Source organism: Nocardioides sp. (assembly GCF_030149505.1).
GTDB lineage: Bacteria > Actinomycetota > Actinomycetes > Propionibacteriales > Nocardioidaceae > Nocardioides.
Genome location: NZ_JASBRN010000059.1, coordinates 1 through 54,269 on the forward strand (window position 1 = coordinate 1; position 54,269 = coordinate 54,269).

57 protein-coding genes and 4 tRNA genes (1 of these 61 running past the window's edge) are annotated in these 54,269 nt (G+C 74.0%); 28 read left to right on the top strand and 33 right to left on the bottom strand.

What is annotated here, in order from left to right; translation table 11 throughout:
• Nucleotides 1-166 precede the first annotated feature (166 nt).
• The 4 genes from proC to Q1V71_RS13155 form a co-directional block, all read right to left on the bottom strand.
• Nucleotides 167-973, bottom strand: a complete 807-nt coding sequence (proC, locus tag Q1V71_RS13140) for a pyrroline-5-carboxylate reductase (RefSeq protein ID WP_300644275.1) — start codon at nucleotides 971-973, stop codon at nucleotides 167-169.
• Between the two features lie 39 nt (nucleotides 974-1,012).
• Nucleotides 1,013-1,942 (bottom strand): proline dehydrogenase family protein, encoded by a 930-nt coding sequence (locus tag Q1V71_RS13145; protein ID WP_300644355.1) that lies wholly within the window; start codon nucleotides 1,940-1,942, stop codon nucleotides 1,013-1,015.
• 33 nt (nucleotides 1,943-1,975) lie between these two features.
• Complete coding sequence (locus tag Q1V71_RS13150; RefSeq protein WP_300644277.1) at nucleotides 1,976-2,788, bottom strand: sugar phosphate isomerase/epimerase; 813 nt, start codon at nucleotides 2,786-2,788, stop codon at nucleotides 1,976-1,978.
• A gap of 80 nt (nucleotides 2,789-2,868) precedes the next feature.
• Nucleotides 2,869-3,816: a Ppx/GppA phosphatase family protein gene (locus Q1V71_RS13155; RefSeq protein WP_300644279.1), complete on the bottom strand. Its 948-nt coding sequence runs from the start codon at nucleotides 3,814-3,816 to the stop codon at nucleotides 2,869-2,871.
• Between the two features lie 81 nt (nucleotides 3,817-3,897).
• Here Q1V71_RS13155 and Q1V71_RS13160 point away from each other — a divergent pair, with 81 nt between their 5' ends.
• The 3 genes from Q1V71_RS13160 to Q1V71_RS13170 all read left to right on the top strand — a co-directional run bounded on the left by Q1V71_RS13160 (nucleotide 3,898) and on the right by Q1V71_RS13170 (nucleotide 6,174).
• Nucleotides 3,898-4,674, top strand: coding sequence for a hypothetical protein (locus Q1V71_RS13160; protein ID WP_300644280.1), 777 nt, complete (start codon nucleotides 3,898-3,900; stop codon nucleotides 4,672-4,674).
• Between the two features lie 107 nt (nucleotides 4,675-4,781).
• Nucleotides 4,782-5,420, top strand: a complete 639-nt coding sequence (locus tag Q1V71_RS13165) for a VOC family protein (protein WP_300644281.1) — start codon at nucleotides 4,782-4,784, stop codon at nucleotides 5,418-5,420.
• A 7-nt stretch (nucleotides 5,421-5,427) separates the two neighbouring features.
• The gene (locus tag Q1V71_RS13170; protein ID WP_300644282.1) at nucleotides 5,428-6,174 is read left to right on the top strand and encodes a class I SAM-dependent methyltransferase; all 747 of its coding nucleotides are present in this window, start codon (nucleotides 5,428-5,430) and stop codon (nucleotides 6,172-6,174) included.
• 30 nt (nucleotides 6,175-6,204) lie between these two features.
• Here the strand turns inward: Q1V71_RS13170 and Q1V71_RS13175 are convergent, their stop codons facing one another.
• A complete protein-coding gene (locus Q1V71_RS13175; RefSeq protein WP_300644283.1) occupies nucleotides 6,205-7,251 on the bottom strand; it encodes a LacI family DNA-binding transcriptional regulator in 1,047 nt (348 codons plus the stop codon).
• Nucleotides 7,252-7,445: 194 nt separating this feature from the next.
• Here Q1V71_RS13175 and radA point away from each other — a divergent pair, with 194 nt between their 5' ends.
• Complete coding sequence (gene radA, locus Q1V71_RS13180) at nucleotides 7,446-8,873, top strand: DNA repair protein RadA (protein WP_300644285.1); 1,428 nt, start codon at nucleotides 7,446-7,448, stop codon at nucleotides 8,871-8,873.
• Between the two features lie 154 nt (nucleotides 8,874-9,027).
• Nucleotides 9,028-10,110 (top strand): DNA integrity scanning diadenylate cyclase DisA, encoded by a 1,083-nt coding sequence (gene disA / locus Q1V71_RS13185; protein WP_300644286.1) that lies wholly within the window; start codon nucleotides 9,028-9,030, stop codon nucleotides 10,108-10,110.
• Between the two features lie 69 nt (nucleotides 10,111-10,179).
• Here disA and Q1V71_RS13190 read toward each other — a convergent pair whose 3' ends face one another.
• The 9 genes from Q1V71_RS13190 to Q1V71_RS13230 all read right to left on the bottom strand — a co-directional run bounded on the left by Q1V71_RS13190 (nucleotide 10,180) and on the right by Q1V71_RS13230 (nucleotide 18,735).
• A complete protein-coding gene (locus Q1V71_RS13190; protein WP_300644287.1) occupies nucleotides 10,180-11,259 on the bottom strand; it encodes a phosphotransferase family protein in 1,080 nt (359 codons plus the stop codon).
• The gene (locus Q1V71_RS13195) at nucleotides 11,256-12,479 is read right to left on the bottom strand and encodes an acyl-CoA dehydrogenase family protein (RefSeq protein ID WP_300644288.1); all 1,224 of its coding nucleotides are present in this window, start codon (nucleotides 12,477-12,479) and stop codon (nucleotides 11,256-11,258) included. The genes Q1V71_RS13190 and Q1V71_RS13195 overlap by 4 nt, the downstream gene beginning before the upstream one ends.
• 87 nt (nucleotides 12,480-12,566) lie before the next feature.
• Nucleotides 12,567-13,205, bottom strand: coding sequence for a TetR/AcrR family transcriptional regulator (locus Q1V71_RS13200; RefSeq protein ID WP_300644289.1), 639 nt, complete (start codon nucleotides 13,203-13,205; stop codon nucleotides 12,567-12,569).
• An 85-nt stretch (nucleotides 13,206-13,290) separates the two neighbouring features.
• The gene (locus Q1V71_RS13205; RefSeq protein WP_300644290.1) at nucleotides 13,291-14,346 is read right to left on the bottom strand and encodes an aromatic acid exporter family protein; all 1,056 of its coding nucleotides are present in this window, start codon (nucleotides 14,344-14,346) and stop codon (nucleotides 13,291-13,293) included.
• Nucleotides 14,347-14,413: 67 nt separating this feature from the next.
• Nucleotides 14,414-14,548, bottom strand: coding sequence for a hypothetical protein (locus Q1V71_RS13210; RefSeq protein WP_300644292.1), 135 nt, complete (start codon nucleotides 14,546-14,548; stop codon nucleotides 14,414-14,416).
• Between the two features lie 59 nt (nucleotides 14,549-14,607).
• A complete protein-coding gene (locus Q1V71_RS13215; protein WP_300644293.1) occupies nucleotides 14,608-14,781 on the bottom strand; it encodes a hypothetical protein in 174 nt (57 codons plus the stop codon).
• A gap of 46 nt (nucleotides 14,782-14,827) precedes the next feature.
• Nucleotides 14,828-15,682 carry a sulfite exporter TauE/SafE family protein gene (locus Q1V71_RS13220; protein ID WP_300644294.1) on the bottom strand — a complete coding sequence of 285 codons (855 nt, stop codon included), beginning with the start codon at nucleotides 15,680-15,682 and terminating at the stop codon, nucleotides 14,828-14,830.
• A gap of 7 nt (nucleotides 15,683-15,689) precedes the next feature.
• Nucleotides 15,690-17,375 carry a rhodanese-like domain-containing protein gene (locus Q1V71_RS13225; RefSeq protein WP_300644295.1) on the bottom strand — a complete coding sequence of 562 codons (1,686 nt, stop codon included), beginning with the start codon at nucleotides 17,373-17,375 and terminating at the stop codon, nucleotides 15,690-15,692.
• Between the two features lie 181 nt (nucleotides 17,376-17,556).
• Nucleotides 17,557-18,735: an acyl-CoA dehydrogenase family protein gene (locus Q1V71_RS13230; protein WP_300644296.1), complete on the bottom strand. Its 1,179-nt coding sequence runs from the start codon at nucleotides 18,733-18,735 to the stop codon at nucleotides 17,557-17,559.
• A 110-nt stretch (nucleotides 18,736-18,845) separates the two neighbouring features.
• On the opposite strand from Q1V71_RS13230, the gene Q1V71_RS13235 reads away from it, so the two are divergent.
• The 3 genes from Q1V71_RS13235 to Q1V71_RS13245 all read left to right on the top strand — a co-directional run bounded on the left by Q1V71_RS13235 (nucleotide 18,846) and on the right by Q1V71_RS13245 (nucleotide 22,578).
• Nucleotides 18,846-19,658: a TetR/AcrR family transcriptional regulator gene (locus tag Q1V71_RS13235; RefSeq protein ID WP_300644297.1), complete on the top strand. Its 813-nt coding sequence runs from the start codon at nucleotides 18,846-18,848 to the stop codon at nucleotides 19,656-19,658.
• 270 nt (nucleotides 19,659-19,928) lie between these two features.
• Complete coding sequence (locus Q1V71_RS13240; protein ID WP_300644298.1) at nucleotides 19,929-21,842, top strand: hypothetical protein; 1,914 nt, start codon at nucleotides 19,929-19,931, stop codon at nucleotides 21,840-21,842.
• 58 nt (nucleotides 21,843-21,900) lie between these two features.
• Complete coding sequence (locus tag Q1V71_RS13245) at nucleotides 21,901-22,578, top strand: PaaI family thioesterase (protein ID WP_300644300.1); 678 nt, start codon at nucleotides 21,901-21,903, stop codon at nucleotides 22,576-22,578.
• A gap of 138 nt (nucleotides 22,579-22,716) precedes the next feature.
• Here the strand turns inward: Q1V71_RS13245 and Q1V71_RS13250 are convergent, their stop codons facing one another.
• On the bottom strand, nucleotides 22,717-24,213 hold the full coding sequence (locus Q1V71_RS13250; protein WP_300644301.1) for an NAD(P)/FAD-dependent oxidoreductase: 1,497 nt from the start codon (nucleotides 24,211-24,213) through the stop codon (nucleotides 22,717-22,719).
• A gap of 414 nt (nucleotides 24,214-24,627) precedes the next feature.
• Here Q1V71_RS13250 and Q1V71_RS13255 point away from each other — a divergent pair, with 414 nt between their 5' ends.
• The 3 genes from Q1V71_RS13255 to Q1V71_RS13265 are packed head-to-tail and all read left to right on the top strand — an operon-like array spanning nucleotide 24,628 to nucleotide 26,281.
• On the top strand, nucleotides 24,628-25,506 hold the full coding sequence (locus Q1V71_RS13255; protein WP_367280147.1) for an ATP-binding protein: 879 nt from the start codon (nucleotides 24,628-24,630) through the stop codon (nucleotides 25,504-25,506).
• 32 nt (nucleotides 25,507-25,538) lie between these two features.
• A complete protein-coding gene (locus Q1V71_RS13260) occupies nucleotides 25,539-25,934 on the top strand; it encodes a CrcB family protein (protein ID WP_300644304.1) in 396 nt (131 codons plus the stop codon).
• On the top strand, nucleotides 25,931-26,281 hold the full coding sequence (locus Q1V71_RS13265) for a CrcB family protein (protein WP_300644305.1): 351 nt from the start codon (nucleotides 25,931-25,933) through the stop codon (nucleotides 26,279-26,281). Before Q1V71_RS13260 ends, Q1V71_RS13265 begins: the two co-directional genes overlap by 4 nt.
• Nucleotides 26,282-26,297: 16 nt before the next feature.
• Here the strand turns inward: Q1V71_RS13265 and Q1V71_RS13270 are convergent, their stop codons facing one another.
• Together Q1V71_RS13270 and Q1V71_RS13275 are read right to left on the bottom strand one after the other, a co-directional pair.
• On the bottom strand, nucleotides 26,298-26,654 hold the full coding sequence (locus Q1V71_RS13270) for a metallopeptidase family protein (RefSeq protein ID WP_300644306.1): 357 nt from the start codon (nucleotides 26,652-26,654) through the stop codon (nucleotides 26,298-26,300).
• 97 nt (nucleotides 26,655-26,751) lie between these two features.
• Nucleotides 26,752-26,828, bottom strand: a tRNA-Asp gene (locus tag Q1V71_RS13275).
• A gap of 187 nt (nucleotides 26,829-27,015) precedes the next feature.
• Between Q1V71_RS13275 and Q1V71_RS13280 the strand changes: the two genes are divergently transcribed.
• Nucleotides 27,016-28,410: a helix-turn-helix domain-containing protein gene (locus Q1V71_RS13280; protein ID WP_300644307.1), complete on the top strand. Its 1,395-nt coding sequence runs from the start codon at nucleotides 27,016-27,018 to the stop codon at nucleotides 28,408-28,410.
• Nucleotides 28,411-28,462: 52 nt separating this feature from the next.
• Here Q1V71_RS13280 and Q1V71_RS13285 read toward each other — a convergent pair whose 3' ends face one another.
• The 3 genes from Q1V71_RS13285 to Q1V71_RS13295 all read right to left on the bottom strand — a co-directional run bounded on the left by Q1V71_RS13285 (nucleotide 28,463) and on the right by Q1V71_RS13295 (nucleotide 29,411).
• On the bottom strand, nucleotides 28,463-29,074 hold the full coding sequence (locus tag Q1V71_RS13285; protein WP_300644309.1) for a hypothetical protein: 612 nt from the start codon (nucleotides 29,072-29,074) through the stop codon (nucleotides 28,463-28,465).
• 159 nt (nucleotides 29,075-29,233) lie between these two features.
• Nucleotides 29,234-29,314 (bottom strand) — tRNA-Glu (locus Q1V71_RS13290).
• Between the two features lie 21 nt (nucleotides 29,315-29,335).
• A tRNA-Glu gene (locus Q1V71_RS13295) sits at nucleotides 29,336-29,411 on the bottom strand.
• A 106-nt stretch (nucleotides 29,412-29,517) separates the two neighbouring features.
• Here Q1V71_RS13295 and Q1V71_RS13300 point away from each other — a divergent pair.
• Nucleotides 29,518-30,585, top strand: coding sequence for a LacI family DNA-binding transcriptional regulator (locus Q1V71_RS13300; protein ID WP_300644311.1), 1,068 nt, complete (start codon nucleotides 29,518-29,520; stop codon nucleotides 30,583-30,585).
• A gap of 172 nt (nucleotides 30,586-30,757) precedes the next feature.
• On the opposite strand, the gene Q1V71_RS13305 is transcribed toward Q1V71_RS13300, so the two are convergent.
• Nucleotides 30,758-32,053, bottom strand: a complete 1,296-nt coding sequence (locus Q1V71_RS13305; RefSeq protein ID WP_300644312.1) for an ArgE/DapE family deacylase — start codon at nucleotides 32,051-32,053, stop codon at nucleotides 30,758-30,760.
• 153 nt (nucleotides 32,054-32,206) lie between these two features.
• Between Q1V71_RS13305 and Q1V71_RS13310 the strand changes: the two genes are divergently transcribed.
• Together Q1V71_RS13310 and Q1V71_RS13315 are read left to right on the top strand one after the other, a co-directional pair.
• A tRNA-Phe gene (locus Q1V71_RS13310) sits at nucleotides 32,207-32,280 on the top strand.
• 250 nt (nucleotides 32,281-32,530) lie between these two features.
• Nucleotides 32,531-33,517: an endonuclease/exonuclease/phosphatase family protein gene (locus Q1V71_RS13315; protein ID WP_300644314.1), complete on the top strand. Its 987-nt coding sequence runs from the start codon at nucleotides 32,531-32,533 to the stop codon at nucleotides 33,515-33,517.
• A 25-nt stretch (nucleotides 33,518-33,542) separates the two neighbouring features.
• On the opposite strand, the gene Q1V71_RS13320 is transcribed toward Q1V71_RS13315, so the two are convergent.
• Nucleotides 33,543-34,262, bottom strand: a complete 720-nt coding sequence (locus tag Q1V71_RS13320; protein ID WP_300644316.1) for an SDR family NAD(P)-dependent oxidoreductase — start codon at nucleotides 34,260-34,262, stop codon at nucleotides 33,543-33,545.
• Between the two features lie 115 nt (nucleotides 34,263-34,377).
• Nucleotides 34,378-34,656, bottom strand: a complete 279-nt coding sequence (locus Q1V71_RS13325; protein ID WP_300644317.1) for an HU family DNA-binding protein — start codon at nucleotides 34,654-34,656, stop codon at nucleotides 34,378-34,380.
• 119 nt (nucleotides 34,657-34,775) lie between these two features.
• On the opposite strand from Q1V71_RS13325, the gene Q1V71_RS13330 reads away from it, so the two are divergent.
• The 4 genes from Q1V71_RS13330 to Q1V71_RS13345 all read left to right on the top strand — a co-directional run bounded on the left by Q1V71_RS13330 (nucleotide 34,776) and on the right by Q1V71_RS13345 (nucleotide 36,947).
• Entirely contained in the window at nucleotides 34,776-35,030 is a 255-nt protein-coding gene (locus Q1V71_RS13330) for a type B 50S ribosomal protein L31 (RefSeq protein WP_300644319.1), read from the top strand.
• A complete protein-coding gene (locus tag Q1V71_RS13335; protein ID WP_300644321.1) occupies nucleotides 35,027-36,121 on the top strand; it encodes a GTP-binding protein in 1,095 nt (364 codons plus the stop codon). The genes Q1V71_RS13330 and Q1V71_RS13335 overlap by 4 nt, the downstream gene beginning before the upstream one ends.
• A gap of 45 nt (nucleotides 36,122-36,166) precedes the next feature.
• The gene (gene rpmF / locus Q1V71_RS13340) at nucleotides 36,167-36,346 is read left to right on the top strand and encodes a 50S ribosomal protein L32 (protein ID WP_300644323.1); all 180 of its coding nucleotides are present in this window, start codon (nucleotides 36,167-36,169) and stop codon (nucleotides 36,344-36,346) included.
• 193 nt (nucleotides 36,347-36,539) lie between these two features.
• Nucleotides 36,540-36,947: a Fur family transcriptional regulator gene (locus tag Q1V71_RS13345; protein ID WP_300644324.1), complete on the top strand. Its 408-nt coding sequence runs from the start codon at nucleotides 36,540-36,542 to the stop codon at nucleotides 36,945-36,947.
• Nucleotides 36,948-36,971: 24 nt separating this feature from the next.
• On the opposite strand, the gene Q1V71_RS13350 is transcribed toward Q1V71_RS13345, so the two are convergent.
• The 4 genes from Q1V71_RS13350 to Q1V71_RS13365 form a co-directional block, all read right to left on the bottom strand.
• Complete coding sequence (locus tag Q1V71_RS13350) at nucleotides 36,972-37,283, bottom strand: hypothetical protein (protein ID WP_300644325.1); 312 nt, start codon at nucleotides 37,281-37,283, stop codon at nucleotides 36,972-36,974.
• A gap of 31 nt (nucleotides 37,284-37,314) precedes the next feature.
• On the bottom strand, nucleotides 37,315-37,596 hold the full coding sequence (locus tag Q1V71_RS13355) for a DUF427 domain-containing protein (RefSeq protein ID WP_300644326.1): 282 nt from the start codon (nucleotides 37,594-37,596) through the stop codon (nucleotides 37,315-37,317).
• 241 nt (nucleotides 37,597-37,837) lie between these two features.
• Nucleotides 37,838-38,101: a metal-sensitive transcriptional regulator gene (locus tag Q1V71_RS13360; RefSeq protein ID WP_300644328.1), complete on the bottom strand. Its 264-nt coding sequence runs from the start codon at nucleotides 38,099-38,101 to the stop codon at nucleotides 37,838-37,840.
• Nucleotides 38,101-38,502: a DUF302 domain-containing protein gene (locus Q1V71_RS13365; protein ID WP_300644329.1), complete on the bottom strand. Its 402-nt coding sequence runs from the start codon at nucleotides 38,500-38,502 to the stop codon at nucleotides 38,101-38,103. The genes Q1V71_RS13360 and Q1V71_RS13365 overlap by 1 nt, the downstream gene beginning before the upstream one ends.
• A 104-nt stretch (nucleotides 38,503-38,606) precedes the next feature.
• On the opposite strand from Q1V71_RS13365, the gene Q1V71_RS13370 reads away from it, so the two are divergent.
• The 5 genes from Q1V71_RS13370 (at nucleotide 38,607) to Q1V71_RS13390 (ending at nucleotide 44,394) form a co-directional block, all read left to right on the top strand.
• Entirely contained in the window at nucleotides 38,607-40,784 is a 2,178-nt protein-coding gene (locus tag Q1V71_RS13370; RefSeq protein WP_300644331.1) for an MMPL family transporter, read from the top strand.
• 39 nt (nucleotides 40,785-40,823) lie between these two features.
• Nucleotides 40,824-41,027, top strand: a complete 204-nt coding sequence (locus Q1V71_RS13375; protein WP_300644333.1) for a DUF2892 domain-containing protein — start codon at nucleotides 40,824-40,826, stop codon at nucleotides 41,025-41,027.
• A 182-nt stretch (nucleotides 41,028-41,209) separates the two neighbouring features.
• The gene (locus Q1V71_RS13380; RefSeq protein WP_300644334.1) at nucleotides 41,210-41,842 is read left to right on the top strand and encodes a hypothetical protein; all 633 of its coding nucleotides are present in this window, start codon (nucleotides 41,210-41,212) and stop codon (nucleotides 41,840-41,842) included.
• Between the two features lie 384 nt (nucleotides 41,843-42,226).
• A complete protein-coding gene (locus Q1V71_RS13385) occupies nucleotides 42,227-43,018 on the top strand; it encodes a siderophore-interacting protein (RefSeq protein ID WP_300644336.1) in 792 nt (263 codons plus the stop codon).
• 206 nt (nucleotides 43,019-43,224) lie between these two features.
• Complete coding sequence (locus tag Q1V71_RS13390; RefSeq protein WP_300644337.1) at nucleotides 43,225-44,394, top strand: acyl-CoA dehydrogenase family protein; 1,170 nt, start codon at nucleotides 43,225-43,227, stop codon at nucleotides 44,392-44,394.
• Nucleotides 44,395-44,573: 179 nt separating this feature from the next.
• On the opposite strand, the gene Q1V71_RS13395 is transcribed toward Q1V71_RS13390, so the two are convergent.
• The gene (locus Q1V71_RS13395; protein WP_300644338.1) at nucleotides 44,574-46,403 is read right to left on the bottom strand and encodes a CapA family protein; all 1,830 of its coding nucleotides are present in this window, start codon (nucleotides 46,401-46,403) and stop codon (nucleotides 44,574-44,576) included.
• A 191-nt stretch (nucleotides 46,404-46,594) separates the two neighbouring features.
• Nucleotides 46,595-47,578 carry a superoxide dismutase gene (locus Q1V71_RS13400; RefSeq protein ID WP_300644339.1) on the bottom strand — a complete coding sequence of 328 codons (984 nt, stop codon included), beginning with the start codon at nucleotides 47,576-47,578 and terminating at the stop codon, nucleotides 46,595-46,597.
• 165 nt (nucleotides 47,579-47,743) lie between these two features.
• Here Q1V71_RS13400 and Q1V71_RS13405 point away from each other — a divergent pair, with 165 nt between their 5' ends.
• Both Q1V71_RS13405 and Q1V71_RS13410 read left to right on the top strand, forming a co-directional pair.
• Nucleotides 47,744-48,898, top strand: a complete 1,155-nt coding sequence (locus Q1V71_RS13405) for a YihY/virulence factor BrkB family protein (protein ID WP_300644340.1) — start codon at nucleotides 47,744-47,746, stop codon at nucleotides 48,896-48,898.
• A gap of 69 nt (nucleotides 48,899-48,967) precedes the next feature.
• Nucleotides 48,968-49,999, top strand: a complete 1,032-nt coding sequence (locus tag Q1V71_RS13410; protein ID WP_300644342.1) for a bile acid:sodium symporter — start codon at nucleotides 48,968-48,970, stop codon at nucleotides 49,997-49,999.
• Here the strand turns inward: Q1V71_RS13410 and Q1V71_RS13415 are convergent.
• The 3 genes from Q1V71_RS13415 to Q1V71_RS13425 all read right to left on the bottom strand — a co-directional run bounded on the left by Q1V71_RS13415 (nucleotide 49,965) and on the right by Q1V71_RS13425 (nucleotide 52,902).
• A complete protein-coding gene (locus Q1V71_RS13415) occupies nucleotides 49,965-50,369 on the bottom strand; it encodes a response regulator transcription factor (protein ID WP_300644343.1) in 405 nt (134 codons plus the stop codon). The two genes, Q1V71_RS13410 and Q1V71_RS13415, sit on opposite strands and share 35 nt — an antisense overlap.
• Nucleotides 50,366-50,710 carry a hypothetical protein gene (locus Q1V71_RS13420; protein WP_300644345.1) on the bottom strand — a complete coding sequence of 115 codons (345 nt, stop codon included), beginning with the start codon at nucleotides 50,708-50,710 and terminating at the stop codon, nucleotides 50,366-50,368. The genes Q1V71_RS13415 and Q1V71_RS13420 overlap by 4 nt, the downstream gene beginning before the upstream one ends.
• Before the next feature lie 95 nt (nucleotides 50,711-50,805).
• Complete coding sequence (locus Q1V71_RS13425) at nucleotides 50,806-52,902, bottom strand: HAMP domain-containing sensor histidine kinase (RefSeq protein ID WP_300644347.1); 2,097 nt, start codon at nucleotides 52,900-52,902, stop codon at nucleotides 50,806-50,808.
• Nucleotides 52,903-53,032: 130 nt separating this feature from the next.
• Between Q1V71_RS13425 and Q1V71_RS13430 the strand changes: the two genes are divergently transcribed.
• Nucleotides 53,033-53,575 (top strand): DUF4333 domain-containing protein, encoded by a 543-nt coding sequence (locus tag Q1V71_RS13430; RefSeq protein ID WP_300644349.1) that lies wholly within the window; start codon nucleotides 53,033-53,035, stop codon nucleotides 53,573-53,575.
• Nucleotides 53,572-54,114, top strand: a complete 543-nt coding sequence (locus Q1V71_RS13435; RefSeq protein WP_300644350.1) for a hypothetical protein — start codon at nucleotides 53,572-53,574, stop codon at nucleotides 54,112-54,114. The genes Q1V71_RS13430 and Q1V71_RS13435 overlap by 4 nt, the downstream gene beginning before the upstream one ends.
• Here Q1V71_RS13435 and Q1V71_RS13440 read toward each other — a convergent pair.
• On the bottom strand, nucleotides 54,102-54,269 hold the end of the coding sequence (locus tag Q1V71_RS13440; protein ID WP_300644351.1) for a hypothetical protein. The gene runs 363 nt beyond the window's last position; only the last 168 of its 531 coding nucleotides appear in the window; its start codon lies beyond the right edge, outside the window; its stop codon occupies nucleotides 54,102-54,104. The two genes, Q1V71_RS13435 and Q1V71_RS13440, sit on opposite strands and share 13 nt — an antisense overlap.

The following is a 54,269-nucleotide window of genomic DNA, read 5'->3' on the forward strand; positions in this document are numbered from 1 at the left end:
TGGGCCTGGCCCCCTTCTCGTGAGGGACGAACGAGAAGGGTGGTTGCGACGAAGGGGGCGCCCCCGGCGGACCGCGGGCCCGCGCGCCCCACCCGCCGTTCGAGCGCGGCGGCGCGCACCGCACCCACCGACCACCGTCGGTGCCCCACCACGCCCGGGGAGAGCCTCAGCTGCCCTCCGCGAGCTGGCGCGAGCGGTCGCGGGCGGCCTCCATGGCGGCGAGGAACGCCGCCCGGACCCGGTGCACCTCGAGCTCGCGCAGCGCGGAGGCGGTGGTGCCGCCGGGACTGGTGACCTGCTCGCGCAGGACGGTGGGGTGGGTGCCGGTCTCGCGCAGCATCTTGGCGCTGCCGACGAGGGTCTGGATGACCAGCTCGGAGGCCGTGGAGCGGGGCAGCCCGAGGTGCACGCCGGCCTCGATCATCGACTCCACGACGAAGAAGATGTAGGCCGGGCCGGAACCGCTGATGGCGGTGACGGCGTCCTGCTGCCGCTCGGGGATGCGTACGACGCGTCCGACCGAGGCCATGAGCGACTCGGCCTCGGCGAGCTGTGCCTCGGAGCAGTGCGACCCGGGCGAGACCGCGGCCATGCCCTCGTCGACGAGCGCCGGGGTGTTGGGCATGACCCGGACGACCGCGACGCCCTCGGGCACGTGGGACTCGATGAACCCGGTCGTGGTGCCGGCGGCCAGGCTCACGAGCAGCTGGCCGGGGCGCAGCACGGGGGCGATCTCGGCCAGCACGTCGGCCATGTCCTGGGGCTTGACCACCAGGGCGACGGTGTCGGCCTTCTCGGCGGCCTCGCGGTTGCCGACGACGGTGACGCCGTACCGCTCCTCGAGCTCGGTGACCCGCTCGGCGCGCTTCTCGCCCACCAGCAGGTCGTCAACCCGGCGCCCGGAGCGCACGAGGCCCGACAGCAGGGTCTCCCCCATCACGCCGGCACCGATGATCGCGGTCTGGCTGGCCATGCTGTGTCCCCGTCCTGGGCCTGCGCCGACGGGCAGGCCCTACTTCTTCGAGATCAACGACTTCACGAAGAATGACAGGTTCTGCGGACGCTCGGCGAGGCGGCGCATGAGGTAGCCGTACCACTCGGTGCCGTAGGGGACGTAGACCCGCACGGTCTCGCCGGCCGCCGCCAGGCGGCGCTGCTCCTCGGGTCGGATGCCGTAGAGCATCTGGAACTCGTAGGTGCCGGGCGCGCGTCCCTGGCGGCTGGCGAGCGAGGAGGCGATCTCGACCATCCGCGGGTCGTGGGTGGCGATCATCGGGTAGCCCTGGCCGGCCATCAGCACCTTGAGGCAGCGGACGTAGGACTTGTCCACGTCGAGCCTGTCCTGGAAGGCGACCTCCTCGGGCTCGGCGTACGCGCCCTTGCACAGCCGCACCCGCGAGCCCTCGTGCGCGAGCTGGCGGCAGTCGGCCTCGGTGCGGTGGAGGTAGGCCTGCAGCACCGCGCCGGTCTCCGGGAAGTCCTGGCGCAGCTCGCGCAGGATCTCCAGCGTGGAGTCGGTGGTGGTGTGGTCCTCCATGTCGAGGGTGACGGTGGTGCCGGCGTTGCGCGCGGCCCGGCAGATGGTGCGGGCGTTCTCCAGCGCGATCGCGTGACCGCCGTCGGGCAACGCCTGCCCGACCGCCGAGAGCTTCACCGACACCTCGGCGCCGTGGGCGAGCCCGCGGGCGGAGAGCGCCGAGAGCATGTCGACGTACGCGTCCACGGTGGCCTGCGCCTGGGCGGCGTCGGTGGTGTCCTCACCCAGGAAGTCGAGGGTCACCTTGAGCCCGTCGTCCTGCAGCCGCGCCGTGGCGTCGACCGCCGACTCGGTCGTCTCGCCGGGCACGTAGCCCTGCACGATCCCCGCCGAGACCGGCATCGTCGAGACGACCTTCTTCACCGCCTCGCTGCGCGACAGGAGCAGGAGCGGCTGGCGGAGCAACGACATGCCCGACAGGCTACGTCGGGCCCCTCGTCAGGTCGCAGGCACGGTGAAGTGCTCGCGGGCGAACTCCAGCGACTGCCGCAGGTCGGCCTCGCGCTCCTCGGCGTCCGCGCAGCGGCGGGTGTTGATCTCGAGCACGATGTCGCCGCCGTACGCCGTGCCGAAGCCCGTGGCCGCGAGGTGCCGCAGGAAGCGGGCCGCACCCATGCCGCCGCGGCCGGGCACCAGGTGCTCGTCCTTGGCCGAGCCGGAGCCGTCGGTGAGGTGCACGTGGTGGAGCCGCTCGCCGAGCCGCTGGGCCATCTCGACGACGTCGTCCTCGGCGATGGCGGCGTGGGAGAGGTCGATGGTGGCGTGGGCGTACTCCTCGGCCGAGGGGTCCCAGCCGGGGAGGTACATCTCGGTGCCGGCGGTGCGGCCACGGACCTGGGCGCGCCAGGGGTACATGTTCTCCACCGCGAAGGCCAGGCCGGTGGAGGCCTCGAGGGCGGCGATGCCCTCGACGAACCCCTTGGCGTACTCCTTCTGCCAGCGGAACGGCGGGTGCACGACGACGGTGCCGGCGCCCACCTCGTGGGCCATCTCCGCGGACCGCTCGAGCTTGCCCCAGGGCTCTGTGCCCCAGACACGCTGGGTGAGCAGCAGGGTCGGCGCGTGCACGGCGCAGATCGGCAGGCCGTGGTGCTCGGAGAGCTGGCGCACCGCCGCGGTCTGCTGGGAGAGGGCGTCGATGCCGACCATCACCTCGACCGCGTCGTACCCCAGCCGCGCGGCGTAGGCGAAGCCGTGCGCGGTCGACTCGGGGTACACCGAGGACGTCGACAGCCCGATCCGCGTCGTCACGTGCCCATCCTCTCGCGTCGGTGGTTGCCCGGTCGTCGGTCCGGGGCGCCCCGGGACCGCCCGCCGGTCCCAGTGTGGTCTCAGCCGAGGACCGAGAGCTGGTCGAGCTTCTCCAGGATGACGCCCTCGCGCAGCGCCCACGGGCAGATCTCCAGCGCCTCGAGGCCGAAGATGTCCATGCACGCCTCCGCGACCAGCGCACCGGGGACGAGCTGGTGGGTGCGGCTGGCCGAGACCCCGGGCAGCTCGGCGAGCGCCTCGTCCTCCATGTCGACCAGCTTGGGGATCCACTCCCGCAGGTCGGCCAGCGGGAGCACCCGCGGGACCAGCGGGCCCTCGGAGGAGGGCGCGGCGCCGCAGATGCGGGCCAGCGAGCGGAAGGTCTTCGACGTGGCCGCGGCGTGGTCGGGCGGGCCGATGCGCAGCAGGTGCCCGGCGTCGCGGGCGATCTCGGTGCGGATCTCCTTGCGCAGCGCGCGCACGGTGTCCTCGTCGACGGGGCCTCGGGCGAAGTGCGTCCTGGCCAGCCGGGCCGCGCCGAGCGGCAGCGACCAGGCCACGTCGGGGGCCTCGTCGGCGCCGCCGGCGATCTCCAACGACCCACCGCCGATGTCGAACACGGCCAGCCGGCCCGCGGACCAGCCGAACCACCGGCGTACGGCCAGGAAGGTCAGGCGGGCCTCGTCCTCGCCCGAGAGCACCTCGATCCGCTGACCGGTCCGCTCGTGCACGTGCTCCAGCACCGCGTCGGCGTTCGCCGAGTCGCGCACCGCCGAGGTCGCGAACGCGAGGATCTCCTCGCACCCCTTGTCCTCGGCGACCTGCAGGGCCTGGGCGGTGAAGTCCGTGAGCGCCTCGATGCCGGTCTCCGACACCGCGCCCTCGTCGGGGCCGGCGGGCACGAGGTGCTCGGCGAGGCGCAGCGGCTCCTTGTAGGAGTACGCCGGCAGCGGCGCCGCGCCCCCGTGGGCGTCGACGACCAGCAGGTGTCCGGTGTTGGACCCGATGTCGAGGACCCCCAGGCGCATGGGCCCACCGTACTGCTGCGAGACCTCGCCGCCGGCCGCGTCCTGCCGGTCGACGCGCACCAGTGACCTAGCCTGTGCGCCGTGCCCGAGGTGATGCTGGACTTCCCGCGTGCGTGGGTGGAGTTCCCCAACCCCGCCGACGCCGACGAGGTCCTGCGCTGCGACCTCACGTGGCTGACGTCGTCGTGGACGTGCATCTTCGGCACCGGCTGCGCCGGGATCTACGCGGACGCCCCCGACGTCGGGTGCTGCACCCTCGGGGCGCACTTCGCCGACGACGAGGACGAGGAGCGCGTCGCCGCCGCCGTCGAGCGCCTCGACGACTCCCTGTGGCAGCACAAGCCCGCCGGAAAGCTCAAGCGCAAGGACTGGGTGGAGAAGGACGACGAGGGCGCCCGCAAGACCCGCACCATCGAGGTCGACGGGCAGCAGGCGTGCGTCTTCGCCAACCGCCCCGGCTTCCACCCCGGCAACGGGATCGGCGGCGGGGGCTGCGCCCTTCACGCCTTGGCCGTCCGCGAGGGCCGCAACCCGCTGGAGACCAAGCCCGACGTGTGCTGGCAGCTGCCGGTGCGCCGCACCTTCCGCGACGTCGAGCGCCCCGACGGCACCTCCTACACCGAGGTCTCGATCGCGGAGTACGACCGGCGCGGCTGGGGCCCGGGCGGGCACGACCTGGACTGGTACTGCACCGGCAACACCGAGGCGCACGTCGCCGTCGAGCCGGTCTTCGTCACCTACGGGCCGGAGCTGACGGAGCTCATCGGCCCCGCGGCGTACGCCGAGCTGGTGCGGCACTGCGAGGCCCACGTGCGCTCGCGGTCGGCGCTCGCGCTGCACCCCGCCGACCCGCACTGAGCCCATCCCCCACCCCGGACAGACCCTCCACGGACCGGGTGTCTCGACGTCGAGAGACCTCGACCCCGATGCCAGGAGTCAAGGGGTCGTCTCCCACACTGGACGCCATGCGCCTGGACCACCTCTCGTACGCCGCAGGACCCGATGGTCTGGAGAGCACCGCCCGCCGCATCGGTGCCCTACTCGGCTGCGAGTTCCTCGACGGCGGTGTCCACCCCCGCTTCGGCACCCGCAACATGGTGCTGCCGCTGGCCGACCGGACCTACCTCGAGATCGTCGAGGTCCTCGACCACCCCGCCTCCGACAAGGCCCCCTTCGGCCAGGCCGTCCGCGCCCGCTCCGCCCTCGGCGGCGGCTGGCTGGGCTGGGCCGTGGCCGTCGGTGACATCGCCGTCCCCGAGGAGCGTCTGGGGCGCGCCGCTGCCCAGGGCAGCCGGCACCGTCCCGACGGGGTCGAGCTGCGCTGGAAGCAGATCGGCATCAACGGCCTGATGGCGGACCCGCAGCTGCCGTTCTTCATCCAGTGGGAGGTCGGCGCGGAGCTGCACCCCAGCAACGGTGCCGACGGCGCCTACAGCCTGGCCTGCCTGGAGATCGCCGGCGACCCGCAGCGGGTCAGCGAGTGGCTCGGCGAGTCGGTCGAGGCGCCGCTCGAGGACGTCAAGGTCGAGTGGGTCGCCCCGCACGGCACCCCCGGCATCATCGCCGTGCAGGTCCAGACCCCGCAGGGCCTCGTCCGGCTCTGACCGGCGCGTGAGCGCTGCTGACCCGGGGTCGCCGGAGACGCCCGCGGCTCCCGAGGGCACCCGCCCCTCCCCCAACATCTGGCACCACACCGAGACCTACGAGGTCGAGAACCGCGCCTTCGACCCCGACGGGCTGGTCGAGGCCGCGATCGCCTCGGTGCTCCCCGGCAGCTCCTGGGCCGGGCTCGACGTCCTGGACCTGGGCTGCGGCACCGGCTTCCACCTGCCCCGCTTCGCGACCACGGCCGGCTCGGTCGTCGGGGTCGAGCCGCACGCCGACCTGCGGGCCATCGCCGCCCGCCGCACCCGCCGGCTCCCGCACGTGCGGGTGGTGGAGGGCACCGCCCAGTCCGTGCCGTTGCCCGACGCCTCCGTCGACCTCGTGCACTCGCGGTGGGCCTACTTCTTCGGCCCCGGCAGCGAGCCCGGTCTGGCCGAGGTCGCCCGGCTGCTGCGCCCCGGCGGCGTGCACGTCGTGGTCGACAACGACGCGTCCCGCTCGACCTTCGGGTCGTGGTTCGCCCGGGGGTTCCCCGAGGTGGCCACGCCCGCGGAGAAGCAGGCGTACTGGGAGTCGGCCGGGTACGCGCGGGTGCCGGTCCTCACGCGGTGGTCCTTCGGCTCCCGCGAGGACCTCGAGGCCGTCGTCTCGATCGAGCTGCCCGGGCCGGTGGCGGGCGAGGTGCTCGCCGACCTGCCGGCCGGGACGCTGGAGGTCGACTACGCCGTGGACGTGCTCTGGCGGCGTACCTGAGGCTCGGCGGTCAGCGGCGGTCAGCGGCGGTCAGCGGCGGTCGGGGCCGGAGGAGTCGCGCACCTCGAGCGTGGGGGTGAGCAGGACGCCGCGGTGCGCGACGCGCGGGTGGCCGAGCAGGCCCTCCAGGGCGGAGACGACCTCGACGGCGACCTCCTCGAGCGGCTGGCGCACCGAGGAGAGGCCGGGGCGCACGACCTGGGCGACCTGCGAGTCGTCGAACCCCACGACCGCGACGTCGTCGCCGGCGCGCAGGCCGCGCTCGTGCAGCGTGTGCAGCACCCCCATCGCGAGCGTGTCGGAGGCGCAGACGAAGGCCGTCGGGCGGGCCTCGTCCAGCAGCACCCCCGCGGCCGAGCGGCCGGAGGCCACGGTGTCCTCGACGCGGGAGGCCAGGCCGGTGGTCGGCAGGCCGCGGGCGTGCATGGCGCCGTGCCAGCCGGAGCGGCGGTCCTCGCCGATGAAGGAGTCCTTGCGCCACCCGATCCAGGCGATCCGCTCGTGGCCCTTGTCGAGCAGGTGGTCGGTGGCGAGCCGACAGCCGGCTGCCCCGTCGACGTCGACCCAGGCGTGGGTCGCCCCGGGGTTGTCCCACGGCCGCCCGAAGGCCACGAACGGGGCCCGGCGCGAGTCCAGCCAGGTCGCCTGCGGATTGCCCAGGTAGGTGTCGGTCACCACGAAGGCGTCGACGGCGGTGGAGCGCAGGAGGTCGTCGTACCCGGCCAGCGGGTCGCCGACGTCCCCGGAGAAGAGGAGCACGTGGTAGCCCGCCTCGCGCGAGGTCTCCACCAGGGAGTGGACGAAGCGGTCCATGGTGGCGTTGGCGGTGCCCTCCTGCACCGGCTGGATGCGCAGGCCGATGAGGTGGGAGGAGCGGGTGCGCAGGTTGCGGGCCGCGCGGTTCGGGAGGTAGCCGAGCTCGCTGATCGCCTCCTGCACGCGCATGAGGGTGTCGGCGCGCAGCAGGTCGGGGTTGTTGACGGCGTTGGAGACGGTCTGCCGGGAGACCCCTGCACGCTCGGCGACGTCGGCCAGGGTCGGCGGCGTGGTCGGCATCCGACCGGGGATCCGGTTCACCGCACCTCCTCGCCCTGACTGGTCGGCTGGCTGCCGCGCCGGGATGGATCGATCCAACGACGTACGCCGCAGCATATCCGCGCCCGGGACGGACCGGCCCTGGTCGGGTGGGGTGCGGCGCTCGAGCGGCGCCGTGCAGGCTGGGGCGCGCGTCGCCCCGACCACTGTCGGCGCCCTCGCCTAGCGTCTCCCCCATGCCAGCCGCCCGCACCGCCAAGCCCGCCCGTCCGGGTTACCGCTGCTCCGAGTGCGGCTGGGAGACCGGCAAGTGGGTCGGTCGCTGCGGGGAGTGCCAGGCCTGGGGCTCGGTCGCCGAGACCGCGGCGCCCACGCTGCGGGCCGCGGCCGCGCCGGTCACCACGCCCGCGGTCCCGATCGGCCAGGTCTCGGTGGAGGAGTCGGCGTTCCGCAGCAGCGGCGTGGGCGAGCTCGACCGGGTGCTGGGCGGAGGCCTGGTGCCGGGTGCGGCGATCCTGCTCGCGGGCGAGCCCGGGGTCGGCAAGAGCACGCTGCTGCTCGAGGTGGCCGCGCAGACCGCGCGGCAGCGGCACCGCACCCTCTACGTCACCGGCGAGGAGTCGGCCTCCCAGGTGCGGCTGCGCGCCGACCGCACGAGTGCGGTCGAGGCAGAGCTGTTCCTCGCCGCCGAGACCGACCTCGGCGCGCTGCTGACCCACGTCGAGGAGGTGCGCCCGACGCTGCTGGTCGTCGACTCGGTGCAGACCATCGGCGCCTCCGGCGTCGACGGGGTGCCCGGCGGCGTCACGCAGGTCAAGGAGGTCGCCGCGGCGTTGATCCGGGTGGCCAAGACCCGCAACATCACCACCGTCCTGGTCGGCCACGTCACCAAGGACGGCTCGATCGCCGGGCCGCGGGTGCTGGAGCACCTGGTCGACGTGGTGCTGCACTTCGAGGGCGACCGCAACAGCCGGTTCCGGATGGTCCGCGCGATGAAGAACCGCTTCGGCCCGGTCGACGAGGTCGGTTGCTTCCAGCTCGACGCCTCCGGCATCGAGGCCGTGGCGGACCCCACCGGGCTGTTCGTGGAGCAGCACCACGGCAAGGTCGCCGGCACCTGCGTGGGCGTGACCATGGAGGGGCGGCGCCCGCTGCTGGCCGAGGTCCAGGCGCTGGTCACCCAGTCGACCCTCGACAAGCCGCGACGCACGGTCAGCGGGCTCGACGGCCAGCGCACCGCACTGGTGCTGGCCGTGCTGGAGCGGCACTGCGGCATGAAGCTCGCCGGGCTCGACGTCTTCGCCTCCACCGTCGGCGGCGCCCGGCTGCAGGAGCCCGCGAGCGACCTGGCCCTGGCCGTCGCGCTCGTCTCCTCCTACCTCGACGAGGCGGCCCCGGTGGGGACGATCGCCATCGGCGAGATCGGCCTCTCCGGCGAGCTGCGCCGGGTGCGCGACCTGCCGCAGCGGCTGGCCGAGGCGGCCCGGCTGGGGTTCAAGGTCGCGGTCGTCCCCGCCGGTCCTGACCAGCGGGGCCGGCCGGCACCCGCCCGCACGGTCGACGGGATGCGGGTCCTGGAGGTGCCGAGCGTCATCACCGCTCTCGACGTGCTGCGGCTGACCGGGCGCAACGCCGGCCGCGCCCCCGCGGTCCCTGACTTCTAGTCCCTGCTGGGGTCCACTGCGCCACCGACCTCTCCCCGACAGCGGCGTCGCCCCCACCCCGAGGGGTGCGCATGTCACACGACCGCAGGGAGGTCCCCGCCCTACACTGCCGAGGAGTGGCGCGCACGGACGCGCCCGAGGCCCGAGGAGACCCGTGGCGACCGACCGCACCGACGACACGCTGCGACTGCGCGAGACCCTCGCGTCGATCGCCCCCGGCACGCCGCTGCGTGACGGGCTCGAGCGCATCCTCCGCGGCCGCACCGGCGCCCTCATCGTGATCGGCCGCGACCGCGTCGTCGACGGCATCAGCACCGGCGGGTTCGAGCTCGACGTCCCGTTCACCGCCACCGGCCTGCGCGAGCTGGCCAAGATGGACGGCGCGATCATCGTCGACGCCAACCTCAACCGGATCATCCGGGCCGCGGTCCACCTCATGCCCGACCACACGATCCCCTCGGAGGAGACCGGCACCCGCCACCGCACGGCCGACCGCGTGGCCAAGCAGACCGGCTTCCCCGTGATCTCGGTGAGCCAGTCGATGCAGATCATCGCGGCGTACGTCGGGGAGACCCGGCACGTGCTGGAGGACTCCGGCCAGATCCTGTCGCGCGCCAACCAGGCGCTGGCGACCCTCGAGCGCTACAAGCTGCGTCTCGACGAGGTCTCCTCGACCCTGTCGGCGCTGGAGATCGAGGACCTCGTCACCGTCCGCGACGTCGCCGTCGTGGCGCAGCGCCTGGAGATGGTGACCCGGATCGCCCGCGAGATCGAGGACTACGTGCTCGAGCTCGGCACCGACGGTCGGCTGCTCTCGCTGCAGCTGGAGGAGCTCGTCACCGGCGTGGACTCCGAGCGCGAGCTGGTCGTGCGCGACTACCTCCCCGACGCCCACCCGCTCGACGACCCCGCCGACCTGCTCGCCACCATGGCCGCGCTCTCCCCCACCGACCTCGTGGACCCCGCGGCCGTCGCGCGGGTGCTCGGCCTCGGGAGCGGCGACCACCTCGACGGCGCGGTCGCCCCCCGCGGCTACCGCCTGCTCGCCAAGGTCCCCCGCCTGCCCGGCACCGTGGTCGACCGCCTGGTCGAGCACTTCGGCACCCTGCAGAAGCTGCTCTCCGCCGGCGTCGACGACCTGCAGGCCGTCGAGGGCGTCGGTGAGCTCCGGGCCCGCTCGGTCCGCGAGGGGCTGTCGCGCCTGGCGGAGTCGACGATCCTCGAGCGCTACGTCTGAGGCGCGGGTCGGGGTAGTCCGAATCACTTCTGATGCTCAGCGCGCGCGGGGCATCAGAACTGAGTCGGACTACCCCGCGCCCAGCACCGCCAGCCCCGCCTCCAGCAGGACCGGGACCGCCTGGCCGGCGGTGTCGAAGCCCGGGCCCGAGGTGGCGCCGGCGCGGTGGCGGTGGTCGATGCCGGCCGCGATGACGGCGAGCTTGAGGTGTCCGAGCGCGAGGTGCTCGTCGAGGTCGACGAGGGCGACGCCGCCGGCGGCCTCGTACGCCGCGGCCAGGCCGGCCGCGTCGGGGAGCCGCGGGCTGGTCCAGGCGGTCGGCTCGCCGATCACCAGGTCCAGCGCGGCGTTGCGGTAGACGCACATCATCGCCACGTCCGCGACCGGGTCGCCGATGGTCGAGAGCTCCCAGTCCACGACGGCCGACACCGACGGCGGCACGGCCGGCACGCCGTCGAGGGCGAGCAGCGTGTTGTCGATCCGGTAGTCGCCGTGGACGATGCCGGTCGCGGCCTGCCGGGGCAGCCGGTCGCCGAGGCCTTCGACGAGGGCGTCGGCCATCGCGCGCACCGACGGACCGGCCTCGGCCCCGACGATCTCCCACTGGCCGGCCCAGCGGGTGAGCTGGCGAGCGGCGTACGCGTCCGGGCGGCCGAAGCGCTCCAGCCCCACCGCCACGTGGTCGACGTGGTGCAGCGCCGCGAGGGTCGAGGAGAGCGCAGTGACCACGCCGTCGGTCGTCGTGTCGGTCAGCTCGTCGAGCTGCGCGGCGGTCTGGATCGTGCGGCCGGGCACGAAGCCGGCGACCGCGAAGGGTCCGCCGATGAGCGAGTCGTCCTCGCAGAGCACGACGGCCGGCGGCACCGGGACCCCGCTGCCGGCCAGCGCCGAGGTCACCCGGAACTCCCGCGCCACGTCGTGCGCCGACGGCGTGCGGCCGGCCCGCGGCGGTGTGCGCAGCACCCATGTCGACGTACCGTCGTCCAGCCTGAAGGTCAGGTTGGACCGCCCGCCCGCGATCAGCCGCGCCGACAACGGACCCGCCAGGTCGACCCCGGCACCGGCCATCACCTCCGCGACCGCGGCGAGCTCGGTCTCGGAGAGGGCAGGTACGCCGGCGCCGGCCGCTGCGCTCGCGTCCCGGCTCACGACCGGCCCGCGGCCGGGTCGCCGGGCTCGGCGGTGATCGCCCGCACGGCGCGACGCGCGATCGACCAGCGATGCACCTCCGAGGGACCGTCGTAGATCCGGAACGGCCGCACCTCGCGGGCGATCTTCGCCACCGGCAGCTCGGTCGAGACCCCCAGACCGCCGCACAGCTGCTGGGACCGGTCGGCCACCCGGTGCAACGCCTCGGCGGCGAAGGTCTTCGCGATCGAGGTCTCCTTGTTGCCGCGCCCGCCGTCGTCGAGCACCCGGCAGGCCTCCATCAGCAGTGCCCGGATCGCGGCCAGGTCGATCTCGTTGTCGGCGACGAGCTGCTGGACCATCCCCTGGTCGGCCAACCGCGACCCGAAGGCCTCGCGGGAGGCCACGTAGGCCACCGCCACCTCGTGGGCCCGCCGCACCGCGCCGGTCCAGCGCATCACGTGCGTCATCCGGGCCGGACCCAGCCGCACCTGGGCGTAGGCGAAGCCCTCGTCGACGCCGCCGAGCACGTCCTCGTCGGGCACGAAGGCATCGACGTACTCCACCTCGCAGTGCCCGCCCAGCATCGAGGTGTCGACCATCCCCACGTGCCGCACCACCCGCAGCCCCTCGGTCGAGGCCGGCATCAGGAACATCGTCGCGCCACCCGCACCACCGGGCTCGCCGCTGGTGCGGGCCATGGTGATGAAGAAGCCCGCCCCGTCGGCACCGGTGATGAACCGCTTGGTCCCGTTGACGACCCAGCCACCGTCGACCTTCGTCGCCCGGGTCGCGAGCAGCGACGGGTCCGAGCCCGCGCCGGGCGACGGCTCGGTCATCGCGAACGCCGAGCGCACCTCCCCACGCGCCAGCGGCTCGAGGTAGCGCTCACGCTGGGCCGCCGAGGCCACGTGGTCGAGCAGGTGGATGTTGCCCTCGTCGGGAGCGTTGATGTTCAGCGCCATCGGGCCGAAGAGCGAGTAGCCCGCCTCCTCGAAGACCGGCGCCCGGTCGACCATCCCGAGCCCCAGACCGCCGCAGTCCACCGGCGCGTGCGGTGCGAAGACCCCCGCCTCCTTGGCCGCCGCCTGCAGCCGTGCCCGCAGGTCCTCACCGCCGGCCGCCTCCACGTCGCCGTCGTGGGCGTCGTCCAGCGGCAGCACGACCTCACGCACCAGGGTGCGGGTGCGTTCGACGACCGACCGCACGTGCTCGGGGAACCGCCCCAGGTCGTGGCTCATGACGCTCCTCCTCGGGACCGGTACGCCGGAGCCGAGCGGCTCCGACCGAGCGGTCGCTCGGTTGTCCGGCCGCCAGGATGCCAGGGCTCAGCCGGGTGCGCCAGCCATCCGCCGCGCCAGCACGAGGTGCCGCTCGACGACCTGGTCGGGGGTCAGCGGCCCGTCGGGGCGGTACCAGGAGGCCACGCCGACGCACAGCGAGGAGATCGCCCGCGCCACCTCGTCGGGGTGCTCAGCAGCGAGGACCCCGGCGGCCACACCGTCGCGCACCGCGTCCTCGACCAGCTGTTGCGCAGCGTCGCGCCGCGCGACGTACGCCGCCCGGTTGTCCGGCTCGAGGCTGCGGATCTCGCTCGAGCCGACGAAGGCCTGCGGGCGGCGGGACATGTGGAACCGCACGAACGACTCCACCAGCGCGTCGAAGCGGGCCGCCGGGTCGGTGCCGGCCGAGGCCAGCGCCGCCTCGCAGCGGCCGAGGAGCTCGTCCATGGCGACGTCCATCAGCGCCCGCAGGATCTCCTGCTTGGAGCGGTGGTGGTGGTAGACGCCGGGCACCGAGAGCCCCGCGGCGGAGGCGATGTCGCGGATCGAGGTGCCGTGGTAGCCGTGCTCGGCGAAGGCGGTCAGCGCCGCGCCGAGGATGCGGGGCAGGTCCGCGGTCGGGTCGGCGGCGTAGTCACGCCACCGAGCCCAGCTGCCCGTTCCCGCGGCCGGCTCGACGCTCACGCCCGGCACCGTAGCCCAGCGCGGGGGCACGGTCGCGTCGACGGCCCGCCGCGAGCCCCGGCCCGCCGCTCCGCCGGACCGGGGGTCAGGCCCGCTGCGCCGCCACGGGCCCGGAGGCGACGTCGTCGATGATGGACGCGACGTTGCCGAGGGCGGTGAGCAGCGCGCCGTACAGGGGCCAGTGCCGTCGCGGCAGGCCCTCGTCGGAGAGGTCGGCGACCAGGCGCTCCAGCTCCGGACGGGCGTCCTCGACGTCCAGCCCGGGATCGGCGACACGTGACCCCACCTGGCGCAGCAGGTCGGTCCACCGCAGGCGGAACCGCTCGTCCCACTCCTCGCCCCGCCCGACCGACTCGTGGACGACGCGGGCGATGGCGCGGGTCTGGGCCACGCCGTCCTCGAGCCGCACCAGGACCTCGGCTGCAGCCTCGGGGTCCCCGGTGCGGGCCGAGCGGTGGCGCAGCGGGTTGGCCCAGCGGCTCTCGCGCGCGAAGGACAGGTGCTCCTGCGCCCGGTCCAGCCGCTCGTCCAGGTCGCGGGTGGCCTCGATCCACCCGTCCGTGACCTCCTGATCCACGTCGGTGCGCAGGTCGCCGGCCATGCCCACCAGGAGCCGACCCATCCGGCCGCTGACGTCCTCGAGGGCGCGCTCGGCGACCCGCTCGTCCAGCGGCGGGGCGATGAGCAGGTTGACCAGCAGCCCGATGGCGACGCCGACGAGGGTGTCGAGCAGCCGCTGCGCCAGCAGCGACTCCTGGGCGGCGTAGCCGGCGGTGATGACGAAGATCGCGGTCGTCGCCACGTTGACACCCTCGTCCCGGGCGAGGAAGACGCGGGAGAGCAGCAGGCCCACCAGCACGGCGACCAGCAGGGCCGGCGCCGCGACCAGCTGGTAGCCGAGCAGTGCCACGGCGGCGTACGAGACCACCAGGCCCAGGCCGGCCGCCAGCACGGCCTGTGCGCCGTTCCACACCGACCGGTAGACGGTCGCGTGGACGGTCAGCAGCGCGACCCACGGGGCCAGGAAGGCGGCCTCGAGGTCGAGGACGCGCGCCGCCGCCACCCACGCGAGGCCGGTGGCGAGGACTGACTTCGCGACCTGGACCAGGTCGGCACGGGTCTCCGGGCTGGGACGACGCATCGTCCCAGGCTGGCACCGGAGCCTCCGTGGACCAGCGCCCGGACGGGCGAGCCGCCCGGCTACCCGCTCAGGGCTGGCCCGGCTGGCCCTCGTGGCCGCACCACTCCTCGGCGGGCACCATCGCCCGGGCCTCGGCGACGTGCTCGCCGCAGCCCGCCCAGGTGGTCTTGCCGCACTGCCGGCAGGTGGTCGGTTGGCACATGGGTCTCTCCTGGGGTGGTCGGGTGGAAGAGAGGGTACGGCGGGGGTGCGCCCGCCCGGTCAGCGGCCGAAGAGGCGAGCGAGGAACCCGCCGCCCTGGCCCTGACCCTTCTCGTCCTGGTGGCCGTGGCACCACTGGTCGGCGGGGACCATCGCCTTGACGGAGGCGACGTGCTGGCCGCAGCCGGCCCAGGTGGTCTTGCTGCACTTCTTGCAGGTGGTCGGTCGGCACATGGGTCTCTCCTGGGGTGCGTGGTGCGGACGGGGTGGTGGGGGCGGGTCAGGCGACCCAGGTCGGGACGGCGGCGAGCAGGTCGGGGACCGCACGCACGGCGGTGTACATGGCCACGACGAGGGTCAGCACGGCGAAGGCCGCCTGGAGGCGCACGGCGTCGGCTCGGTGACCGACGCGGGCGCCCAGCACGGCGCCTGCGGCGGCGACCACGGTCAGGACGAGCACCGGGGTCCAGTCGGGGACGGTGCCGGAGCCCGCCCGGACGGCGAGGGCGACCGCGCTCGTGACGGTGATGACCACCAGCGAGGTGCCGACGGCGTCGGGCATGGGCAGGTCGAAGGCGAGCAGCAGGGCGGGCACGACGACGAAGCCGCCGCCCACCCCGAGGAAGCCGGTCAGCAGGCCCACGACGGTGGCCGTGACCAGCAGCTTGGCCGCCCGCGGGCAGTCGCAGCGGAAGGCGCCGAAGCGCCCGTCCCCGCGCGACCACCCGACGATCGGGTCGTCCAGGCCCGGCCGCGGGCCCTGGCCGCTCTCACGGTGCCGGCGCAGCCGACGCACCATGAGCGCGCCGACCAGCAGCATCAGCAGCGCGAAGAGCGCCATCAGCACCTCGGCCGGCACCGCCGCCGCCGCCACTGCGCCCACGACCGCGCCGCCGGTGGCGACCAGGCCGAAGGCCACCCCGCGACCGAGCCGGACGTGCCCGGCCCGGCGCGCGGCGACCGCCCCGACCACGGAGGTCAGGCCGACCACGACGAGGGAGCCGGTGGTCGCCTGCGTCGGCGACTGGCCGAGCAGGTAGACCAGCACGGGGACGGCGAGGATCGACCCTCCGCCCCCGAGGGCTCCCAGGGCCAGCCCGATCAGCAGGCCGGCGGCGACGGCGACGAGCAGCACGGTGCGATCAGGCCTCGGGCCCGACCATCGGCAGGCCGGCCTCGGCGGCGTGGTCGAAGGAGTCGTCGATCGCGACCAGGTCGCGGCCTGCGGCGGCGATGAACGAGGCCGCGACGGAGGCGCGGTAGCCCCCGGCGCAGTGCACCCACACCTCACCGGCCGGGACCTCGTCCAGGCGGCGCGGCAGATCGTGGATGGGGATGTTCACTGCACCCTCGATCCAGGTCTTCTCGTGCTCGTCGGCGCGCCGGACGTCGAGCACGACCACCTCGCGGTGGTGGCGCACGGCGGCGAGGTCGGCGAACGTCGCGGTCGCGAACCGGCCCAGCGGGCGGTCGCTCCAGTCCTCGGGACCGCCGGTCGACTGGGCTGCCGGACGCTCGATGCCGATCCGGACCAGCTCGCGCTGGGCCTCCGCGACCTGCTCGGCGGTCTCGCCCAGCAGGGTCACGGCGGTGCCCCACTCGATCATCCAGCCCAGGTAGGTCGAGAACGCCCCGTCGAGGCCGAAGTTGAGGGTGCCGGGAGCGTGGCCGGCGGCGAACGCGGTGCGGTGGCGCAGGTCCACGACCCACTCCCCGGCCTCGATCCGGCGCCGCAGCTCGGCGGCGTCGGCGTGCTCGGGCGTGCTGAGGTCGGGGGCGCCGGGACCGGCGCTGTTGGCCGGGCCCATGTGGGCGTAGTACGCCGGGTAGGCAGCCAGCCCGGCGAGGAGCTCGCGGACGTAGGTCTCCTCGTCCTGGGTCAGGACCGGGTTCTGCTGCTTCTCCTGCCCGATCGTGGAGGAGGTCGAGTCGGACTGGGTCGCGGAGCAGAACGAGCCGAAGCCGTGGGTCGGGAAGACCTCGGCCTCGTCGGGCAGCTCGCTGGCCAGCCGGTGGGCCGAGGCGTGCTGGTGGCGGACCAGCGCGTCGGTGTGGTCGGGGCCGAGCAGGTCGGGGCGACCGGTGGCGCCGTACAGCAGCGAGCCGCCGGTGAAGACGCCGACCGCGCGGTGCCATGCCGCGCCGTGGTCCTCGAGCGCGTAGGACAGGTGGGTGAACGTGTGGCCGGGCGTGGCGATCACGCGTACCCGCATGCGGTCACCGACCGACAGGACGTCTCCGTCGCGGATCGGGACGCGGTGGAAGGAGACCTGGTCCTCGGCGTTGACGTGGTACGCCGCACCGGTGGCCTCGGCCAGGGCCAGCCCGCCGGTGACGTAGTCGTTGTGGATGTGGGTCTCGAAGACGTGGGTGAGCCGCACCCCGTCGGCCTCGAGGACCTCCAGGACACGGTCGATGTCGCGCTGGGGGTCGACGACGAAGGCGACCCGGCCGTCGTGGACGAGGTAGCTGCGGTCGCCCAGCGAGGGGGTCTCGACGACCCGGACGGTCAGCTCCTCGACCTCGGGCGTCTCGATCGGACGGCCCGCGCGGGCCCAGGCGACGGTGCCGCCGAGCATGTTGCTGGCCTCGAAGCCGTGGGCCAGCAGGACGTCGGTCATGGCGTCGCTGCGGTTGCCCGAGCGACACACGACGACCTGGCGGCGGCTGCGGTCCAGCTCGCCGAGGCGGCGGTGCAGCTGGCCCATGGGGATGTTCACCGCGCCTGGCACGTGGCCCGCGGCGTACTCCTCCGGCTCGCGCACGTCGATGGCGGCGGCGCCGCTCTCGATCAGCCCGGCTGCGTCCTCCACGGTCACCTCGCGCATGCTCTGCTCTCCCTCTCGATGGACTCCACGTATCCCCCCCATGGGTTCATGTCGACCACCGTAACACAACCCCCTGGGGGGTTATTTCGATCGGGATGAGCGCAACGCGAAACGCCACGGCAGGCCTCGCGGGAGCGAGACCTGCCGTGGCGTTCCGACCGCCCCCGACGGGGCGGCGGACTCAGAGGTGGGACTGGATGCCGGCCAGGAGCTGGCGGGCCATGACGATGCGCTGCACCTGGTTGGTCCCTTCGTAGATCTGGGTGATCTTGGCGTCGCGCATCATCCGCTCGACCGGGTAGTCCTTGGTGTAGCCGTAGCCGCCCAGCACCTGGACGGCGTCGACGGTCACCTGCATGGCCACGTCGGAGGCGAAGCACTTCGCGGCCGCGCCGAAGAAGGTCAGGTCGGCGTCGCCGCGCTCGGAGCGGCCGGCGGCGGCGTACGTCATCTGGCGGGCCGCCTCGACCTTCATCCCCATGTCGGCCAGCAGGAACTGCAGGCCCTGGAAGTCGCTGATGGACTTGCCGAACTGCTGTCGCTCCTGGGCGTACTCCAGCGCGTAGTCCAGCGCGCCCTGGGCGACGCCGACGGCCTGGGCGGCGATGGTCACGCGGGTGTGGTCGAGGGTGCGCATGGCCAGCTCGAAGCCGGTGCCCTCCTCGCCGATCATCCGGTCGGCGGGGATGCGGACGTTGTCGAGGTAGACCTCGCGGGTCGGGCTGCCCTTGATGCCGAGCTTCTTCTCGGGGGCGCCGAAGGAGACGCCGGCGTCGGACTTCTCGACCACGAAGGCGGAGATGCCGCGGGTGCGCTTGTCGGGGTCGGTCACCGCGAGCACGGTGTAGAACTCCGACTCCCCCGCGTTGCTGATCCAGCGCTTGGTGCCGTGGAGCACCCAGTCCTCCCCGTCGCGGACCGCGCGGGTGCGCATCGCCGCGGCGTCCGAGCCGGCCTCGGGCTCGGACAGGCAGTAGGAGAAGCCTCCCTCGCCGCGCGCCAGGGCGCCCAGGTAGTGCTTCTTCAGCTCCTCGGAGCCGGCCAGCTGGACCGGGAGCGAGCCGAGCTTGTTCACGGCCGGGATGAGGGAGGAGGAGACGCAGGCGCGGGCGACCTCCTCGATCACCAGCACGGTGGCGAGCGCGTCGGCGCCGGCACCGCCGTACTCCTCGGGCACGTGGGGGGCGTGGAAGTCGGCGGCCAGCAGGGCGGCGGCCGCCTCGTGCGGGTAGCGGGCCTCATCGTCGACGAGGGCGGCGTACGGCGCGACCTTGGCGTCGCACAGCTCCCGCACCGCGGAACGGATGGCCTGGTGCTCCTCGGACAGGGCGAAGAGGGGGCTGGTGTGGGTGTCGGGCACGGGTTCCTCCGGCGGGCGTCGATCGAGAGCGGTACTCAGTACCGTACGCTCGGGACTCGGTCCCACCAACCTGTGGGTCCCCAGATCGGCTCACCACCTCCGGAGGGCGCATGCCGACCACGGCCGCGGGCAGCACCGGCCCTACGACCGGCACCACCACGACCGACCCCACCACGACCGACACCGCGGCGCGGCTGCGGCAGGCGGCGTACACGCTCTTCGAGCAGCAGGGGTACGCCGCCACGACGGTGGACCAGATCGCGGCCGAGGCCGGGGTCGGCCGCACGACGTTCTTCCGGGTCTTCGGGTCCAAGGAGGACGTGATCTTCCCCGACCACGAGGCGCTCGCGGCCCGGGTCGCCGCCCGGCTCGACACGCTCGGGGACGACCCGGGTGCCGCGCCGCTCGGCGCGACCGAGGCGGCACGGATCGTGCTGGAGCACTACCTGGCCGAGGGCGACCTGGCGCGGGCCCGCTACCGGCTGACCGCCACGGTCCCCACGCTGCGCGACCGCGAGGTCAGCTCGACCGCGGGGTACCGCCGACGCTTCCGCGACGCGCTGCGCGGCTGGACCGGCGAGGAGCCCGGTGACGACCTGCGTGCCGAGGTGGTCGCCGGCTCGATCGTCACCGCGCACAACCACGTGCTGCGGCGCTGGCTGCGCGGGGCCGTCGACGACGACGGGGCGCGGCGTGAGCTGGACCGGGCGCTGGGCCTGGTGCTGGCCTCGGTCGCGGCGACCGGCCGGTCGGGAGGCGCCGACCAGGCCCCACCCGACCAGGTCCCACCCGGCGTCGGCCGGCCCGGCACGTCCGCCGCTGGCAGCACGGTCGTCGTGCTGCGCTCGGGCGCGACGCTCGAGGAGGTGCTGCCCGAGCTGCAGGCGGCGCTGGCCCGGGTCGAGGTGGGGGTCGAGGCCTGAGGACGCGCCTGGGCACGGCTCCCCACCGCGACTCGCACCGCGACCCGCACCTCGACCCGCACCTCGACCCGCACCTCGTCCCGCCTCGGAGGCCCCGTCAGCACCCTGGTCGTCACAGGTGGAGGTCCTCTCCGGCACCTGGTGCCGGAGAGGACCTCCAGCCCGGGTGCCGCAGGGTCGGCTCGCGGGTCCGGCCGCCCGCCCGGAGTAGCCCGCCCGGAGTCGCCCGGAGCCCAGCACACAGGGCCCTCACGCCCTTAACCTGGGCCCATGGCCGAGGAGAGCGAGCGGGACGAGGGCGGCAGCGACCTCTTCGACCGGTGGCTCTCGCACCGCCAGGAGAGCACCGGCGAGGCGCCGCGGCCGCGCACGTACGGCGTGCCGCGGACCGGACTGGCCGGCGCGGACCCGGCCGACCCCGGGGCGGCCGCCGCCGAGGAGGGGACCCCGCCCGCGGCGGCGGACGGCACCGAGCACCCGGAGGCGGAGACAGCGGCCGACGCGCTGGGCGTCGCGGCGCCGGACGCGGCCGCGGCCGAGTCCCCCGAGGACGGCGCGGCGAGTAAGGACGACGAGCCCCAGGTGCCCGCGGACCCCGCACCGAGTCCCGCGGCCGCCCCGCAGCCGCCGACCCACCGGGAGCCGGTGGGGCTGGACGAGTTCGAGCCGGTGGTCATCGCGTCGGTACGCCGCCAGGCCGAGGCCCCGGTGGAGAAGCGGTCGCGGCTCGCCCGGTTCCGGCGGGCCGGGCTCGAACCGGACCCGGCCGGCGAGGAGCCTGCCGACGACCGACCTGCCGACGAGGTGGCGGTCGGCATCGGGGTGGCCGACGAGGTGGCGGACTACGCCCCCGGAGCGGTCGAGCACGGAGCGGCTGACGAGGTGGCGGACGACGCCTCCGGAGCGGTCGAGCACGGAGCGGTCGAGCACGGAGCGGCCGAGCACGGAGCGATCGACGACGGAGCGACCCCGCACGAGGTGATGACCCGCGCGACCGTCGGACCCGCGCCTCCCGCACCCGAGCGTGGAGCGCCCTCGACCGAGCCCCACCAGGGGTACGACGAGCCCCCGTGGCCCGCAGAGCGGCCGACGCCGTACGTCGCTCCCGCCCCGTCAGTCCCGCCGCACCCCGCCGAGGTGCCGGTCGCCGGCCCGTCGGACGGCGGCGACGAGCCCGCGGCCGCGGCCGCGAGCGGTCCCGACCCGGATCCGCGGACCGCCGCGCCGCCCTCGCCCTCCGCGCCGCCCTCCCCGTCCGCGCCGCCCTCGCCGCCCCCGCGGCCGAGCGCCGCCCCACGCGGAGAGCAGGACGCCGCGGCTGCGGTGTTCGCCGCCTTCAACCCCGGTGCCTTCAACCCCGGTGCCGCCAACCCCGGTGCCGCGCCCGCCCCGGCACCCCCGGAGGCGCGCGGCACCACCACACCCGCCACTCCCACGGCGACCCCACCGGCAGCAGCACCGCCGGTCGCACAGACCACCCCCGAGTCGCCGCGGCGCGCACTGCGTCGGCCGCGACCCTCGCTGGGGTCGTACGTCGAGGCGGCGCGCACCACCCTGGACCGCTCGGTGCGCGGCACGCCGGAGGAGCGGGTCGCGAGCGGAACGGCCGCAGCCGCCCCGGCCCCGACCGAGCAGCCCGTCGCACCGGAGACTGCCGCGCCTGAGGGTCCGGCGACCGAGGCCGCGCCCGCCCGCTCGGCGTACGACGAGCTCCGCGCGCAGCGCGAGGCCGCCGCTCCCCCGCAGCCCGACGTCGTGCCGCCGAGCATCGACTTCCGGCCCCGCACCCTGGCCCGGCGCGTGACCTCGGTGCTGCTGCTGGTGGGCCTGGTGGCCACCGGCATCGCCGCCTGGCGCGCCTACGACAGCCGGGACGAGACCGACATCGGCCTGGCCGCGATCCTGGCCCTGGCCACGGGCGTCGTGTGGGCGATCCGCGCGGGGTCGGTGCCCACCCGGGTCGGGCTGCACGGGGGCGTACTCGAGGTGCGCTCGCAGGCGGGACGGTTCGTCTTCGAGGTGACCGGCGCGCACACCCGGCTCGAGGTCGTCGGGTCGCCGGGCCGCCGCGGCTCCCGGCTCCTCGTGCACCGCCGCGGGCTGGCCCCGTTCGAGATCACCCCCGCGATGGTCGACCTGCGCCGGCTGGTGGAGGCACTGCGGTACTACCGCCCCGACCTCTGAGCACCCACCCTCGGCCCGACCACCAGCCCAGAACGAGAACGTGTTCTAGAGTCCGGCCATGCCCGGCTACGTGCGTGACGACCTGCCCGAGGAGGAGGTCGAGCGCCAGCGCGACCTCTACGGACCCTTCACCCAGTCCATCCGCGAGCTGGTCGACGCCGGCCTGCGCACCCTCGTCGCGGACGAGGAGGTGCTCGCCGTCCAGGCCGAGGTCGAGGCGCTCACGGCCCGGCTGCGGGCCTCGCAGCTCGACGGGGCGTACGGCGTCCGCTTCTCCGCCGAGGGCCGAGGCCGCCCCTGGGGCAACACCGTCGTGGGGCTGCGCAACGCGGTCGCGCCGCCGCTGAAGATCGAGCACCACCCCGACCGCGACGGTCGCGTGTGGTCGGACTTCCACCTGGGCGCGGTCTACGAGGGCCCTCCGGGCCTCGTCCACGGCGGCGTGTCCGCCCTGGTCCTCGACCAGCTGCTCGGTGAGTCCGCGGGAGCCGGTGGCAAGCCGGGCATGACCGCGACCCTGACCCTCACCTACAAGCGCGGCACCCCGTTGGGCGAGCTGCGTGGTGAGGCGTGGATCGAGCGCGCGGAGTCCTACAAGACGTGGGCCCGCGGGCACCTCATCGGACCCGAGGGCGTCACCGTCGAGGCCGAGGGCCTCTTCGTGCTGCCGCGCTGGGCGCGGGAGGCCCTCGCCAAGCAGGACCCGGAGAAGGCGCCGCCGCGCTACTTCGAGTAGTCGATGGAGCCTGCCTGACCGCGACCCTTCCCGACAGGAGACCGGGTCTCGTCCCGCCCGTCGCGACCTCGTCCCTCGGTCGCGGGGCTCGCTCGACCTCTTCGGGTCACGCCGGGTCGCTTCGCTCCCCGTCGTGCCTCAGACGCGGACCCCGCGCTCGCCGGCGTCGGTGAGCCGGACCTCCTCGAGGGCCTGCTCCTCCAGCGCGACCCGGCGGGCCTGCTCGTCGGCGAGCCGCTTGTCGGCGTACTCCCCCGGGTCGGAGACGAGGTCCTGCACGCCGCGCTCGAGGCGGGCGAGGGCGGTGCGGCCGAAGATCTGCTGCTCGGTGGCGGTGCGCTCGGCGCGGCCGCGACCCAGGAACGAGACCAGCCAGTGCAGGACCGCGGTCACGCGGTTCTTGAAACCGGTGATGTAGACGAGGTGGACCGCCAGCCACATCAGCCAGGCGACGAAGCCGGTGATCCGGATCCTGCCGACCATGGCGACGGCACGGAAGCGGCTGATGGTGGCCATCGAGCCCTTGTCGAAGTACGTGAACGGCTTCTGGGCGGGCTTGCCCTTGAGCCGGCCGTCGATCTCCTTGGCGGCGTACTTCGCGCCCTGGATGGCGACCTGCGCGACGCCGGGCAGGTTGTCGAGGGCGATCATGTCGCCGACCACGAAGACCTCGGGGTGGCCGGGCAGCGTGAGGTCGGGGTTGACCCCGATCCGCCCGGCGCGGTCCAGCGGCGCGCCCGTCTGCTCCGACAGGGTGCGCGCGAGCGGGCTGCCCGCGACGCCGGCGGCCCAGATCTTGGTGACGGCCTCGATCCGCTCCTCGCTGCCGTCCTTGTGCTTGACGACCAGCCCGCGCTCGTCGACGTCGGTGACCATCGCGCCGAGCATGACCTCGACGCCGAGCTTCTCCAGCTCCTTCTTGGTCTTCTGGCCCAGCTTCTTGCCGAAGGGCGGCAGCACCTGGGGCGCGGCGTCGGCGAGGATCACCCGCGCCTGGCGGCTGCTGATCGCGCGGAAGTCGCGGGTCAGCGTGCGGTGGGCGAGCTCGGCGATCTGGCCGGCCATCTCCACACCGGTCGGCCCGGCACCGACGACCACGAAGGTCAGGAGGTGGTCGACGTCCTCGCCACGCAGCGCCCCGAGCTCGGCCATCTCGAAAGCGCCGAAGATGCGGCCTCGCAGCTCCAGGGCGTCGTCGATCGTCTTCATGCCGGGGGCGAACTCGGCGAAGTGGTCGTTGCCGAAGTAGGACTGGGTGGCACCGGCGGCGACCAAGAGGGAGTCGTACGGCGTCACCGTCTCGCGACCGAGCACCTGGGAGACCACGAGCCGCCGCTCGAGGTCGATGTCGGTGACCTCGCCGAGCAGGACCTGGGCGTTCTTCTGCCGGCTGAGGATCTCGCGCGTGGGCGGGGCGATCTCGCCCTCGGAGAGGATGCCGGTCGCCACCTGGTAGAGCAGCGGCTGGAAGAGGTGGTGGGTCGTCTTGGCGATCATCGTGACGTCGACCGCCGAGCGGCGCAGCGCCTTGGCGCCGAAGAGCCCACCGAAGCCGGACCCGATGACGACGACCCGGTGCTTGCCCGCGCCCTCCTCGGTCACGCCCTGCACGGCGGTGTCGGTCCCCTTGGTCATGGCTCTCCCTGCCTACGTCTCTCGCCTCTGTCCGACCACGGGTCTCGTGGCCCTGGCCCGGGCGCCCCGTCTGGCGCCTGTGGACCACTCACCAGTGTGGCTCCCCGGCACCCCCCTCAACCAACCCGTACGGGCGTCTCCTGCCTCACACTCAGGTCGGCCCCCGGTCGGGCCGATAACCCGTGCAGGGCTTGACAGTGGTGGTCCATCGGCGGCACACCCCTGGTCAAGACGGGCCCTCACCCGGCAGGGTGGGGGCAGGAAAATATTCAACGACCCGGTTTGTCGCCGGGCCTGCGGGGGAATCCGCCCAGCCAGGACGGCACCCCCGTTCTCCTCACCAGCCGACCACGGGAAGTCACGCACGTGCCGCTCAACCGACCAGCGCTCTCGCTCGGAGCGGGTCCCCGCAGCGTGCAGGACGCGCGCCGGTGGGTGGTCGACACGTGCCGCGACATCGATCGGCCCGAACTGGTGGAGTGCGCCGAGCTGGCGGTCTCGGAGCTGGTGACCAACGCGTTGCTCCACGGCGAGGCCCCCATCCAGGTGCGGGTGCGCGGCACCCGGGAGCACCCGCGGGTCGAGGTGCGCGACGGCTCGCCCGAGCGTCCGGTGCTGCCGAGCGCCGAGGACGAGGGCGACGACGTCCTGCTCACGTTCGGCCGTGGCCTGGCGATCGTCGGGCGCTGCTCGGACGCCTGGGGCGCCGAGATCGAGGCCGACGGCAAGACCGTGTGGTTCGCCCCCGCCCGCACCTTCTCGGACACGGTGACCCCGGGCCTGATCACCGGCGTGGCCGCCGAGCCCGACGAGGTCCCCGCGGACGCGGTGACCGCCGTGGTCCGTGACGTCCCGGTGGAGGCGTTCCTGGAGTTCGGTCGGCACTTCCGCGAGCTGCGCCGCGAGGTGCGCCTGCTGTCCCTGGCCCACGAGTCCGACTACCCGTTGGCCAAGGACCTCTCCGACCTCTTCGGCGACCTCGAGCGCCAGCTGCGCGCGGGCACCGACGACACCCCGGTCCTGCGGGCCCAGGCGGACGGTGCGGAGCGGGTCGACCTGGACGTGGTCGTCTCCCCTGCCGCCAGCCGCACGATCGAGCGCTTCATCTCCCTGCTCGACCTGGCCGACGAGTTCTGCCGCCAGCAGCGGCTGCTGTCGCTGGCCCGCAGCCCCGAGCAGCGCACCTTCCAGGAGTGGTACCTCCAGGAGCTGGTCCGCCAGTCCCGCGGCGAGCCCTCGGTCCCCGCCCCGCGCGGCGACTTCGCGGCCGTGCCGCTGCAGCGCCTGGGCTGACCGCCGCCATCCCCGACCGCTAGCCTCCACGGGTGCGTCGAGAGCTGCTGGCCGTCGCGGTCGGCGGCGCCGCCGGGGCGCTGGCCCGCTGGTCGCTGTCCGGTCTCGCCCCCGAGGACCAGGGCTTCCCGTGGGCGACGCTGGCGATCAACGTCGCGGGCTGCTTCGCCCTCGCCCTGCTCCCCGCCCTGCCGGCGGTGCGCGACCGCGCCCTGCTGCTGGTCGCGCTCGGACCCGGCCTGCTCGGCGGGTTCACCACGCTGTCGGCGTACGCCGAGGAGGCGCGGGCCCTGGTCGCCGACGGCCACCCGGGGCTGGCCGCGGCGTACGTCGTGGGCACGCTCGGCGCCTGCCTGCTGGCCGTCTCCCTGGCCGTCTCCCTGGCCGCAGCCTTCACGTCGGGCCCGGGAGCGAGGAGGTCGCGGTGAGCACGCTCGCGACGGCCGGTCTCGTGGCGCTGGGCGCGGCCGTGGGGGCGCCGTTGCGGTACTGGCTGTGGCGCCGGTGGGACGCACCTGGCCGACCGGTCGGGACGCTGGTCGCCAACACCGCGGGCTCCCTCCTGCTCGGGGTGCTGTCCGGGCTCGCGCTCGGCGGGCACCTGCTCGCCCTGCTCGGCACCGGGCTCGCCGGCGCGCTGACCACCTGGTCGACCCTCGCCCTCCAGACCCACGGCCTGGGACGGCGGGCGGGGTCTGCCTACGTCACCACGACGCTGGTGCTCGCACTGGGGGCGTGCGCGGTGGGGTTCGTGGCGGGCTCGTGGCTCGCCTGACGGCCGGTCTCGCTGCTCAGGCGTAGCCGAGGTCGTGCAGCCGGGCGTCACTGATGCCGAAGTGGTGCGCGATCTCGTGCACGACGGTGATCCCGACCTCGCGCACCAGCTCCTCCTCGCTGCTGCACATGTCCAGCAGCGGGTTGCGGAAGACGAAGACCCGGTCGGGCAGGATCGTCGGGGAGAACGAGTCGCGGTGGGTGAGCGCGACCCCGTCGTAGAGACCGAGCAGGTCGGCGGGCTCGTGCTCGGGCGGTTCGTCCTCCACCAGGACAACCAGGTTGTGCACCAGCGAGGCGAGCTCGTCGGGGATGGCGTCGAGGGCCTCGTCGACGAGCGCCTCGAAGCGGTCGCGGTCCATCTCGATCGGCACGGGTCCATCGTGCCAGCCCGGCGGGCGGCGGGCCGGGGCGAGCCGGCCCGGGAAGCACGAGAGCCCCGGACCTGGTGGTCCGGGGCTCTCGCCTGTGTGGCGACCCCGACGGGACTCGAACCCGCGGCCTCCGCCGTGACAGGGCGGCGCGCTAACCAACTGCGCTACGGGGCCTCGTGGTGCTGCAAGATGAAGCGGTGGTGCGCTCCTGCGGCTCGCACCGAGGAAGCGTCGGAACTCTAACCCATGCCCACCACGGCACCCAATTCGCGTGCCACCGCCCCGTCCGGGGACGGCCCGCGAGGGCCGGGGACCGTCGCCGTGACCACCGCCGGTACCGCGCGTGCGCCATCATCGAGAGGTGGAACCCGACCTGCTCGCCGCCTGCCGCACCGTGGACCCCGCCGTCCTCGGCCCGCGCGTGCGCGCGGCCCGGCTGCGCGCCGGTCTCACCCAGGCCGAGGCGGCCGGGAGCGAGATGTCCACGGCGTACGTCTCCCGGATCGAGGCCGGTCAGCGCCGCCCCGACCCGGCTCTCCTGGCGGCGCTCGCGGGGCGGCTCGGCACCAGCGTCGAGCAGCTGCTGACCGGCGTCACCCGCGAGCAGGAGCCCGAGCTGCGGACCCTGCTCTCCTGGGTCGAGCTGAGCCTCACCACCGGCGAGCCGGAGCGGGCCGCCGAGCAGCTCGTCGGGGTCGACGAGGAGCTCGCCGCCCTCCCGGACGACGCGCTCGTCGACCTACGTCGGGAGGCGACGTGGCTGCGGGCCCGGCTGCGCGAGGTGAGCGGCGACCTGGACGGCGCGATCCTGCTGCTCGAGGACCTCGTGTCCTCCGGCGCCACCGACCTGCGGTGGCTCGAGGTGATGACGGCACTGAGCCGGTGCTACCGCGAGTCCGGCGACCTCGCCCGGGCCGTCGAGGTCGGCGAGCGCGCCGCGGACGTCCTGGCCGACCTGGAGCTCGGGGGCAGCGACGAGGCCGTGGCCCTCACCGTCACCGTCGCCGCCGCGCACGTCGAGCGCGGCGACGTCGCCCACGCGGCGCGCACCTGCCGACGCGCCGTGGAGCTCGCGGAGAGGCTGGAGTCCCCTCGGGCCCGTGCCGCGGCGTACTGGAACGCCTCGATCATCGAGTCCCTGCGCGGCCGCCCCGCCCAGGCGTTGCCGCTGGCCCAGCGGGCGCTGCGGCTGCTCGAGGAGGGCCCTGGCGGACGCAACCTGGCCCGGCTGCGCAGCCAGCTCGGCCTGCTGCAGCTGCGGCTCGACCCGCCTGCGCCCCAGGAGGCGTGGGAGCAGCTGCGGACGGCGGAGGAGGCGCTGCTCGCCACCGACGCGGGCGTGCTCGACCTGGCCGCAAACCGGCTCGGGCAGGCGCGCGCGGCGCTGCTCCTCGGACGCGCGAGCGAGTCCCAGCGGCTCGTGGAGGACGTGCTGGAGCAGGTCGGCGAGGAGGCGCCGCTGCTCGCCGCCGAGGCGCACCTGCAGCTCGGCGAGGTCGCCCTGGCCCGCGGGCACGTGGCGGCCGCGCGGACCGGGTTCCAACAGGCGGTGATGCGGCTCAGCGCGGTGGGGGCGGACCGGCAGGCCGCGCAGCTGTGGTTCGACCTGGGCGCCCAGCTCGAGCAGGTCGGTCAGGCCGCGCTGGCGCTCGATGCCTACCGCCGGGCCGCCGCGGCGACCGGGCTGCGGATGCAGCGATCCCCCGCCGTCGAGGTCGGGGCCGGGGAGGAGCGCGTGGGCGAGGCCGAGCGCTGACGTCAGAGGACCCGACGCCTGGAGGGCGTCGGGTCCGGTGAGGGCGTGGTGTTCAGCGCAGGACCGGGAACTTCTGCACGATCCCCGTGCTCTTCCACCAGCGACCCAGCCCCCACGTGCTGCCGGCCGCGCTGAGGCCGAGCACGACCATGACGATCACACCCACGAGGTGGTCGTCGACGACCGGGTTGTTCTCCAGCGGGAGGACCGCGGCGTACATGAAGGCGTACATGAGGGCGCCTGCCGCCGCGCCGATCCGCATCCCGACCCCCAGGAGGAGGGTCACGCCGATGCCCAGGAGGCCGGCCATGAAGATCCAGTCGACCCAGGCCTGGCCGGCGAGGGAGGTGAAGAACCCGTGGAAGGGGTTGTCGACGGGGACGCCGAAGGTCAGGAAGCCCTCGGTGGGGCTGCCGCCGTTGAGCCAGGCGGCGTCCTGGGCCATGACGTCGATGCCGGCGCGGGAGCCGTCCTCGGCGAACTGGGCGCCGGTGCCGAAGCCCAGGGCGAAGGTCTTGTCGAGGAAGGCCCACAGGAAGGTGATCCCGAAGGCGATGCGGAGCGTCGCGAGAGCACGGGCGAACCCGACGCTGCGGACCTCCTCGGTCTCCGACGTGGTCACACCCTCGGCGGTGATCTGGTGGTGGCGGTGGATGACGCTCATCGTCATCTCCTCCTTGCGGTGATGTGGTTGCTGGGTCACCACCAGACTCCGGCTCCCGCGGCCCGGGCGGCAGGGCCGCCGGTCACCGTGGTGGGGGGACCATGGTCCCCGCCCACTGCCCTCGTGGGGGGACCATGGTCCTGCGCGCCGAGAAGACAGCACCCCCAACGGGATTCGAACCCGTGCCACCGCCGTGAAAGGGCGGGGTCCTGGATGGCCCGCCCGCTGGACGATGGGGGCCCTGGCCCCACGGTGACCACGTGGCACCCCCAACGGGATTCGAACCCGTGCTACCGCCGTGAAAGGGCGGGGTCCTGGGCCGCTAGACGATGGGGGCCAGTGCTGGCGAACTCTACCTGGCGGGCGGGGTCGGCCCGCGCGCGGTGAGCCCCTCGGGCATGATCGGGACCAGCCCACCCACCGTCGACCCGAGGAGCCCGGCGATGCCGAAGGTCACGCTCCAGTCGATCGCCGACGAGGTCGGGGTGAGCCGGATGACGGTGTCGAACGCCTTCTCCCGCCCCGAGAAGCTCTCCGCCGACCTGCGCGCGCGGATCCTCGCGGTCGCCGAGGAGCTGGGGTACGTCGGTCCCGACCCGGCGGCGCGGGCACTGGCCCGCGGGCGCACCGGCACCGTCGGGCTGCTGCTGACCGGCCGGATGAGCGAGCAGGCGGCCGACCCGGTGGCGACAGAGTTCCTGGTGGCGGTCGCCGACGCGCTGTCCGACCACGGGCTGGCCCTCACCCTCATCACCGCCGGCGTCGGTGGGGAGACCGTGCCCGCCCGCGACGTGCCGATGGACGGGGCGCTGGTCTACGTCTGCGAGCCCGACTCCACCGACCTGGCCTGGCTGCGCCGCCGCGACCTGCCGCTGGTGACCGTCGACCAGGAGGCGCTGCCCGGCGCTCCGGCGATCAACGTCGACGACCGGGCCGGCGCCCGCGCCGCCGCCCAGCACGTCGTGGACCTCGGGCACCGTCGGGTAGGGCTGCTCAACCTGCACCCCGTGACCGAGGAGGCGCCCGAAGCCACCCCGCCCGACGCCCCGTGGAACCCGCCCGCCGCCGAGCGCGACCGCGGCTGGCGCTCGGCGCTCAGCGCGGCCGGGATCGATCCGCTGGAGGAGCTCGCGGCGTTCCGGCCGGTCGAGGCGGCGTACGACGCTGCCCGGCGGCTGCTCGACCGACCCGCCGCGGAGCGACCGACGGCGCTGCTGTGCTTCTCCGACGGGTACGCCGCGCAGGCGATGCGGGCCGCGGAGTCCCTCGGCCTCAAGGTGCCCGAGGACGTGTCGGTGGTGGGCTTCGACGACTCCTCGATCGCCACCGCCGTGCATCCCGCGCTGACCACCGTCAGCCAGCCGGTGACCGAGAAGGGGCGGCTGGCCGTGGCCGCGCTGCTCGACGCCATGCGTGGCGGCGGCCCCGGCGAGACACCCGCCGACCCGGTCCGCACCGTGCTGCCCACCTCGCTGGTCGTCCGCGGCAGCACCGCTCCCCCGCCCGCCTGACCCGCATCGCCGAACCGTCGGTTTGGAACCCACGAACCGTCACTTTCGAACCCTCGAGTCGTCACTTCGGAACCCGCCAGAAGGACGGGTCGTCGCACGACCGCTCGAAACTGACGGCTCGGGGGTTCGGAAGTGACGGCTCGGCGGTTCGGAAGTGACGGCTCGGCGGTTCTCAGGAGCAGGCGCGGACCAGGCTGAGCACGAGGGTCTCGGTGACCCGGACGAGCTCGGCGACCTCGACCGACTCCCGCGGGCCGTGGGCGAGCCGGACGTCGCCGGGGCCGTAGTGCAGCGTGGGGATGCCCGCGGCGGAGTAGAGGCGCAGGTCGCTGCCGTACGGCGCTCCGCGCTCCCGCGGCGGCGGACCCGCGACCACGTCCGAGTGGGCCGCGGAGACGAGGTGGGCCAGGGCGCGGCCGTGGGCCCCGTCGTACCGCCCGCTGGCGAACTGGCCGCCGGGCCACGTGACCACCGGCGGGTGCTCGCGCAGCCACGGGTCGGCGGCGGCCGCCTCGGCGACGGCCTCCTCCAGCTCGGCGCGGGCGTCGGCGGGGTCCTCGTCGAGGGCGACCCCCAGGCGCCCCTCGGCGACCAGCCGGTCGGGCACGCTGCTGGCCCAGTCGCCGCAGGTGACCCGGCCGACGGAGAGCGGGTAGGCGACGGGGTACTCGCCCATGAGCGGATCGACCCGCTCGTTGCGGCGCGCTTGGAGGCCGGCGAGCGCCGCGTGGAGCGGGAGGTAGCGGTCGAAGGCGCTGACCCCGGCGTACGCCGTGCTGCCGTGGGTGGCCTGGCCCGCCACGGCGATCTCGAAGGTGAGCGCGCCGGCGTTGGCGGTGGTGAGGGTGCCGCTGGTGGGCTCGGTGATGACGCAGGCGTCCGCGCGGTGGCCGCGCTGGAGGGTCGCGAAGGCACCGAGGCCGCCGTCCTCCTCGCCGACCACGAGGTGGAGGCCGAAGGTGCGCGGCAGGTCGAGGCCGGCGGCCAGCACCGCGCGGGCCGCGGCGAGGTTGGCCACGACCCCGGCCTTCATGTCGCAGGTGCCGCGGCCGTGGACCCGACCGCCTGCGACGCGGGCGGTGAAGGGGTCCCCGTCCCACTGGGCGAGGTCGCCGGGTGGGACGACGTCGACGTGCCCCTGGAGGACCAGCGCCGGAGGACCCGCCTCTCCCTCGGAGCCGGGGGCGGTCGCCACCAGGCCCCACGCCTCGCTCCGTGAGGCCTCCCAGCCGGGGAAGTCCGGGTGCGCCGTGGTGGCGTCCAGGTCGACCTGCCACAGGTCGACGTCGAGGTCCAGCGTGCGCAGCTGCTTGGCGAGGCGGTGCTGCACGTCGCACTCCGCGTCGCTGCCCGAGACGCTCGGCACCTCGGTCAGGGCGACCAGGTCGCGCACGAGCTCGCGCTCGTCGACGAAGGCGAGCGCGCGGAGCTCGCGGTCGGAGAGGTCTCGGGGGCCGCTGTGGGACATGCGCGCAGTGTGCGGCCGGCGTGACGGCGTACGCCGGGGATGGCCGGGAATGGACCCGGACTGACTACCCGGCACCCTCCGGGTGGGCCACCCGTTCGGGGAGGGAACCGATTCGTGGGCGCCGACACGGCTGCGGTAAGGTGACCGGCGCTCGGGCAGGTAGCTCAGTTGGTACGAGCGATCGCCTGAAAAGTGATAGGTCGGCGGTTCGACCCCGCCCCTGCCCACGAGCACCACGGACAGCCCCCGCCGGTCACGGCGGGGGCTGTTCCGCGTCCGGGGCTCGTCGAAACGCAGACCGAAGCACCCCGCCGTGCAGGTCGCTAAGCCTGAGGACCGGCGCCAAGGGAGCTCCCAGAGCCTTTCGGTCTGCGTTTCGACGAACGGGGTCGTCCGTCCGGACGGGGAGCGGCCCCCACCCGGGCCATCCCGACCGCTCCACTCCCACGGCGGCGGCGCGCGGCGTACCGTCGTCGGGTGCTCGAGAACTCGCGGTCCCGGCGCCCACGCTCCCGACCGTCCACCGGCCTGCTGACCGGCGCCCTGGTGGCGACCGCCCTGCTGCTGTCCCAGGCGGGGGCGGTGCCGACGAGCAGCGTCGACCCCGTACCGACCGCGGCGACCGCGGCCACCGAGCCGGCCGAGCAGGGCCGTGCCGGGTCCGGCCTGGAGCTGGGCCGGATGGGGCAGGTGGACGCGCGGGTCGGGCGCAAGCACGACGGGCGGGTGCGGGTCTCGGTGGCGAACATCCCGAACCGCACGAGCAAGCGGAAGATGCGCGTCTCGCTGCGGCGGCTGACCTCCGACCGGCAGGACTTCGTGCTGCTCAACGAGGTCGGATCCCGGGACCTGGGCTGGCTGGAGCAGCACGCGGGGCCCTACCAGGCCTACCGCGACCCGGTGCGCGACACGACCCGCGGCGGCAGCCAGTCGATGAACAACGTCGTGATGTGGCGCCCGAAGCGCTGGGAGCTGCTCGACGCGGGGCGCGTGAAGGTCGTCGACGACGACCGCGGCTACCGGGCGGGCGAGGAGTTCGTCTGGGACCGCTACGTGACCTGGGCGGTGCTGGGCCGCACGACCAGCCGAGCCGTGGTGTCGGTGGTCTCGCTGCACATGCCGACCAACCCGGTCGTCTACCCGGAGCAGCCGGGCAAGGACAAGCCGTCGCGCAAGCGGCGCTGGAAGCAGGGCATGGCCCGGGTGGTCGACGTCGTCCAGCGGCTGGCCAAGCACGGGCCGGTGCTCCTGGGCGGCGACATGAACTCCCACCCCCACCAGGGCAAGTGGACCGCAGCGGCAGCCATGGGCCGGATCGGCCACGGCTACGCCAAGGAGGAGGTGATGTACCTCTTCCACCCGCCGGGCAGCGAGGTCGTCGAGCACCGCCGGGTCGAGGTCCACTCCGACCACCCGGCCCTCTCCACCACCCTCGACCTCACCGGGGTCGGACCCCGCAGGTGAGGCGAGGCGCAGCCGGAGGCCAGGCTCAGCAGGCGGTGCCGCGGTCCACCGACAGCACGGCGCCGGTGACCGAGGCGGCGGCGTCGGAGGCGAGGTAGGCGACCGCGTCGGCGATGTCGCGCGGCGGCATGAAGCCGTAGCGCGCGCCCGCGGTCTCCATCAGCAGGCCCCAGTCGAGGTCGGTGTCGGGGTGCTCGGCGGCGGCGTTGGTCGGCAGGTCGGTCTGCACCCCTCCGGGGCAGATCGTGTTGACGCGGATGCCGTCGGCGGCCAGCTCGAGCGCCAGCGACTTCATGAGCATGACGACGCCGGCCTTGGAGGCGCAGTACGCCGCCTGGTAGGGCTGCGCGCGGAGCCCGGCGATCGAGGCGATGGTCACGACGTTGCCGCGCGACTCGCGCAGGTGCGGCAGCGCCGCGTGGGTGACCAGCATCGGACCGGTGAGGTTGACCCCGAGGTGCTGCTGCCACGTGGCCACGTCGAGGTCCTCGAAACGGCGGAACCGGTCGATCCCGGCCACGTTCACGACCACGTCGAGGCCCTCCAGCCGGCGTACGGCCTCCGCGACGGCGGCGCGCACCGAGGCCTCGTCACTGACGTCGCAGGCCAGGACGCCCTCGGACTCCGCGAGGTCGAGGCCGACGACGCGGGCGCCCTCCTCCTCGAGCAGCTCGACGGTCGATCGCCCGACCCCACCGGAGGCGCCCGTCACCAGTGCCCGCTTGCCCTCGAACCGTCCCGCCACCACGACCACCTCTGTCCGTGCGCACCCCGGTGGCGCGCCCGGCGATCGTAGGGGCGACGGCACGGGCGTGGTGCGGCGTCCCGAAACAGCGGGACGCCGCACGAGCCGGGACGCCTCAGGCGCCGGCGACCGCCTGCTTGAAGCCGGCGGCGGGCTTGAAGGCCGGCGCCACGGAGGCGGCGATCTCCATCGTCTCGCCGGTCTGCGGGTTGCGGCCGGTGCGGGCCGAGCGCTGGCGCGACTCGAAGGTCCCGAAACCGGCGATGGCGACCTTGTCCCCACCGGCGACGGCGGCGACGACGCCGTCGACGAGCGCCTTCAGCGCTGCGTCGGCCTGCGCCGTGCTCAGGTCGGCCTCCCGCGCGATGGTCTCGACCAGGTCCTTGCGGTTCATCCAGTTGCTCCTTGCGTGTCGGTGCACGCGGGCCGGGTCGACCCGCGCGGCCCCACTGTGCCATAGTTGGGAATGAGAACGATTCTCATTAGCAATGGACTGTCGTCGCAGGAGGACGAGTGAAGAAGGACATCCACCCCGAGTACGGCCCCGTGGCCTTCCGTGACCGGAGCACCGGGCGGCTGTTCCTGACCCGGTCGACCCTGGCCTCGCGCCGCGGCGGCGAGCAGACCGTCGTCGACGGCATCGCCTACCCGGTCGTCGACGTCGACGTCTCGAGCGACAGCCACCCCTTCTGGACGGGCACCGCCCGCACGCTCGACAGCGAGGGCCGGGTCGAGAAGTTCCAGCGTCGCTACGGGAGCCGGGCGTGAGGACCCCGCTGCTCGTCGTGACCGGGGTCGACCCGGTCGCCATGGACGCGACCATGCTCAGCCTGTCCTGGGACCTGCCCACCGCCGTCGCGGTGCGCCACGTCATCGACCCGCACTCCCAGGTGCTCACCCGCACCGTCAGCGACGCCACCGGCGTGCTGGAGCGCGAGCAGGTGCAGCTGGAGCACGCGTGCGTGAGCTGCGCGTTGCGCGAGGACATCCTGCCCACGCTCGAGCGACTCGCCCGCGACGGCCGCTGGAGCAGCATCGTCTCCGGACTGCCGATCGGCACCGAGGCCGGTCAGCTGGCCCACGTGCTCGGCACCGACTCCCGGCTGGCCCGGCACCTGAGGCTCGCGGCGGTCCTGGCTGCGGTCGGCACCCGGGACGTGGCGCGCGACCTGCTCAGCGACGACCTGCTGCGCGAGCGGGACCTGCACACCAACCCCGGCGACGACCGGGGCGTCGGCGAGGTCGCCTGCGCCCAGGTCGAGGCCGCCGACCTGGTCGTGCTCGACGGCGAGGGTGGCGCCACCGAGGAGGAGCACTCCCTGGTCCGCGCACTGGCACGGCCCGACGCGCCCGTCGTCGCCGGCGCCACCACCCTCGACGTGGCGACCCTCCTGCAGTCGCGGCACGACCAGGCCCGCACGCACGCCTGGTGCTCGCCCGAGCTCGAGACCGTGGTGCCCGCACTGGAGGACGATCACGTCTGGCGTCTCGACCTCTGCTCCGCTCGACCTTTCCACCCCGACCGGCTGCTCGACCGGATCGAGCGGCTCGGGAGCGGCCCGTTCCGCTCCCGCGGCTCCTTCTGGTTGCCCACCCGCCCGGGGAGCCTGCTCGAGTGGTCGGGCGCCGGCGGCCACCTCAGCATCGGCGCCTACACGCTGTGGGGACGTCGCACGCCGGTCACCCGACTCGTCGTCACCGGCCTCCGCGACGGGTCCGATCGGGTGCCCGATCGGCTCGCCGAGGCCTTCGAGGACATCCTCCTCACCCCCACCGAGGCGTTGCTCGACCGACGCACCTGGGACGTCGCCGAGGACGGCCTCGAGCCGTGGCTGGGCGACATCCGCGACGTCGCCTGACCCGTACCCACCGCACCCACCGCCACACCAGAAGGAGGAGAGACCGTGGCCGTCCCCAAGCGCCGTACCTCTCGCAGCAACACCAGGCACCGCCGCTCGCAGTGGAAGGCGAGCGGCACCCACCTCGTGCCCGTCGAGGTCGAGGGCGAGACCTGCCTGGCCCCCCGACGACTGGTCCGCGCGGTCGAGCGCGGGTACGTCGAGCCGTGGCGGGCCGCGCGGTGAGCGCCGCCCCCCGCACGCGCACTGCATCGCGCAGCCGCTCGACCGGAGCGCGACGAGTGGGTCGCGGTCACGGGCACGCACGTCACCGGCACGGGAGTCGAGCCGCCCTTCGAGGTGGTGCTCGCAGCAGAGTCGGTCGCGATCGTCGACGAGCCCCTGCAGACCTACGAGTGAGTCTCCCTAGACTCCCCTCATGACCTCCGCTGACGGCACCGTCGTACGCCGCTCCACGCGGCAGCGCGCGCTCGTGCGCGAACTCGTGGGCGAGCTCGACTCGCTGGCCAGCGCGCAGGAGATCCACGCCCAGCTGCGGGCGCGCGGGGAGACGGTCGGGTTGTCGACGGTCTACCGGACGTTGCAGACGCTGAGCGAGGACGCCGAGATCGACAGCGTCCGCAACGAGGCGGGCGAGGTGCTCTACCGCCAGTGCAGCCCGCAGCACCACCACCACCTGGTCTGCCGGCAGTGTGGGCGCACCGTCGAGCTCACCGGTCCGGCCGTGGAGCGGTGGGCGCACGCGGCTGCCGAGGAGCACGGCTTCACCGACGTCTCGCACACCGTGGAGATCTTCGGGCTGTGCGCGGAGTGCAGCCAGGCCTGACCCGGCCAGCGGCGTACGCCGCCCTCAGCCCTCCCGGGCCTCGCGACGCTCCTGCAGCCGCTGCTGGGCCTCGGCGAGGTAGGCCAGGCACGGGGCCTGCTCGTCGGGATGCTTCTCGACGAGGTGGAAGGTCCACCGGTCCATGGCCGCGAGGTAGCCGTTGTCCTCCCCGCGGCGGTACGTCGACCACTGGCCGCGCCCGCCGGCGGCCCTGCAGGTGGTGCAGTCGATCCGGTAGGCGAACGACTCGTCGGAGGCGAGGTCGATCTTCACCGTGGCGAGCGTGCCCGCCTCGGCGCTCGCCTTCCGGGCTCGTGCGGACCTGCTCGCCACCATGGCGCGGAGCCTACGGGGCGCCGGGTCCCGCTCAGTCGGTGACCTGCACGCCCTTCCAGAACGCGACCCGGTCCGCGACCTGCTCGGCGCCTGGCAGCGGGTCGGGGTAGTACCAGACCGCATCGGCGTTGCGCTGGCCGCCGACGCTGAGCGAGTAGTACGACGCCCGGCCCTTCCACCCGCAGGTGGTGTGGTGGTCGGAGGCCTCCAGCACGTCGTCACGCAGGGCCGAGCGCGGGAAGTAGTGGTTGCCCTCGACCACCACGGTGTCGTCGCTCTCGGCGATGACCTCGCCGTTCCACACAGCCTTCATCCGGTTCGCTCCTCGCTCGGGCGGGCGGTGGCCCGCGATCCCCTCCACTGTGCCGGAGCACGGCAACTCGAAGAACGGTCACAGCGCCAGGGTGTGAGCCGGGCGCTGAGCGGGTCGCCCGACCCGTCCCACGAGCCTGGGCCCCGGGGGCGCGAGTCCCGGTTCGTCGTCAGCCTGCCGACCGGCTGACGCGTGCGGCGTACGCCGGACGGGCTACCGCGTCCGGCGCCCGCCCCTGGACTCAGGCCAGCGCCAGGAAGAGCTTCTCCACCCGGGCCCGCTGGCTGCCGTCGAGGTCGTCGCCCTCGAGCAGGCACTGCTCCATGCCGCTGGCGACGAGGGCGAAGCCCGCGCGCGAGAGCGCCTTGTTGACCGCGGCCAGTTGCATGAGGACGTCCTCGCAGTCCGAGCCCTCCTCCAGCATCCGGATCACCGTCGCCAGGTGCCCGTGGGCACGCTTCATGCGCGTCACGAGCGGCTTGGTGGCCGCCTCCTCGAGCTGCATCAGGATCCGTCCTCGACCCGGGCGATGACGCCGAGCAGGCGCTCGCGGGCGTCCTCGGCGACCTGGCGGACCGCCTCGGAGGCGTCGGCCATCGAGATCATCACCTGCGGGTCGAACGCCTCGACGACCGCGCCGTCGCCGTCACCGCGGACGACCACGTTGCACGGCAGCAGCGCCGCCACGGACGGGTCGGCGGCCAGCGCCTGGTGCGCCAGCTGCGGGCGGCAGGCCCCCAGGATCACCTGGGGCGTGACGTCGACGTCGAGCTTCGCCTTGAGCGTCGCCTTGAGGTCGATCTCGGTGAGCACGCCGAAACCGGCGTCGGCGAGCAGCTCGCGGACCCGGGCGACGGTGTCGTCGTACCCCTGCTTCGAGCGTGCGGTGAGCGTGTAGCCGGCCATGCTTCCTCCTCGGACTTGCGTAACCCCCATGGGGGTTGCTTTCATGTACTCATCGTAACCCCCCGGGGGGTTCTCGCCAAGAGCTGCTCCCAGGAGGAGAGTCCATGACAAGCACCGCCCCCCACGCGCCCGCGCGGACCGCGGGGAAGCCGTCCGGCATCCCCCACGGCCCTGGCCCGCTCGGCCGGCTCGGCACCTGGGTGCTCGACCACCGTCGCGCCGTCTCGATCGTGTGGGTCCTGCTCATCGTCGGGCTGGGCGTCTTCGCCCCGCGCGTCGAGCACGACCTCTCCGGCGCCGGGTGGCAGGCGGACGGATCGGACTCGGTGGCGGCACGCGAGTTGGCCGTCGAGCACTTCGGCGGCAACGCCTCCTCCGCGATCCAGGTCGTCGTGCGCTCGGAGTCGGGCCCGGTCACCGAGGGCGAGGGGGCCGAGGTCGTCGCCGCGGTCACCGAGGTGCTCGAGGGTGACGACCGGATCGCGCAGGTCGTGCCGCCGCAGCCCGGCGCCACGCTCTCGCAGGACGGTGACACCGGCGTGGTCCTGGCCGGCGCCGGCGCCGACACCAACGACATGGTGCGCGCCGCGACCGACCTCAAGGACGAGCTCACCGGCCTCTCCACCGACACGGTCAAGGTGACCCCCACAGGGTCCTCGCTGCTGTGGAGCGACTTCAACGAGGCCAACCTCGAGGCGATGCTCACGAGCGAGCTGATGTCGTGGCCGGTCACCCTGGCCATCCTCGTCCTCGCCTTCGGCGCGCTGGTCGCCGCCGGGCTGCCGCTGCTGCTGACCCTGGCCGGCCTCGTGGCCTCCGCCGGCTCCCTGGTGCTCATCAACGAGCTGGTGCCGGTCTCCATCTGGGCGATGAACTTCGCGATGATGTTCGCCCTGGCGCTCGGCATCGACTACGCACTCTTCATCGTCGTCCGCTACCGCGCCGCCCGGGCCGCGCACCCCGGGCCCCACGGCGTGGAGCCGGCCATCGCGCAGACCATGGACACCGCCGGCAAGGCCGTCCTCCTGTCGGGCCTGACCGTGCTGGTCTCGCTGTCCGCCGTGATGCTCGTGCCCTCGCCCTCCTTCCGGTCCATGGCCGGCGGGATCATGATCAGCGTCGTCTTCGTGCTGGCGGCGACGCTCACCCTCCTGCCGCTCGTGCTCGGCTGGCTCGACCACCGCATCAACAAGGGCGCCCTGCCCTGGTCGCGCTCCGGTGAGCACCGCTCGAAGCGCTTCGAGGCGTGGGGCGAACGCCTCTGGGCCCGCCCGTGGACCTGGGGCCTGGCCTCGCTGCTGGTCCTGCTCGCGCTCGCCGCACCCGTGCTCGGCCTCAGCACCGCCATGCCCTCGATCAAGGTGCTGCCCGAGGACGCCTCCGCGCGGATCGGGTACGACGTCGTGCAGTCCGAGCTCGGCGAAGGTGCCCCGGGTGCGATCGGCGTGGTCGTCGAGGAGGGGCAGGCCGAGGAGACCGCAGCGGTCCTCTCCGAGGACAGCGGCATCGCCGGCGTACTGCCTGCCATGCCCGCCACCGACGACTCCGGCCTGGTGCTGGTGCAGGCCGTGCCGACCGTCGACCCGTCCGACCCCGAGCTCGGGGAGACCGTCGACCGGCTGCGCGAGGAGCTGCCGTCCTCGGCGCTGCTCGGCGGCGCCGCCGTGGAGAACCTCGACCTGAAGACGCAGCTCGACGAGTCCACCCCGATCGTCATCGGCGTCGTGCTGGCACTGGGCTTCCTGCTGCTGCTGATCGCGCTGCAGGCCCCGCTCATCTCGCTGCTGGGCACGCTGGTGAGCCTGCTCTCGACCGCCGCCGCCTTCGGTGTCGCACGGCTCATCTTCCAGGAGGGCTACGGCGCGGACCTGCTGGGCTTCGAGTCCCAGGGCTTCCTGGACGCGTGGGCGCCGGTGTTCTTCTTCGCGATGATCTTCGCGATCGCGATGGACTACACCGTCTTCCTGCTGGCCTCGGCCAAGGAGCACCACGAGCGCTCGGGTGACGCCAAGGAGGCGATGGTCGGCTCGCTGGCCCACTCCGGCCGGGTGATCTTCGCCGCCGGCGCGGTCATGGTGGCGGTGTTCTTCACCTTCGCCCTGTCCGGCCCGATCCCGCCGAAGGAGATGGGCATCGTGCTCGGCGTCGCCGTCCTGCTCGACGCCTTCCTGGTGCGGCTCGTCCTGCTGCCCGTGCTGCTGCGCCTCACCGGCGACGCCGCCTGGTGGTCCCCGGCCTGGCTGCGCCGGGTGCTACCCACCATCTCCTTCGCCCACGACTGAGCCCCGGCTCACCGCTCTCCTCCGAAAGGCAGTCCTGACATGAACCTCGATCGCGCCGTCCTCGCCCTGGCGGGCACCATGACCCTGGTCAGCGCCCTGCTGGCCGCCCTGGTCTCGCCGTGGTGGCTGCTGCTCACCGCGTTCGTCGGCCTCAACCTGCTGCAGTCCAGCGTCACGGGCTTCTGCCCCGCGGCGATGGTCTTCCGCAGGGCCGGTCTCGCCAGCGGGTGCGCCTTCCGCTGACCTGACCGACCCACCCCCGATCGCGGTGCGCGGTCGAGCCGTCATCCACCCCCGGACGGCCCGGCCGCGCACCGCTCCTCTTCGGGCGGGGAGCCGGAATGCTCCGCACTTCTTTTCACCCTCAGCTCGAGCTGAGGGTGAAAAATCGTTCGGAGTACCCCTCGTCCGGCACGCTCTACCTCGTGGACCACGAGAAGACAGCCGAGCGGCTCGCGACCTGGCTGGCCTCGCTGGGGCTGGTCGAGCACCTCGAGGAGTCGGGGATGCTCCGGCTCGAGCGCGACGACGCGGGCGACGCGCGGTGGGTCGACATCGGCACGGGCGAGGAGCTCGACGAGGACCGGCTGCTCCAGGTCGAGCGGTTGCTGCGCTCGCACGGCGAGGAGCCGCAGCACGCGGTGCCGGTGCCGCTGGTGCAGGCAGCGCACCTGGCGCGGGTACGCCGGGAGCTGCTCGACTCCGAGTGGTTCACCTACGACACCCTGGCCGAGCTGCGCGGGGCGAGCGTGGACGCGACCCGCTTCGCGGTCACCCGCGCCGTCTCCGAGCACCGGCTCCTCGGCGTACCGACCGAGCTGGCGCTGCTGGTGCCGGCCTTCCAGCTGGACGCGTCGGGTGAGCCCCGACCCGAGCTGGCGGGGGTGTTGTCGCCCCTGCTGGCAGCCGGGGTGGACCCGTGGCGGGTGTGGGGCTGGCTGACCCGGCCGGCAGCCCTGCTCGGCGGGCTGGTGCCGGCGGATGCGGCCGTCGACCCCACCGCGGCCGCCGACGCCGTGGCCGCTGCCGAGGCACTCGCGCGCCGCGGGCGGGTCTGAGCCGCGGCCGCGGCGGCGAGCACTCGAATCAGCGCCGAGTCACGCTCGAACCAGTGCCGAGTCACCGTCGAACGGGCGCCGAGTGAGCATCAGCGCAGGAGCAGCACCAGGACGATGACGGCGATGATCAGGGCCACGATGGCGATGGTGCGAGTGTTCACGAGACTCCTCCTCCTGTCGGACGCAGGTGCGCCCGATCTCGGCACGGTGTTCCCCGTCCGGCGCCGCCCACCTCACCCTCTCGGGTCTCGTGGCTCGCTGCGCTCGCACCTCGACCAGCGGGAGGGGGCGCTGGCACCTCGACCAGCGGCGCCGGCGACCGGGGCTGCCGGCGCGGGGGCTAGCCTCGCGGGAGCCCGACCACGCCCACTCCTCGGAGGTCCCATGCACGGCGAGGTGCTCCGCACCCAGCAGCTCACCCCGGCCCTCGTGCGACTGGTGCTCGGTGGCCCGGGGCTGGACGACTTCCGGGCGGCCGACGGCACCGACTCCTACGTCAACGTGGCGATCCCTCCGGCCGGCGCGACGTACGGCCCGGTCTTCGACCCCGACGAGGTGAAGGCGACCCGGCCACGAGAGGAGTGGCCCGCGCGGCGGCGCTACACCGTACGGCGGTGGGACGAGGCCGCGCGCGAGCTGACCCTCGACGTCGTGGTGCACGGCGACCAGGGCGCGGCCGGCCCGTGGGCCCGGGCCGCTCGGCCCGGGGACGTGCTCGTGATGACCGGCCCCAGCGCCGGGTACCGCCCCGACCCCGCGGCCGACTGGCACCTGCTGGTGGGCGACGAGTCGGCGCTCCCCGCGATCGCCGCGGCCCTCGAGGCGCTGCCAGCGGGCGGTCGTGCGGTCGTGCGGCTGGTCTGCGACGGGCCGGAGCACGAGGTGCCGCTCGAGTCCGCGGCAGAGGTCGACCTGCTGTGGCTGCACCGCTCCCCTGACCGGCCGACGCCGCTCCCCGACGCGGTCGAGGCGCTCGACTTCCCCGCCGGACGGGTCCACGCCTTCGTGCACGGGGAGGCCGACGAGATCCGGGCGATCCGCCGTCACCTGCTCACCGAGCGCGGCCTGGCCCGCGCGGACATGTCCTGCTCGCCGTACTGGCGGCGCACCATGACCGACGAGGCCTGGCGCGCGGTGAAGAAGGAGTTCGTGGCCGCGATGGACGCCGACGCCTGACCCTCCCCACCGCCGAGCCGTCACTTCCGAACCCCCGAGCCGTCACTTCCGAACCCCCGAGGCGTCACTTCCGAACCCTCGAGGCGTCGCGTCCGTACGCCCGAGGGACGCCTCGCACCCGGTCGTATCGTGGTGGCGCAGCGACCCTGCACCCGCGCCACCCCGATCGACCACCGACCCCGCCGACCGACCCGCTGGAGCCACCCATGCCTGCCCGCCGCGTCCTCGACACCGAGGAGCACGCCGACCTGCTCCGCCTCACCCGCGAGCTCATGACCGTCGAGCTCGGCCCCCTCGTGGCCGCCGCCGAGCGTGACGAGGTCTTCCCGCGCGACGCCTTCCGCACGCTCGGCAAGGCCGGCCTGCTCGGCCTGCCCTACGCGGAGGAGCTCGGCGGCGGCGGCGTCCCCTACGAGGTCTACCTCCAGGTGCTGGAGGAGATCGGCTCGGTCTGGGCCTCGGTCGGGGTCGGGACGTCGGTGCACGCCCTGTCCTGCTTCGCCCTGGTGACCCGCGGTACGCCGGAGCAGCAGGCCCGGTGGCTGCCGGAGTTCCTCGCCGGCGACCTGCTCGGGGCGTACTGCCTCTCCGAGCCGCACGCCGGCTCCGACCCCGCCGCGATGCGCACGCGGGCGGTGCTGGAGGGCGACGAATGGGTGCTCACGGGCGCGAAGGCCTGGACCACCCACGGCGGGCACGCGGACTTCTACACCGTCATGGCGCGCACCGGCGAGGCCAAGGGCGACATCTCCTGCTTCCTGGTCCCGGCCGACACCCCCGGCCTGTCCGCCGACGCCCCCGAGAAGAAGATGGGCCTCACCGGCTCGGCCACCGCCACCATGCGCCTCGACGGCGCCCGCGTGCCGGCCGACCACCTCGTCGGCGAGCGCGGCGAGGGCCTCAAGATCGCCCTGGCCGGCCTGGACGCGGGCCGCCTCGGCATCGCCGCCGTCGCGACCGGGCTGGCCCAGGGCGCCCTCGACCACGCCCTCGCCTACGCCCGGGAGCGCGAGGCCTTCGGGCAGCGGATCCTCGACCACCAGGGCCTCGGGTTCCTGCTCGCCGACATGGAGGCCGCGATCCAGACCGCCCGCGCCGCCACGCTCCACGCCGCGCGCCTCAAGGACGCCGGCCTGCCCTACGGTCGCGAGGCCTCGATCGCCAAGCTCGTCGCCACCGACCACGCGATGAAGGTGACCACCGACGCGGTGCAGGTGCTCGGCGGCTACGGCTACACCCGCGACTTCCCCGTCGAGCGCTACATGCGCGAGGCCAAGGTCATGCAGATCTTCGAGGGCACCAACCAGATCCAGCGCATGGTCATCGCTCGCGCGCTCGACCGCACCCCGGACGACTCGATCACGCACCTGGGCTGAAGCCCGGGTCCCGGTGGACCTGTCGAGGTGCGGGTCGAGGTGTGGGTCGAGGCCTGGTGGCGCGCCACCGCGCGTCCTGGGGCCTCAACCCACACCTCGACCCCGGCCACGGCTCACACCTCGACCCCAGCCTCGGGCCGGACCCGCGCGGCCGACGCCGGCAGTTCCTGGCCGAGGGGTCAGTCGGTGCTGAAGTGCTGGTAGTCGGCGAAGCTCGCGCCCCACTCCCAGCCGCGGGAGGTGAAGGCCCGCACGACGACGTCACCGGCCACGATCACCCCGGGCTCGGCGTCGGCCCCGGGTGAGCGGTCGACGTCGGCGTACGCGCGGCCGGAGGGCGGGAGGATCCCGCTGCTGAGGACGTACGGGTTGCGCACGGGGTTGATGTCGATCGCCTTGCCGTAGGCGTGGTCGGAGAGGTTGTCGGACCCGGCGACGGTGCGGCAGTTGTAGGCAGAGGTGTTGTCGGCGGCCATGGAGCGGTCGTCGTCACCGCCGTAGGCGTCGACGAGCTTCATCCGCCTGATCGGGAACCGCGCCTCGTGCAGGTCGCGGAAGATCCCGACGACGTCCTGGGCGACCTCGCGGGCCACGACCATCCGGCCGACGCGGTCGACCCCGTCGTACCCGACGTAGGACAGCCGCAGTAGCCGCAGGTCGTTCCAGCCGAGCGGGCACGCGGCGGGACGGTGGCTGACGCCGAGCATCCGCTGGCGAACAGCGGGTCCGAGGGGGCGGACGGTCCCGACGAACTCCGCGGGTACGGCGGGAGCAGCCGGCTCGCCGGAGGCGCCGTCGCTCTCGCCGGACGGGCCGTCCGGCTCCCGCTCCGGCCGGTCGAGCGGGGCCAAGCCCGCAGCCGGGCCCAGCGCCCGCCAGGCGGTGACCGCGGCGGGGCGCTCGGCCCGCTCCAGCGGCTGCGGGACGCCGCCCTCGACCGGGATCCGTCCGGGGACCCACTGGTCGCGGACGACCTCGCCGTCGCGGACGGTCAGGCGCAGGACGCCGGTCTCGGACTGACGACCGTGGTACCAGGCGAAGTTGCCCAGCCCGTAGCCGACGTAGGTGTCGCCGAGCATCCCCGCACCCTGCAGGACGTGGGAGTGCGCACCGACGACCACGTCGGCACCGGCCTCGGCGAGGCTCTCCGCGAGGGCCTGCTGGGCGGCGGTGGGCGCGACCTGGAGCTCCTCGCCCCAGTGCAGGTAGACGACCACGACGTCGTCGCGCGCGGCCGCGTCGCGCACGGCCGCGAGCAGCGCGGGGGCGTCGGGTCGGCGGGCCGCGGCCATGCCCACGCCGGTCCCGGGACCGATGGCCCAGGTGCGCTCGGCGCTCTCGCGGGGCGAGGCGTCGGCAGCGAGGACGGCGATGTCGGTGCCGCGGACGCTGGTGCGGTACGGCGCGTACGCCTCCTCCGGCGTCCGACCGACCCCCACCAACCCGACCGGGGAGCCCTCCGCGGCAGCGAGCGCCGCGCGCAGCCCGGCGCGGCCGTAGTCGGCGCCGTGGTTGTTGGCTATGCTGACCGCGTCGACGCCGGATCGCTCCATCAGCCCCAGCACCGACGGCGAGGCCGAGAACCAGTAGCGGTTGTCCGGGTCCTCCAGCTCCTTGGAGGCCATCGGCAGCGACCCGTCGCTGATCGCGCTCTCGAGGTTGACCACCGCGACGTCGGCGGTCGAGAGCGCCCGCGACATCGGGCCGAGCGTCGAGCCGGACTGGTCGTCGAGCCCGGCGAGGATGCCCTCGAGGTGGACGTCGCCGGCCAGGGCGATCGTCACGGCACCTCGCGGCCCTCCGTCCGCGCCCCCGGCCCGCACGGTGCCACCGTCACGGGCGCCGGACCGCTCGCCGGGCCGGTCCTTCATGTCCTCGGCACCCGCCGGCCCACTGCTGCGCTGCTCCACGAGCAGCACGGCACCCAAGGTCAGCACGGTGCCGAGGGCCACGAGCGCTCGTCGGACGGTGCGCGGCGAGTGCCGGTCGGCGGTCTGCTCCGTGGCCATGTGGATCCGTCTCCCGAGTCGATGACGGGTGGTTGAATGATCACCAGTCTTACCGGGCGATCAAGATCGCCGGGGTGAGGTCGGGGACCTCGTCCCGGCCGGGGGATGACTGTGGGCGCCCTGCTGCGGTGGACGGAGCGAGGCCGGCACGGGCCCGCGCGTCCCCCCACGGACGCGCGGACCCGCGGGTCTCAGCGCACGCTCTTGGCGGACACCTTCACGACGTCGTACGTCGTCTCGGGGGTCGGCGGCGTGCTGAAGCGGGCGTTGGGCAGGTAGAGCCGCTGGCCCTTGCGCGCGACAGTCGTCGGCACGTCGAAGTCGCTGTGGGTGATGCCACCGACCCGCTCCCCGGACAGGCCGTTCGGCTTCATCCGCAGGACGGTGACGACGTTGTCGCGGTTCTGGACGACGTACAGCGTGCGGCCCTGCAGGAGCATGCCGTCGCCGTTCGTCAGGGACGCACCGCCCAGGTCGACCTCGGTGGCGACTCCGGTGGTCGGGTCGACGCGGTAGAGCAGCCCGCTGGTGGAGTTCACGACCAGCAGGGCGCGACCGTCGGGGGTGAGGGTCAGGCCGTTGGCGTTGAACCCCTCGACCTGCTGCCAGTCGCCGGTCAGCGGGACCTGGCGGACCTCGGCCTGGGTCGGCAGCGCACCGTCCTCGCCCAGCGGGACGACGTGGAGCACCGCAGCCTGGGAGTCGGTGAACCACGCGGCGTCCTCGGTGAGCACCACGTCGTTGACGAAGCTCGCGCCGGTGTTCAGCGTGTAGTCGGCGAGCAACTCGCCCGTGGTGCCGTCGACGACGCGGGCCGTGCCGGCCGGGCCGCCGGCGATGAAGAGCCGGCCCTGGTCGTCGACCTTGAGACCGACCGAGGCCGTGCCCGGACCCTCGCTGATCCGCTCCCCCTCACCGGTGCGCAGGTCGGCGCGGTAGACGTCACCGTCCAGGCGCGAGCCGAACCACGCGAAGCGGCCGGAGATCGTGATGCCCTCGGGCTGGAAGCCGTCCGGGAGGGCGAGGGTCTCGGGGAAGTTCCCCTGCGGCCCGGCCGAGGCGGGGCTGAGCAGGCCGGCGGTGAGCACGCCGGCGCCCAAGGTGGCGGTCAGGGCCGCAGCGAGAGCGGTACGGCGGCGGGCCGGTCGGGTGCGGCGGGCGGGGAGGTGGGACATGCGCGCTCCAGGGGATCGGGTCGGCGCCTGTCCTGCGACGCCGAGTCGTCGGGATGGTTGAACTCGAAAGTACGTGCGTCCTCAAGCAGACCGGTCACCCGTTCGGTCCGTCCGCCGCCCGGTGGGGTGGCGTGGGCACGACCGCGAGCGGGCACCGCCCGAGGCATGAGCATGCGCGCGCCCGGCACGAGCACGACCCTCGAGCAGCGCCCCGACGCCGACCACCCGGCCAAGCCGGACTCCCCCGACGACCTGACCAGGCGGTCCTGGCTCTACGTCCTGCGCAAGACCGGCCGGGAGTTCAGCAAGGACCAGTGCACCGACATCGCGGCAGCACTGACCTACTACGCCGTGCTGGCGCTCTTCCCGGCGATGATCGCGCTGATGAGCCTGGTCGGGCTCGTGGGGCAGGGCGACGAGGCCGCCCGCACGGTTCTCGAGGTGCTCCGCGACCTCGGCGCCGGCTCGGTCGCCGACACGCTCGAGCCGACCCTGCTCGAGCTCTCGGCCACCGACACCGCAGGACTCGGCCTGGTCGTCGGTCTGCTCGGCGCCCTGTGGTCGGCCTCGGGGTACGTCGGGTCCTTCGGCCGTGCCATGAACCGGATGCACGAGATCGGCGAGGGCCGTCCGATCTGGAAGCTGCGCCCCTGGATGCTGCTGGTGACCCTGGTCGAGGTCGTCCTGGCCGCGCTCGTGCTCGTGGGCCTGGTGCTCACGGGTCCTGCGGCGGAGGTCGTCGGGGACCAGGTCGGCCTGGGCGGCACCGCACAGCTGGCCTGGGCCGTCGCGAAGTGGCCGGTGATGCTGGCCGCCGTCGTGGCGATGGTGGCGATCCTCTACTACGCCGTCCCCAACGTGCAGCAGCCACGGTTCCGCTGGATCTCGGTCGGGGCCGCCCTCGCGATCCTGGTCTGGGTGCTGGCCTCGGCCGCCTTCGGGCTCTACGTGTCGCAGTTCTCCGGCTACGACCGCACCTACGGTTCGCTGGCTGGCGTCATCGTCTTTCTGCTGTGGCTGTGGATCACCAACCTCGCGCTGCTCTTCGGCGCCGAGCTCGACTCCGAGCTCGAGCGCGGTCGCGAGCTCCAGGCCGGCCTGCCCGCCGAGGAGCGGCTGCTGCTCCCGCCGCGCGACACCCGCGGCATCGAGAAGGCCGAGGCCAAGCAGCGCGAGGACGTCGCTCGCGGCCGGGCGCTGCGCGAGTCGCGCGGGGCCGACGACCAGGCCGAACGGGACGACGCCCGGGACGACACCGCGGACCACGACCGGCCCACCGGCCCGAAGCACGTGCGCAACGACACGACCGAGTCGCCCTGACGCACGCCGGTCCCGCATGGGGCCGCCGGATTCCCTCCGTGTCGCGCTGGAACGTGTTCTCATGCACCGGTGACCCTCGTCGGCGCGACCCTCGCCCACCACCTGGCGGCCGCCTCCGCGTCGACCTCCAGCACGACCGGACCGACAGGCATCGACTCCTTCAGCCTGGAGATCAGCGGCGGCTTCGACGTCGCGATCAAGGCGATGATCGCCCTGCTCCTGCTGGGGATCGCCCTCGACGTGCGCACCGAGGACCTGCGCGACGTCGCCCGTCGTCCGGCCGTGTTCGCCGCGGTGACGCTGGCTCAGTTCGTGCTGGTCCCGGCCCTGACGCTCGTGCTCGTCGCGGCCTTCGACCTGGCCCCCTCCGTCGCCCTCGGCATGCTGCTGGTGGTCTCCGGACCGGCCGGCTCGATGTCCAACCTGCTCACCCACCGCGCCCGCGGCGACGTGGCCCTCTCGGTCTCGCTGACCACGCTGTCCAGCGCCCTGGCGGCAGTCGTGACCCCCGTGGCACTGGCCTTCTGGGCCTCCCGCTCGCCCCAGGCCAGCCAGGTGCTGGACTCCGTCGACCTCTCGCCGCTGGAGGTCCTGCTCGAGGTGCTGCTGCTCATCGTGGCGCCGTTCGTCGCCGGCATCCTGCTGGCACGGCTGCTGCCCCGGGTCGCCGGTCGGCTGCGCGCGCTCGTCGAGCCGACCGTGCTGGTGATGCTGCTGCTCATCGTCGTGGGCGGGCTGGCCTCCAACCTGTCCGGCTCCGCGGCGTACCTCCTCGAGGTCGGCCCGGCCGTCGTCGCCCAGAACGCCATGTCCCTGGCGGTCGGCTTCGCCGTCGCGCTGGCCTGCCGCATCCCGGCGGCGGCTCGTCGCGCGGTGACGCTCGAGGTCGGCGTCCGCAACACCGCACTGGCGCTGGTGCTGGCGATCAGCTTCTTCCCCGAGTACGGCGGGGTCGCGCTGGTCGCCGCCCTCTGGGGCTTCTGGGACGTGGCGACTGGGCTGGCCCTGGCCACGTGGTGGCGGCGGCGGACCGGGGAGACGGGCGGCGACCGCGCGCCCGACCGGCTCAGATCGACGGGACCGACACCGCCCGCTCGGTGAGCAGGACGTCGACCCGGTCGATGAGCTCGCCGAGGTCGAAGGGCTTGGCGAGGTAGTCGTCGGCGCCCGCGATCAGCCCGGCGCGCACGTCGCTGCGGCTGCACAGGGCCGAGAGCATGAGCAGCACCGGCTGGACGATGCTCTGGTCGGCGCGCACCTCGCGGACCACCTCGAGCCCGGTCATCCGGGGCATCAGCACGTCGAGCACCGCCAGGTCGATCGGGCGCGAACGCAGCAGGGCGAGCGCCTGCATCCCGTCACGGGCGGCGAGGACCTCGTGGCCGGTCATCCGCAGGGCGGCGACGAGGAGCTCCAGCAGGTCGGGGTCGTCCTCGGCGACGAGGAGGGTCGGCGTGCCGTCGGTGTTCACGAGATCCGCTCCGACCGGCGCTGCATGCGCTCGCAGTCCACGAGCATCCCGACCAGGTCGGCGTCGCTCACCCAGCGCCGGGGTGCCGGCCGGCGCTGGATGAGCGACCGGACCACCTCTCCGCGCATCGGCTGCCCCAGGCGCAGCTCGTAGACGGTCTCGGTGGGCGTGAACCCCAGGCCGACCACCTCGGCGCAGCGGCACACGCCGTCCAGCGTGCGCACGACGAGGAGCTGGCCCGGCTCCAGCGGGTCGCTGGTCGCGATCCGGTGGTGGGGGACGTCGATCCCGTCGTACCCATGCAGGTCGGCATCAGCGAGAGGAAGGTCCGCGATGATCATGAGGGCTCCTGGGTGGGGACGGATTCGGCTTCCCCCTCAGGATCGGCCGGGTCCTGAGGGGCTCCCAGGAGTCGGGCGGGATCTTCACGTGTCCTTCAGGGTCGGGGGACCGAGGTCCCGAGCGCCGCCGCCGCCGCCGCAGCCGGCACGTCGGGGTCGAGCCGCGGCAGCTCCAGGACGAAGCGCATGCCGCCGCCCTCGCGTCGCTCCGCGCGCACGCTGCCGCCCTGCGCCTCGGCGAGCGCGTGCGTGACGGCCAGCCCCAGGCCGGTGCCGGGCAGCTGCCCCTCGCGGGCGCTGCTGGCGCGGTAGAACTTCTCGAACAGGTGCGGGAGGTCGGCCTCGGCCACGCCGATCCCGGTGTCGAGCACCTCGATCTGCACGCGGTCACCGGCCTCCCCTACCGCCAGCCGCACCCGACCTCCGGGTGGGGTGTACTTCACGGCGTTGCCGACCAGGTTGGCCAGCATCTGGTGCAGGCGCCGCGGGTCGCAGTACGCCGTCAGGCCGCTCGGTCCGGTGTCCGCGACCTCCAGGTACACCTCGCCTGCGCGCGCGGCCGGCTCTACCTCGGCGGCGGCGTCGTGGACGGCCGCGGCGATGCCGACCTCGGCCAACTCCACCGACACCCTGCCGGAGCGCAGCCTGGCCAGGTCGAAGAGGTCGTCGACCAGGGCCTGCATGCCCTCGACGCGTCGCCGCATGGTCTCCAACGAGCGGGCCTGGTCGGGCGAGGGCGCCGTGAGGCCGAGCAGCTCGAGGTTGCCGCTGATGACCGCGAGCGGACCGCGCAGCTCGTGACCGGCCATCGCCACGAACTCGTCCTTGAGTCGGTTGACCTGCTCCAGCTCGTCGCGCTGCCGGCGAGCCACGTCGAGGGCGTCCTCGAGCTTGTCGGTCAGCGCGCGCCGCTCGTCGACGTTGGTGGCCACGAGGTCGAGGTAGAGGTCCTCACCCTCCCGCCGCGGCGTCCCCCGCAGCCACACCCACCGCACGAGACCGTCGGCTCCCGGGACCTGCAGCTCGACGTTGACCGCGCGCCCCGCCCGCACCTGCGCCGCGACCACGTCCAGGGTGCGCGTGGAGACCGGGTCCAGGTCGGGACCGTCGGGCGCGCCGGTCAGGCGGGCCACGACCGGGCTCAGCAGGCCGACGGGGTCCGGTGTCGCGAAGTGGCACCAGATGCGTCCCCGGACGTCGACGCGCAGCGTGCAGAACTGGTCGTCGAGCTGCCCGATGCTGCGGGAGAACCGCGCCCGCTCGTGGCCCAGCTCCCGCGCGGTCTGCTCGGCGCGCTCCCACGCCTCGTCACGTCCCTCGCGCAACGACTCCACCAGCGTCTCGAGCTCGACCTGCGCCGCCTGACGGGCGACGTCGACCGCCTGGAGCCGTCGCCCGGCCACGAGGGCGAGCGCCACGCTGACCGTGGCGCTGCCGAGCACCATGAGGGCCAGGCCGAACACCCCGTCGTACCACCCGGCCCGCTCCCCGGCCAGGCGCAGCGACCCCAGCAACGGCAGTCCGACCAGCGCGATCGGGACCAGCATCCGCCCGACCACGGCGCCGGGGTCGCGGCCCTCGAGGAGCCAGGGCACGTAGCCTCCCGGCTGCCGCGCCAGCACGGCGACCGCGAGCAGCACCAGCACCACGGCGGTGTGCGGCGCGACCGTGGAGTAGGCGACCACGGCGTACAGCGAGGAGACGCCGTAGGCGTAGCCCAGGACGGTCACGAAGCCGACGACGAAGGTGAGCGCCGAGAGGACCTGGGGGGTGCGGACCCTGCCGCGGTCCTGGCTCAGCAGCGCAACCGCGAGCGCCGTCAACGCGATCGCCGTGGTGATCGCCATCCGTCCCGGGAGGTTGGCACCGGCAGTGTGGGTGAAGTCGTCGACCAGCAGCTCGTCGATGCCCAGCGAGGCGCCGCTCACGTGCTCGGCCAAGGTCGCGAGGGTCAGCACGACGACGGGCACGGGCAGCCACCGGTGCCCGGGCACCAGTCGACCTGTCGAGACCGCGAGCGCGAGCAGGCACAGGGCCGTGTTGAGCTTCATGCTCGTGAGCCCCGGCAGCACCGTCACCAGGACCTCGACCTGCAGGACCCACCCGACCAGGACCGAGACGGCGATGGCCGCCACCACCAGTGCCAACACGCGCGACAGCCGAGCGGGGCGGTCGAGCGCGGCATCGGTCACCAGACGACGGTAGGGGTCCGGACCCGTCCCCCTCACGGGTTGCGGCGAGGTCGGGACCTTCGTCCCGTCCGCTGCCGGACGACCCACGGCAGGGGGTTTGGCGCCCCGACCCCGGCGACATCATGGGAGCGTGCGCCGCTCCCGTTCCGCTGCTCGTCCCCGCACCCGTGTCCTGCTGTCGGCCGGCACGGGACTCGCCGCCCTGCTGCTCGCCGGCTGCGGCGGCACCCCGGTGCTCGAGCGCGCCGACCTCGAGCGCGACGTCGCGCAGACGCTGGCCGGCCAGGTCGGCACCGAGCCCGACGTCAGCTGCCCCGGGGACCTCACCGGCACCGTCGACGAGTCGGTGCGGTGCGAGGTCACCCTCGACGGCGACCAGGTGCCGGTCGAGGTGGTGGTCACCGAGGTCGACGGCGCCGACATCGCCTACGAGGTGGCGCCCACGCTGCTGAGCACCTCGGTGGAGCAGGAGGTCTCCGCGCGCCTGGCCGAGCAGGTCGGGGTCGCCCCCGACGACGTCTCGTGCCCCGACGACCTGGTCGGCCGGGTCGGGGAGGAGCTGCGCTGCGTGCTCACCGCCGGCACCGACGAGCTCGGCGTGACCGTGACGGTCACGGAGGTCGACGGGACCGAGGTCGGTTTCGACGTGCAGGTCGACGAGGAGATCTCGTGACCACCCCGCCGCCGGAGGTCACCGCCCTGATGCAGGGGGTCGAGCGGGCCGCCGAGGGCACGCCGTACGTCGTCACGCCGACCGCCCAGGGCTTCGACGTCTCCCTCGACGTGGTCGACGCGCAGTGGTTCGGGCTGTTCAACAAGGCCGGGCTGAGCAAGGTCTACGTGCACCACGTGGCCGTCCCCGCCCCCGGCACCTACACGATCACCGACGACGCGCGCAGCGTGGAGTGGGTGGCCGGGACGCCTCGGGTCGCGGCCACCGCCGAGCGCCAGTACGGGCGGGTCAAGGAGCTCGGGGCGCAGAAGGTCTGGGCCTTCGACGAGCAGGGCCGCTTCGGCGTCCAGGCCGACTTCCGCTTCGGCTCCGAGGAGGGCCGCGACCTGGTCACCGGCGTGGCCCAGCAGCTCGGGCTGGAGCTGCGGCGTGGTGGCGCGGAGCGGGTCGGCCTGTGGGCCGCAGGCCTGGTCGGCGTCGGGGCGGTCGTCGGGCTCGTGCTGACCGTGGTCCTCGCCCTGACCGGCTACTTCGGCTGAGGCTCGGCCTGCGACCCGGGCTGCTGCGGGACCACCTCGACGGTGGCCATGAAGGCCTGGAACTCCGGCACCATCTGCTCCCACTGCGCGAAGGTGCAGGTCAGGGTGTAGATCATCACGACCCTGCGGGCGGAGTCCTCGACGTCCACCAGCCC

What these genes read in the sequence shown, in the direction of transcription:
- Q1V71_RS13345 (WP_300644324.1), top strand. Translation starts at nt 36,540, where the DNA reads ATGACCTCCGCTGACGGCACCGTCGTACGCCGCTCCACGCGGCAGCGC.
- Q1V71_RS13165 (WP_300644281.1), top strand. Translation starts at nt 4,782, where the DNA reads ATGCGCCTGGACCACCTCTCGTACGCCGCAGGACCCGATGGTCTGGAG.
- Q1V71_RS13325 (WP_300644317.1), bottom strand. Translation starts at nt 34,656, where the DNA reads ATGAACCGCAAGGACCTGGTCGAGACCATCGCGCGGGAGGCCGACCTG.
- Q1V71_RS13305 (WP_300644312.1), bottom strand. Translation starts at nt 32,053, where the DNA reads ATGTCCCACAGCGGCCCCCGAGACCTCTCCGACCGCGAGCTCCGCGCG.
- Q1V71_RS13240 (WP_300644298.1), top strand. Translation starts at nt 19,929, where the DNA reads ATGGCCGAGGAGAGCGAGCGGGACGAGGGCGGCAGCGACCTCTTCGAC.
- Q1V71_RS13405 (WP_300644340.1), top strand. Translation starts at nt 47,744, where the DNA reads ATGAGCATGCGCGCGCCCGGCACGAGCACGACCCTCGAGCAGCGCCCC.
- Q1V71_RS13235 (WP_300644297.1), top strand. Translation starts at nt 18,846, where the DNA reads ATGCCGACCACGGCCGCGGGCAGCACCGGCCCTACGACCGGCACCACC.
- Q1V71_RS13250 (WP_300644301.1), bottom strand. Translation starts at nt 24,213, where the DNA reads ATGACCAAGGGGACCGACACCGCCGTGCAGGGCGTGACCGAGGAGGGC.
- Q1V71_RS13420 (WP_300644345.1), bottom strand. Translation starts at nt 50,710, where the DNA reads ATGATCATCGCGGACCTTCCTCTCGCTGATGCCGACCTGCATGGGTAC.
- Q1V71_RS13210 (WP_300644292.1), bottom strand. Translation starts at nt 14,548, where the DNA reads ATGTGCCAACCGACCACCTGCCGGCAGTGCGGCAAGACCACCTGGGCG.
- proC (WP_300644275.1), bottom strand. Translation starts at nt 973, where the DNA reads ATGGCCAGCCAGACCGCGATCATCGGTGCCGGCGTGATGGGGGAGACC.
- Q1V71_RS13285 (WP_300644309.1), bottom strand. Translation starts at nt 29,074, where the DNA reads ATGAGCGTCATCCACCGCCACCACCAGATCACCGCCGAGGGTGTGACC.
- Q1V71_RS13155 (WP_300644279.1), bottom strand. Translation starts at nt 3,816, where the DNA reads ATGCGCCTGGGGGTCCTCGACATCGGGTCCAACACCGGACACCTGCTG.
- Q1V71_RS13225 (WP_300644295.1), bottom strand. Translation starts at nt 17,375, where the DNA reads ATGCGCGAGGTGACCGTGGAGGACGCAGCCGGGCTGATCGAGAGCGGC.
- Q1V71_RS13395 (WP_300644338.1), bottom strand. Translation starts at nt 46,403, where the DNA reads ATGGCCACGGAGCAGACCGCCGACCGGCACTCGCCGCGCACCGTCCGA.
- Q1V71_RS13360 (WP_300644328.1), bottom strand. Translation starts at nt 38,101, where the DNA reads ATGCAGCTCGAGGAGGCGGCCACCAAGCCGCTCGTGACGCGCATGAAG.
- Q1V71_RS13365 (WP_300644329.1), bottom strand. Translation starts at nt 38,502, where the DNA reads ATGGCCGGCTACACGCTCACCGCACGCTCGAAGCAGGGGTACGACGAC.
- Q1V71_RS13400 (WP_300644339.1), bottom strand. Translation starts at nt 47,578, where the DNA reads ATGTCCCACCTCCCCGCCCGCCGCACCCGACCGGCCCGCCGCCGTACC.
- Q1V71_RS13195 (WP_300644288.1), bottom strand. Translation starts at nt 12,479, where the DNA reads ATGAGCCACGACCTGGGGCGGTTCCCCGAGCACGTGCGGTCGGTCGTC.
- radA (WP_300644285.1), top strand. Translation starts at nt 7,446, where the DNA reads ATGCCAGCCGCCCGCACCGCCAAGCCCGCCCGTCCGGGTTACCGCTGC.
- Q1V71_RS13350 (WP_300644325.1), bottom strand. Translation starts at nt 37,283, where the DNA reads ATGGTGGCGAGCAGGTCCGCACGAGCCCGGAAGGCGAGCGCCGAGGCG.
- Q1V71_RS13385 (WP_300644336.1), top strand. Translation starts at nt 42,227, where the DNA reads ATGCACGGCGAGGTGCTCCGCACCCAGCAGCTCACCCCGGCCCTCGTG.
- Q1V71_RS13390 (WP_300644337.1), top strand. Translation starts at nt 43,225, where the DNA reads ATGCCTGCCCGCCGCGTCCTCGACACCGAGGAGCACGCCGACCTGCTC.
- Q1V71_RS13375 (WP_300644333.1), top strand. Translation starts at nt 40,824, where the DNA reads ATGAACCTCGATCGCGCCGTCCTCGCCCTGGCGGGCACCATGACCCTG.
- Q1V71_RS13370 (WP_300644331.1), top strand. Translation starts at nt 38,607, where the DNA reads ATGACAAGCACCGCCCCCCACGCGCCCGCGCGGACCGCGGGGAAGCCG.
- Q1V71_RS13215 (WP_300644293.1), bottom strand. Translation starts at nt 14,781, where the DNA reads ATGTGCCGACCGACCACCTGCAAGAAGTGCAGCAAGACCACCTGGGCC.
- Q1V71_RS13245 (WP_300644300.1), top strand. Translation starts at nt 21,901, where the DNA reads ATGCCCGGCTACGTGCGTGACGACCTGCCCGAGGAGGAGGTCGAGCGC.
- Q1V71_RS13205 (WP_300644290.1), bottom strand. Translation starts at nt 14,346, where the DNA reads ATGCGTCGTCCCAGCCCGGAGACCCGTGCCGACCTGGTCCAGGTCGCG.
- Q1V71_RS13300 (WP_300644311.1), top strand. Translation starts at nt 29,518, where the DNA reads ATGCCGAAGGTCACGCTCCAGTCGATCGCCGACGAGGTCGGGGTGAGC.
- Q1V71_RS13355 (WP_300644326.1), bottom strand. Translation starts at nt 37,596, where the DNA reads ATGAAGGCTGTGTGGAACGGCGAGGTCATCGCCGAGAGCGACGACACC.